Here is a 57,671-nt window from a genome sequence, read left to right as displayed (position 1 = left end):
TCGACGATGTCAGTCGGATACGATCATATCGATATAGCATCTGCAAAGGAAAAGAAGATCCTCGTTGCCAATACGCCGGGAGTCTTGACGGAGACGACAGCCGATCTGACATTTGCCTTACTGCTCGCCACTGCGAGAAGGGTGGTCGAATCTGCCCGCTTTCTGCAAGACGGCAAATGGGAAACGTGGTCGCCGCTGCAATTGACTGGAATGGACGTTTACGGCGCAACGATTGGAATTGTCGGACTCGGGAGGATTGGAGAAGCGGTCGCGAGGAGGGCGAAAGGGTTCGGGATGAAAGTGATATACAGCAGCAGAACCCGGAAAGAAGAACTGGAAAAAGAATTAGGCCTGGAATATCGTTCATTTGATACGCTTTTGCAGGAAGCCGACTTTGTCTCGCTGCTTCTCCCATACAGTCCTGACGTCCACCATCTTATTGGTGAGGAGGAGCTTGGGCGAATGAAGAAAACAGCCATTCTGATCAATACGGCGCGCGGCGGGCTTGTCGATGAAAATGCGCTCCATGATGCTCTGGACAAGGGGGAAATATGGGCAGCCGGAATGGATGTCTTCGAAAAGGAGCCGGTCGATTCCGATCATCCGCTCCTCACCTTGCCTAACTTCGTCGCTTTGCCGCATATTGGAAGTGCAAGTGTGACGACAAGGATAAAGATGGCGAAGATGGCCGCGGATAATCTGATTGCCGCGCTTACAGGGAGAGAGGTCGCAAACCTTGCGGAAAAGTGAAACAAATTTCCTGCTCAACCGTAATACGATAGAAGAGGGAGGAGAAGCTTATGATTGATCGGGAGGATTATGACCTACTGCTGAAAGAAATAAGGGAACTGAAAGAAAAAGTGGATAAAGTTGAGAAAGATCTGCATGATATTAAGTACTTCACGCCTGCTGCCCAGCCATCCCGGTTCAATAAGGAGATGGTGAGCACGATTGGTGGACTTGCATTGGGAGCGCTAGTCATCATCGGAATATTTTTTTAAAAGAGAGGCATGCCGACGGCAGCCTCTCCTTTTTTTGCAGTGGGCGACCTTTGCGTTTGATCAGTCGCTCTATCCGCACAGGTGCTCGCTCATTCCGGGCACCATCCGGATTAGGATTATCTTGCCGGATTTGTCGGGAAGATGCGCTCGACCATTGTGGTAAATTCATCCAGTAGTCCGCTTACCGGTCTGCCACTTTGCAAATCATTCCTGTACTGCCCCATTCTGTCAAAGAAATCAGGGTTCTCAGAAACATACACTTTGTCGATTCGATTGTCGGTTGCTTTCACCTTGTTCGATATTTGTTTTTTCACATCTTCAGACATTTTCTGTTTGGAATTATTATCTTGCTTCACGGCCACATAAGCGCTGCGGTTCATGACAATGACGTATGCACGGTCAATACCCTTGATTTTTGCGACTTGGGCTGCAGCTTTGTCACCGGCATCCATTTGATTTTGGTTTCTGCCTTGGGGGTCATTATTTCCGGCCGTGCCTCCCGAGTAATCACCGAGGATGCCATTTTGCCCACTTTGCTGTCCGGAGTTGCGGCCGCCTGTTCTGCCGTTGTCCGCCTGGTTGTTCTGGTGGTTGTCTGTGCTAAGCCTGTTTGGCTGCCCGTCGTTCAAATTGTCTTGCGGGTTGTATCGAACGCCAAGCGGCTCGTTATTGTCATTGCTTGTGAATTGATCGGCGTTGCGGTTGTCCGTTCCGCAGCCGAAAAGAGCAATAGATAAGATGCTGATCGTCGCTGCTGTTTTAAAATAGTTCATATTGCCCCTCCTTGATAGGTATTCCTTAATAATGTTCCAATGCGCTCCGTTTTTATCCCTTTTTTTTGTTATAATGAGTTGATGGAAACAACCGCTGCTGCTTCATGCGGCACATAGAAAAGAGTGATACAATGCAATGGTTTAAAAAAATATTTGGCAACAAGGAAAATGAAATAGAGGAAGACGTTTTTGTTGAAGAAGAGCAGCTGCAATCGGAACAGCGCGAGATGAAAACGAGGATGACATATGAATATCCAAAGGCGCCTTTCCGATTTCCACTCATTGAAGATCCTGTCCGCAAGCCGGCACGAAAGACGGCAACACCGGTTGAGAAGAAGGAGAAGGAGAAGGAGCAAGTTAAACCCCGCCAGCCTTTAATGAGGAAGCCTCCGGAACAGAAAACGATATCGAGGGAACCAAAACGGCCCGTCGTAAATAAAATCGAGCCGAGGAATAAACGGCCATTCCAGCCAACAGAAATTCCGTCACCGATCTTTGGCTTCCGCCGGCCGGTGCCAAAGGAAGAAACGACAGAATTTGAGTATGAATTGCAGGATTCATTTCTCGCAGAGTCTGCGTTTACAGAGAGCGAACCTAAGGTCATTCTGGAAGAGATGGCCCATTCGGTTGGAAATGATGGAGCTGAAGTACATAGAGATATGGCGGAAGAGAAGGAAATACAGCACTCTTTTGGTGAGGAAACTGGCCAGCTTCCTGATGAACGAAATGCTGAGGTGGAAGGCGTTCGGATAGAAAAGCAGGAAGAGGCAGCCGGAAATATGTCAGAAACCCCGGCGATCATTGCACAGCGATTCGAAAGGGTGCTTGAGGAGACTGAGTCCATTTATCCGGAGACAGACGAAAATCCAAACAAAGAACCTGCCCATCAGTTTCTGGAAAAGACTGACAAGGAAGATATGCCTGTAGGTGAAGCAGCTAAAGAACGCGATTTAGTCGAAGAAGAGCCTATCGTTGGATTGACGCTTGAGGCAGAAGGGATGCCGGTTGAAGACGAAAAGACTCGTGCCGAAGAACAATCTGCAGTTGAAAAGCTAAACCAGGAAGATTCACTTGTGAGTGAAGCAGTTGAAGATCAGCATTTCGCCAAGGACGAAAAACCTATCGATGGATTGGCGCTTGCAGCAGAAGGGATGCTGGTTGAAGACGAAATAACCAGTGAGGAAGAACAATCTGCAGCTGAAAAGCTTGTCCAGAAAGATTTACTTGAGAATGAAGCAGTTGAAGATCAGATTTTGCAAAAAAATCAAGAAGCTGCGGTTGAACCGATTCATGCAACTGACGAGGCTGCCTGTGAAGTTTCGCTTGAAAATAAAAAAACTGTTAAAGAAGAAGAATTCTTGGCAGAGGCTGAAGCCGTTCAAGAGGAAATGCTTGATTCGGTTGTTGAGCTCTCGGAAGTTCCATCCGCAGAGTCGGAGGACGAAGAACTCGAGCGGCCGCGCAGCAGGGGGCAGATGCCATTTAACGTGCTGATGCTGAAGGAAGACAGGAAAAGATGGGAATACCGGAAGCAGGCGCAGTTGCGCGAGCAGCAAAGGTCCCTGCATGTGATAGGCGAAGAGCAGGCGGCCTCAGTGGAGGAAGCAGAGCCGTCAGCTGAGCAGGCTTATCAGGCTGAAGCAGCAGTGCCGGCGGCAGAAAAGGCAGAAGCGCTGACTGCTGAAGAGGTAGAAATAGCGCCTGATGCAGCCGAAGTTAGCTATGAATATTATGAATCACCATCGACCGATCTTTTGAGCAGGCCTGTCGGTGCGTCTGAAGACACTGAGTGGCTTGAAGAGCAATCGTCATTGCTTGATGAGACGCTGATAAACTTCAATGTTCATGCCCGTGTAGTCCACGTCAGCCAGGGGCCGTCCGTGACGAGATTTGAAATCCAGCCAGATCCTGGCGTCAAAGTAAGCAAAATTACCAATTTGATTGATGATATCAAGCTTAGCATGGCCGCTAAGGATATCCGGATTGAAGCGCCAATCCCAGGCAAGCGGTCTGTAGGGATTGAGATACCAAATCAGTCGAGCCGGCCGGTCCAGCTGAGTGAGATCATTGAAAGCGAGTTGTTTGATGACTCCGAATCACCTCTTACAGCAGCCTTGGGCCTTGATATTTCCGGAACTCCTGTCGTCACAGATATTCGGAAAATGCCCCATGGCCTGATTGCAGGAGCGACAGGATCAGGGAAAAGTGTCTGCATCAATTCGATTTTGATCAGTCTGCTGTACAAGGCGTCCCCAGAGGACTTGAAGCTGATGCTGATCGACCCGAAGATGGTAGAACTTGCCCCTTACAATCATATACCGCACCTCGTCAGCCCGGTCATTACGGATGTAAAAGCGGCAACGGCTGCGCTAAAATGGGCGGTCGAGGAGATGGAGCGCCGTTATGAGCTGTTTGCCCATGCAAGTGTCAGGGACATCAGCCGTTTTAACCAATTGGCGGAAAATAGCGGACAACACAGTGACCGGCTGCCGTATCTCGTCATTGTGATTGATGAGTTAGCAGATCTGATGATGATGGCGCCGGCTGATGTGGAAGAATCCATATGCCGTATCGCGCAAAAAGCCCGTGCCTGTGGAATCCATCTTCTGATTGCGACTCAGCGCCCGTCTGTTGATGTTATTACTGGCCTGATTAAAGCGAATGTACCGACAAGGATCGCCTTTTCCGTATCCTCCCAGGTCGATTCTCGAACAATTATCGATATTAGCGGGGCAGAGCGTCTGCTTGGCAGAGGGGATATGTTGTTTTTGGACAGCGGCTCTTCAAAACCAGTCCGTCTTCAAGGAACGTTTGTATCGGACGAAGAGATTGACCGGGTGATCGAACATGTGCGCAGCCAGGGAGCTCCTGACTATTTGTTTGAGCAGGACGAATTATTGAAAAAGGCACAAATCCAGGAAGACGAAGACGAATTGTTTATGGAGGCATGCGAGTTTGTCATCGCTCAAGGATCCGCCTCCACTTCTTTGCTGCAGCGGCAGTACCGCATTGGCTATAACAGGGCGGCCAGACTAATGAGTATGATGGAAGAACGAGGAATCATCTCCGGCTCAAAAGGAAGCAAAGCCCGGGACGTCCTGGCGGGAGAAGCAGATCTTGAGCTGCTGAAAGAGACTCTGGCTAACTAAGCCGCTGCTTGACACATCTTAGACGGCTTCTTATAGTCATTCGACGCTGATAGTGATATAATGGTCAAATGCATCGACCATTTTCCACTACATACTAATGCAGCGGCCGTTTATACTATAGGAAAAACTACAAAAATGAATCGGTTTAGCAAATGTGCGCAGCAATACATATAATGCGTACAGATAGACGATTGTTGGAGGTTCAAATATGACTATATACCATTTCGTCGGTATTAAAGGCTCCGGGATGAGCGCACTTGCACAAATCCTTCACGATATGGGATATGAGGTGCAGGGATCTGATGTGGGAAAGTACTTTTTTACCCAGGCTGCCCTGGAAGACTCGAATATTAAAATTCTGCCTTTTCAGAGGGAGAACATTCATCAGGGCTTGACTGTGATTGCCGGCAATGCATTTCCGGACACGCATGAGGAGATCGAGGAAGCACATCGGCAAAATGTGCCGGTCATTCGCTACCATGCCTTTCTAGGCGACTTCCTGAAAAACTTTACGAGCATTGCCGTAACAGGTTCTCATGGGAAGACATCGACAACCGGCCTTTTATCCCACGTGATGAGGGGCGCCAAGCCAACATCTTTTCTGATCGGAGACGGAACAGGCAGCGGTATTAAGCAAGCGGAATGTTTTGTGTTCGAAGCTTGTGAATACCGCCGACACTTCCTGTCCTATTATCCGGATTATGCGATCATGACGAATATTGATTTTGACCATCCGGATTACTTTGCAAATATTGACGATGTGTTTTCTGCCTTTCAGGAAATGGCTAAGCATGTTGGAAAAGCGATTATCGCTTACGGAGATGATGAGCAGCTGCAAAAGATCCAGGCAGCGGTGCCCGTTATTTTCTATGGCTTTGGGCCGGGGAATGATTTTCAGGCGCGGAACATCGAGAAGTCGACCGAAGGAACGAAATTCGACGTCTATGTACGGAATGATTTCTATGCGTCTTTTGAAATCCCGACTTATGGAGATCACAATGTGCTGAATGCTCTTTCGGTCATTGCAATCTGTCATTATGAAGGGGTAAGCACGGATATCGTTCAAGCGCAAATCAAGACATTTGAAGGCGTCAAACGCCGGTTTACAGAAAAGAAGATGGGCAACCAGATTCTGATTGATGATTATGCCCATCATCCTGCAGAAGTGCGCGCGACAATCAGTGCGGCTAGACAGAAGTATCCCGACCGGAAAATTATCGCTGTTTTCCAGCCGCATACATTCACGCGTACTCAGACTTTCCTCGGTGAATTTGCGGATAGCCTGGGTGGAGCGGACAAAGTGTTTCTTTGCGAAATTTTCGGTTCTGCAAGAGAAAACCATGGTGCGCTCTCCATCCAGGACCTGAAAGAGAGAATTGACGGCTCCGAGATTCTTCAAGAGGATGACACAACTCCATTGCTTGCCTACCCGAATGCCGTGCTCATCTTTATGGGGGCCGGGGATATTCAGAAATTCCAAGCCGCATATGAAGGCCTGGTCCAGCAGCAATTCAGGAAAGCTTTATAATAGGTCTGCCTGCTTCTGACAGCATGCAGCATTCGACTGCCTTTTTAGAAGGCAGTTTTTTTTGTGATGCTGGAATAGAATTCAATTCCAAGTGCAGACTAATTGTCGAAATAGAGAAATATAACGCCGAAAAAAGGGAAAATTAGACGCAATAGAGAAGTAGTAGGGAAGCCGTGTTTATGGCGGAAAAAACAAGGGTAAAGGCAATTGTACATACGGGAGGTGCACGGACAGATGAAAATTATACTTTATTTAAGTGTTGCAGTTATTGCGATCGCATTCTTAATTCTTGTCATCAGCTTGACGAAGACACTTAAAGCGATGAAGGACACTTTGGAAAGCGTGTCAAAAACTTTGGACGGGCTTGAGACCCAATTGAAGGGCGTGACAGGAGAGACGACGATGCTTCTCCATAAGACGAACGCACTTGCAGAGGATATCCAAGGGAAAGTTGAGAAGCTGGACACTGTGGTTGTTGCAGTGAAGGAAGTCGGAGGAACGGTTCAGACCTTGAATCATTCCCTGCAGAATGTAGCCAGCTCTGTATCGGCTACAATCAACCAAAACCATGACAAAATTGCGCAGGTTGCCCAGTGGAGCATGGTTGCAAAGGAAATTAAAGAAAAGTGGTTTGGCGGGAAAAAGGAAAAGGAAAAGAAACATATACCAGAAAAAGAAGTTATGATCCATACCCAGCAATTGTCGGGCGGGCGCTGAATCGAAACAGCCCTTGCGGACAGGCTACTTTGACTTTGAAGGAGGATGGTAAAGATGAGCAACCAAAACAATAACAACAATTCAGGAAACTTTATGACAGGTGTTGTACTTGGAAGTCTTGTAGGAGCCGTGACAGCGCTGCTAATGGCACCGAAGTCAGGCAAAGAGCTGCGCAGCGATCTCAATGAGCAGATGGAAGCACTCCGCGACAAGAGCGACGGCTGGAAAGAGACCGTGATGGAAAAAGGCTCCGATCTGATGGAAAAAGGTTCTGACCTTACATCCGCAGCAATGGAAAAAACAAGCCAGCTAAAAGATGCAGCCATGCAAAAAGGCAGCGATCTTGCTGGAACTGTGAAAGATAAAGCGGAACAGCTGCGCAACACGGCACAGACGACGACAGACCAGCTGGCTGATATGACGAAGGAAGCAGCAGACGGTGCAGCACAAATGGCCAAAGACCATGCAGACGATGCAGCGGAAATGGCGAAGGATACGGCGGATGGCATGAAAGCAGCTGCTCACCAGTCGACTGATGTGGTAGCTGAGAAGACACAGCAGCTCGCAGACCAAATGAATAATCGAATGAATGATTGATGCTTGCGCTCAGAGACTGCGGTCTCTGAGCGTTTTGTGTAGAGGAGCCGGTTCTTCACAAGAGAACCGGCCTTATCTTTCCCAAGTCTGGCCCGCTTTTGGCATATTCGGTGACGGAGTGTCCGGCCAAATAATTTCAAGGCGGTCTCCATGGCCGATTGGAGAGTGGAAGGCTGCTTCGCTTCCGTTATTCAGGAGGACAAAATGGCTTGCCGATGGAGAAGGCCGATCAATTTCAACGTATTTGAACACGTCCTGGAAAATGAAGGGACTGACTGCTCCCTGGTCAAGCTGAAGCTCATCTCCGTTGCGGACTAAGTCATCAGGTTTCAGTTCCCGTCCGTTCCGGTAAAGCGAAGAGCCGGTTTTTTCAATCGTAACCGCTTCACCATTGAAGGTGACTGTGATGGATCTTCTTATTTCATACTGGAGGACCTGAGCCAATTTCTCTGCTGTCGGAGTAGCTTTCTTTCGGATCACAATGTCACTGCCATCCGGTATTTTTGCTTCGGGTTTTGTTTCTTGGCCGTTAAGCAGCAGGACAGAGGAGAAAGCCGGGATGAAAAGCTCACGGCGGTCAAGAGTGATTCGGAATGGCCGTATTTCTTCAAGCAGGCCGGCAAATCCCAGAATTCGGAAGGCAGACTCGATCGTATCCGGTGTTTCGAGCTGGATGATGTCTTTATCTTTAATTACCTCATCAAGGGAAACTTTTTTTCCGTTCCGAATGACCTGTGATTGAATGGTGTGGGCAACACCGTTGACACTGACCTCCTTCTTTGGAAGCTGGTCAAAGAAATCACGGATTTTGACGAGGGAGGCTTCTCCATCCTCGCCTTTTTCTGCAAGGATTTCATCCCCGTCAGAGACGAAATCCTCCAATGCAGCCGGTTCTCCATTTCTTAGGATAATGGGCGGCATTCCGTAAGTGCCGGGAATGGTGACAGGCTGGCCATTAACTGTGACAAAAGAGGCTAATCCCGGTCTTCCATAAAGCTTACCGACTTGGATGCCAGATGCAACAAGGCAGTCGCCGACAGTCAATCGCTTGATTTCGAACATGCGGACTGTCCGGTTGTTCACTGTTGCTGTTACATAATGGATAGGGGACCGGCGGGCGGAAATAGCAATTCCGATCGGTGTGATATTTTCTGGGCCGCCGGGAATCTTTTCATCAAAACTGAGCCCTTGAATTGCATCGGCGCCGCGGATCGCGACCCGGTTTTCCGGCAGACCAAGACTGTGTGCCAGTCTTGCCGGCAATTCAGGCGTCTTGCTGCCTCCTCCAACAAGCATGACCGCTTTTGGCGGCTTGCCGTTGTTCAGCTGTTTGATTTCTCCGCTGATTGAGGAGGCGAGTTTATCGATGGCAGGCGATATCTGTTCAACGGCCTCCGATTTGGAAATCGTCGTTTCAAATCCGAGGATGTCTTTCACAAGGATCGACTCGTTCTGCCATAAGTTTTTTTTGGCTTGTTCAGCCTCCGGGAAATCCAGCAGAAGGGCATCGCTGATTGCTTCTGTCACTTCATCACCGGCAACAGGAACCATTCCATAGGCGATAACAGTCCCTTCATCAGTCAGTGCGATATCCGACGTCCCGGCTCCGACATCAACGAGGGCAACATTCAATCTTCTCATTGTCGGGGGAACGAGAACATTGATTGCAGCTATCGGCTCCAGTGTTAGCGCATCAAGCTCCAATCCTGCTCGTTTGAGAGCTTTTATCAAAGAATCGACAACAACTCTCGGAAGGAAAGTCGCGATGATTTCTACTGAAGCATCATCGCCCTGCTGATCAATCAAATTGCCGATCGGCTCGCCATCAAGGGAGTAATGAAGGACAGAATAGCCGACACAATAATAGGCATTAAACGCATCGGCTGTCTGCTTTTCAGCCACAGCCGCCTGAGCCTGCTGGACAGCTGTCAGCTCTAGATAAAGGATATCCTCCCTTTCCAGCATCGGCTTGCCGGATATGCCAGTAGAAGCGGAGGCGCGTTCGGTTTTCAGTGCTCTGCCGGCAGCTGCTACGCACACTTTTCGAAGGGGACCATGCTGTTCTTCCAGCACGGCCTTTACTTCCTTTATCACTTCGGCAACAGCAGTGATGTCATGGATCTGCCCATCCAGCATCGCTCTTTCCCGGTGCTCTCTTACTACAATGTCTTTTACATGATAGGAGTTTCCGTTTTCAGTCAGTATGATGCCGACAACTGTCCGTGTGCCGATATCAAGGGCAAATATTTGTTTTTCGCTCATCCGAACCACCTGCTTGTTAGAATCAATGCTTTCCGGCCCGTATCAACGGGTTAAAAAGGAGTAGTATAAAAAATGTACCATAAACCCCAGTTAAATAGAAGATAGGGGGAGGGATACCATCGTTTTGGCGTTCAATTTCTCATTTTCGCCTAAAAGTATGAAAAGTTTTTCACAATTGATGGGAATCGTTTGCGCCTCATGCGTTTCGTGTCGTATGATTATGAGAAGACATGCAGAGAATATAAAGAATAGAATTCCGTCTAAAACCGAGAAGCTCACTTTATGTATTTCTCTTCAGATGAAATGGTTCTATAAGGAGAGTGATTAGATTGAACGTAACAATATATGATGTAGCCCGCGAGGCGAATGTTTCAATGGCAACTGTTTCCCGGGTGGTGAACGGGAATCCGAATGTAAAACCGGCAACAAGAAAGAAAGTCATGGAAGTGATCGACAGGCTTGAGTACCGTCCAAATGCTGTAGCGAGAGGATTGGCGAGCAAGAAGACGACAACTGTCGGTGTGATCATCCCTGACATTTCCAGCACGTTTTACGCAGAGCTGGCCAGAGGGATTGAAGATATTGCAACGATGTATAAATACAACATCATCTTGAGCAACTCCGACCAGAATGAGGACAAGGAGCTTCGGCTGCTTAATACGATGCTCGGTAAACAGGTGGATGGAATTGTATTTATGAGCGGCCATGTAACAGAGGCCCATGTGGCGGAGTTTAAGCGTTCGCCGGTACCGATTGTACTTGCCGGTTCCATCGAACCGACAAACGTTATCCCATCCGTAAACATTGACTACCGCCAGGCAACTGCAGATGCGGTTCAGGCGTTGATCGATGAAGGTCACCGGGATATCGCCTTTGTTTCAGGACCGGTTGATGACGAAATCAATTCTATTGCAAAAGTTCCGGGCTTCAAAGAAGCTCTGGAGAAGGCAGGGATTTCCTTCCGTGAGGAGCTCGTCGTTGCAGGCGATGACACATATGAATCAGGTTTGGAGGCATGGGAGCAATTAAGTGCTCTTGAAAAGAGACCGACTGCTGTCCTAGCAGGAAATGATGAAATGGCGATCGGTGTGCTTCACAGCGCCCAGGATGCAGGATTATCGATTCCAGAGGACTTGGAAGTGATCACTTCTGATAACACAAAATTGTCCTTGATGGTTCGGCCGCGTCTTTCTGCGATCGTCCACCCGCTCTATGACATCGGCGCCGTTGCCATGAGGCTTCTGACAAAGCTGATGAACAAAGAGGAAATCGCAAACAAAAATGTAATTCTGCCGCATCGTCTCGAGATGCGCGATTCTACAAAAAGGAAAACGGACTCTTAAACGAGTCCGTTTTTTTCATTGACCTGTTCCAGCTGCTGTCTGACGAGGAACAGGGCACGCTCCAATGTCTGGCGATTTTTCTCCTCGATTTCTTCTTTTCGGGGAATCGGCTTGTACATATCCGCGGGGTCGTCCCAGTTATCCGGAAGCAGAACCGGAGATTTTTTTTGCCAGTGCTTGAGCCACGCCTCTGGCAGCCGACCGCTGGCTTTGTCCGCTTGACCGGTCATTTCGAGCCAGATCAGTGCCCAAGCCCTCGGAACGACACGCCATATGTCGTATCCGCCGCCTCCGACTGCGATCCACTTCCCATCACAGTATTCATGTGCAATCTGATGGGCAAGCTTTGGAATCTCCCGGTAGGTGTTCATCGTCACAGACAGATGAGTGAGCGGGTCAAAATAATGGGCATCGGCGCCGTTTTGGGTGAGAATCACATCCGGTCGGAAATACTCTGTCACTTCACGAAGGGAGCTTGTATACGCTTCCAGAAAGGATTCATCCTCCGTAAACGCATCGAGTGGAATATTGAAGGAATACCCGTATCCTTTTCCCTGTCCCCATTCATTTACATTGCCTGTGCCGGGAAATAAATATCGGCCGGTCTCATGCAGGGAGAGGGTGCAAACATCCGGGTCATCGTAAAAGGACCATTGAACCCCGTCTCCATGATGGGCGTCAGTATCCACATACAATACCCGGGCACCATATTTTTTCTGTAAATAATGAATCGCAACGGCACTGTCATTGTACACGCAAAAACCTGATGCTCTCCCGCGGAAGCCATGATGAAGCCCGCCGCCAAGATGAACGGCGTGATTGGCCTTCCCTTGCATAACCCAGTCAACTGCCGTTAAGGTTCCTCCAACGAGCTGTGCGCTCGCTTCATGCATTCCAGGAAAAATGGGTGTATCCTCCGTGCCAATACCAAAGCTTTCAGCCTTTGAAGAAGATAGCCCGCCGCTTCCCGCTTGGATGACGGCTTCGATGAATGCCTGCTCATGATTGAGCCTCAGGTCTTCGATTTCAGCCATCCGTGGTGCAACAATATCATCAGCGGAAATGGCACCCATTTCCTCAAGCAGTTCGAGGGTGAGCTTCAGTCTCATCTGATTGAAAGGATGGTCATCGGAAAAACGGTATGTCAGTAAATCATCTGCGTAAATGAAAACCGAGTCTTTTTTCATCCCGGCATCCCTGGCATGTTCGGCCACAAAACATGAAGTCCTTCGTTTTTCAGCTTTTCGATCATGAGCAGCGGATTCATTGTGGAAACCCGGAATACAAGCACCTTATGCCCTTCTTCCTCGGAATCCGGGTACACGAGCACGCTTTGTACATTCACTTTCAACTCTTTGAAAATACCGGCTACTTCGTATAGGACGCCAGGCTTATCCTCAACCCTGATTTCAATCTGGGAGCCGGGCTTATGGGCACCGGTCAGCTCAACCATTGTGTGAAGCAGGTCTGTGGATGTGACAATCCCCTCAATCCTTTTTCCCCGGACGATCGGCATGCACCCAATCTTATGGTTGTAAAACAGTACCGCGATTTCCTCTACAAAATCAAGCGGATGTCCGGTAATAATATTTTTGGTCATGATGGAGGAGAGGGGATTCTCCAGCGTCTCTGCCAGCTGAAAGCTGTTGAGGACAGAAGGCGTGACATATTTGATATCCCTTTCGGTCACGAGTCCCACAAGCTGGCGGTCACCTGTCGCAATCGGCAAATGTCGGATCTTCCTGTCGCGCATCAGCTGTACGGCCGACCTGATGGAGTCTTCCGGCGCCAGCACCGCTACCTCTTTTGTCATGATTTGTTCGACAATCATTCAGCTCAACTCCTCTTTGGCCTCAGTCTTTAATACATGAATCGGTGGACAAAGCGAATCTGGTCAAACTTTTCGACCGATTCTTGGTCGACTCTTTTCCCGACCCGCACCATCAGGCAGTTTGCCGGGTGGGAAGTGATTTCCGGGTCATCTGTCGCATACCAGATGAGTCCGCCGGAATTCATCATCTTTTCCATCACTTTTCTGTATGCCCAGATGTCCAGGCCCGTTCCTTTCATATCCCAGTGCCAGTAATATTCTGTTGTGATGATGATATAGTCTTCCATTGCATCGTCCATCATCGAGACTTTCAACAACCCCTTGCCAACGCCAGAGCTGCGGAATTCGGGGATAACTTCAATCGCCCCGAGCTCAATCAGGTTCTCCATATTTCCCTGGGACCATCGTTCAAGAGGGTCAGGGTACAGATAGGTTACATAACCAACGACGAGATTTCCCTTTCTCGCCACGATGATTCTGCCCTCAGGAAGCTCCGCTATCCCGATCAGCGCCTTATGCTGCTTCGGTGCAGGGCGGAAAGCAACGAGATCTTCATGAAAATCAAGCCCGGCCAATACTTCTGCAGCAATCGGACCTTCAATCGTCAACTCCCCACGCGCTGTTGGCAAATCCATGCGATGGAACGTCTTTTTATGTTCCACTCAGCCGCCTCCTTCAAAGTTTGCTACTGATCTCATTATACAAGGATTGATGCGGGCAAGAAACTCAAAACACGAATTTGTCAAATGAATGTGAAAAAATTGAGAATAGTGCTGGGAAAGATTATAATAGAGGAATCATATAATGATATAACTGTTAAGGGAGTTGGAAAAATGGAATTGAAAACGTTGCCAATCATTGAGGGACAGTACAATCTGGAAAATTATGATGAAACATATGCAAATTTCGACTGGTCCGAGACGGAAAAAAGGTTCTCCTGGCATGAGACAGGCCGGGTCAATATGGCGTACGAAGCAATTGACCGCCATGCCGAAACCTTCCGAAAAAACAAAGTAGCACTCTATTACCGGGACGATCAACGAAACGAAAAATATACTTTCAAAGAAATGAAGGATATGACAAATAAAGCGGGCAACGTGCTGAAGGAGCATGGAGGAATCGTTAAGGGAGACAGAGTATTTGTATTCATGCCGCGTTCCCCAGAGCTTTATTTTGCCATCCTCGGCGCGATCAAGCTCGGAGCGATTGTCGGTCCGCTATTTGAAGCTTTCATGGAAGGTGCTGTGAAAGACCGCCTGGAGGACAGTGAGGCAAAAGCGCTAATTACGACTCCTGAGCTGCTGCCGCGCGTACCGGTCGAAGAACTTCCGAAGCTGGAGAAAATTTTCTTGGTGGGAGAAGCGGTTGAAGAGACCGACAGATTTGTAGACTTCCAGAAACGGATGGGAGAAGCGAGCAAAGATCTCGAAATCGAATGGGTAGACCGCAGGGACGGTATGATCCTTCACTATACTTCCGGCTCAACTGGCAGGCCAAAAGGGGTCCTTCATGTACATAATGCGATGATCCAGCATGAGCAGACAGCAAGATGGATTCTTGACCTGCAAGAGGAGGACGTTTACTGGTGCACGGCAGATCCAGGCTGGGTTACAGGCACTTCGTACGGAATTTTTGGCCCGTGGTTGACAGGTGCATCCAATGTGATTGTCGGCGGCCGTTTCAAGCCGGAAGGATGGTACCAGACGATTGAGGACTATGGAGTGACTGTATGGTATAGTGCACCGACGGCTTTCCGGATGCTTATGAGCGCCGGTGATGAACTGGTCAAAAAGTTCGACCTTTCAAGCCTCAGGCATGTCCTCAGTGTCGGTGAACCGCTCAATCCAGAAGTCATCCGCTGGGGGATGAAAGTATTCAATAAGCGGATCCATGATACGTGGTGGATGACAGAAACCGGTGCGCTTCTGATCGCCAACTATCCATGTATTGAGATCAAGCCGGGTTCAATGGGTAAGCCGATTCCTGGGGTAGAGGCTGCCATCGTGGACGACAGCGGCAATGTGCTTCCTCCGAACCGGATGGGCAATCTTGCGATCAAGAAGGGCTGGCCGGCGATGATGCATGAAATCTGGAACAACCCTGAAAAGTATCAATCTTATTTCCTCCCTGGTGACTGGTATGTCTCGGGTGACTCCGCTTATATGGACGAGGAAGGCTATTTCTGGTTCCAAGGCCGGGTAGATGACGTGATCATGACGTCTGGAGAGCGTGTCGGACCGTTCGAGGTAGAGAGCAAAATCCTTGAGCATCCGGCTGTAGCGGAAGCAGGTGTCATCGGCAAGCCTGATCCTGTCCGCGGCGAAATCATTAAAGCTTTCGTTGCCCTCGTTGACGGCAATGAGCCTACAGATGAACTGAAGGAAGATATCCGCAATTTCGTGAAAAAAGGGCTCGCTGCCCATGCGGCTCCTCGGGAAATTGAGTTTAAGGATAAACTGCCGAAAACAAGAAGCGGAAAAATCATGCGCCGCGTGCTGAAAGCATGGGAGCTGAACTTACCGACAGGCGACCTGTCGACAATGGAAGACTGATAGAAAGGAAGCTGCGGCTTTGCAGCACTTCGGAAAAGCGGGATTGATTGAAGGTCCCGCTTTTCTATTGTTTAGGCGCCTAAACAAAAAGCAGGAGAAGAAAAAGGTACACTTTTCTTCTCCTGCTTTTTGTTTTGTCTGCCTGTCTTGCGGCGGAATCCGTGACAGGCGGGATAGATACCGGAAGAAACGGATTTTCGCGAACTACCGGTGTCAAAGAGGCGGATAGATACCGGAAGAAATGGATTTTTGTAAATTACCGGTGTCAAAGAGGCAGATAGACACCGGAGGAAATAGATTTTCGCGAACTACCGGTGTCAAAGAGGTAGATAGACACCGGAGGAAATGGATTTTCGCAAACTACCGGTGCCAAAGAGCTTGTCTGAATTGGCATTACATAAAAAGAGAGGACTACATAGTTTTCTGACTTTCGGAACAGCCTTTTACCAACGGATAGGCAGCAAAAAAGCGGAGTGCCCGATGTTTCGGATACTCCGCTTTCGATTTGCTTTACTCATTATTATCCGGGTCGGCAGGTGGCGGAGGAGTCTCGCCGTTTCCGCCTGTCTCTTCGCTTTCACTTTCCGGTGTTTCTCCGCTGTTGTCAGGTGAGCCGGATTCCGGAGGCTTTACTTCTGTGTCTCTGGGGTCTGAAGGCGGTGTAGGGGAAGTACCGCCGCCACCGCCTCCGACAATATTTGAAGGAGCAGATTCATGCCCGGCAATATCCACGGCTACTACATAATAGGACCCGCCGCCTCCTGAAAAGGCTAACGAGCTGCCGGCGCCGATTGAGGCGACTCTTCCACCGGAACTGGAGTAGACTCTGTACCCGATCACATCTCTGCTGCCGGAAGCAGTCCAGGTAATGACTCCATTTGTTCCTCGGGAGGCGCTCACCGCACTTGGCGCCACGCCGTCATCCGTAATTTTCGCATCTGCTACCAATATGTTGGCCCAGCGCGGATTGTCCGGAATCAATGCGGAAGGATCACTTGTTTTGCCAAGCGTCATTCTCTTGACAAAGTCAGGATCGAGCAATTGTCCGGAGAAGGAAAACTCAGCCGGCGTGTTCGGCAGGGCAAGGTATTTTTTGCCGCCGGAGATGACGTACCTTCCATTGATCAGATTATTATCTGCCTTTGTTGGCACGAATTTCGCATTGAAAATATCGGTCTGGATTAAACCGGCATTTGAGCAAGCGTCAGACGGCAGCAGACCGGAAACCGCACAATAGGAGCGATTCACTATTCCGCCCGGCATCTGGAAGCGGGTGCCTGGATTGATGACGTCAGGTGCCACAGCGTGTGCCGCATTCATCAAGTTTGCCCAGATCCTGTAATTTCTTAGGCTTTCGCTGTTATTCCTCATGTAGAGTGAGGACGGCTTGTCATAACCGAGCCAAGTCCCGAATGTTACGTTCGGATTGGAGGCAATCAGCCAGGAGTCGTGCGAATCATTCGTCGTCCCGGTTTTACCTGCCCAATCGGCTGAAAAGTTAAGCATGCCCGGCAAAGCTCTTGCCGTTCCGTATTTAATGACATCCCGCATCATGTCGATCGTCATATAAGCAGTTTGCGGGCTGAATACGTCGACAGGTTCGACCTTGTGCTCATAAATCGTATTGCCAGCGTGGTCGGTAATTTTATCAATCATATAGGCATCGGTGAACTTGCCTTCATTGGCAAAAGTCGCAAATGCGTTTGTGTTTTCCTCAACGGTTACTCCATTCGTCAGGCCGCCGATCGCAGTGGCCGGATAAATGGTTTCATCTTTCGTGCTGATTCCCATTTTATCGAGGAATTGCTCAGGTTGTTGATCAGCCATCCGCAAGTATGTGCTGACGGCTGCGACATTATAAGAATGGGCGAGCGCATAGCGGGCCGAAACGAGACCATAGTACCGCTTGGCGGCATTTTTGAACGTATGCGTTTTTCCGCTGCCGTTATCGACCTCCAATGGGAAATCCGCGACCGGGACGCCTGGCCCTCCGAGAAGACCGAGCTCCATGGCAGGAGCATAGACAAGAAGTGGCTTCATTGTTGATCCGTTTGAACGTCTCGTCTTTGTGGCATGGTTCACGTTCGTCAGTTCGAAATCACGGCCGCCGACGAAGCTTAAGATCTTGCCCGAACTGTTTTCGATTAGGATAGCGCCGATTTGGACTGGGGCATCAACCAAAATCGTTTCCCCGGTGTCAGGATCGGTCATTTCTACCTTCTTTGTGATGCCGTAATTTTGATAGGCATCCTTGGCTTCCTGCATGGCATCATAAATCTCTTTATTGATGGTCGTATAAATATGGTAACCGTTCTGGCGGACATCCCGGTCGGCAAGCGTCCGGTATTTGCCAGCAAGCTGATCATCATTGTTGAGATCCTCTTTTGAATACCCATCCTTCTCTGCCAGCAGCTCCGTCAGGATTTGTATCGCCCGGTCTTCCACTTCATACGTCAAATACGGATATTTGTCATAAGCAGGTGCAAGGGGAGGGATAAAATCGGCAGTGATGTCATACGCAAGCGCGTCATTATACTCTTTGTCGCTAATATAGCCTTCTCTGTGCATTCTGAACAAAACGGTCTTCATCCGGTTTAGACCCGGCTGAAGCAATTCAGCATCTTTCAGTTCCCCTCTGTTCGTAAAAGGGGTATACCGGGAAGGACTTTGTGGAAGCCCGGCAATAAATGCAGATTGAGGCAGGTTCAGGTCCTTGGCGTCTACACCGAAAATGCCCTGTGCGGCCGCTTGTACACCGCCGATGTTTCTTCCGGATGAATTGCGCCCGAATGTGGAAACGTTTAAATACGCCTCCAGTATTTCATCCTTTTTCAAAATCTTTTCGAGTCTGAGCGCAAGCAGCACTTCTTTCGCTTTCCGGTCAAAAGAAACTTCATTTGTTAAAATCTGATTTTTGATCAGCTGCTGGGTGAGTGTACTGCCCCCAGATTGGACGGCCGAATTGGTAAACTCCTGATAGACGGCCCGGAACAGAGCTTTCGGAACGACGCCTTCATGCTCGTAAAAGTACTCATCTTCGGTTGCAACAATCGCCTTTTTCAAATGGTCGGAAATTTGGTCAATCTTTACTTCCTCCCGTTCCAGGTCGGTTCGGAGCTTACCGAGATATACGTCACCCGCGAAATAAAGCTTGGATGTTTCTTCATATTGGTATATATCTTTTCTCATGCTGTCTGCAGACCGCACCTTTTCATCTTTTACCAGCGAGGCAAAATAGCCGGCACCCACTCCGCCGGCAAATACACCGCCGACCAGCAAGACCAGAATAAAAAGAAGTAGCAGATTCCAGACAACCCCATAGGTGATCCGGGCGCCTTTGGCCGCCCCGCCGAAACGTTCATTGGAAAAGAATGACTGCAGTCGTTCGAGAATATTTTTCATCAGATAAAATCCCTCCAAAATCAACACCATTATAGCATAAGAAAGCATATGAAAATTTATTTTTTTGCATTTTTCACGCCGCCTGATTGACAGAAAGGGAAACGGTTGTGTAGAATAATTCGTAATTCAAGCTGATTTTTTTACAAATGGATAATTTGCGTTGATAGGAACTAGTAGTCAACTGTCACTGTAGTGAAGAGAGCCGCTGGCTGGTGGAAAGCGGCACAAACAGCATGATGAATTACCTCCTTGAGCATTTGCCGTGAACATTCAGTAGCGGCAAACGGTGTGCTGCGCCGTTATGGAATCATGAGCGGGGAAACTATTTTCCCAAGTTGGGTGGTAACACGGTGAACAATCGTCCCTTCGCATATAGCGGAGGGGCGTTTTTATTTTGGATGAAAGAAGGGGTACTATGTCGAATTTACTAGAGGATTTAAGATGGCGCGGAATCATTTACCAGGAAACAGATGCAGAAGGTATGGAGGAGCTGCTTGAGAAAGAAAAAATTTCACTATATTGTGGTGTGGATCCGACAGCAGACAGCATGCATATCGGGCATTTGCTTCCATTTTTGACATTGCGGCGCTTTCAAAATGCCGGGCATCGTCCGATTGTGCTTGTTGGCGGTGCGACAGGCATGATTGGTGACCCTAGCGGCAAGAAGGAAGAACGGAAGCTGCAAACAGTGGAACAAATCGAGCTGAATGTACAGGGCATCAAAAAGCAGCTTGAACGCATTTTTGATTTTTCCGGCGAAAACGGTGCAGTAATGACAAACAACTATGATTGGGCCGGCTCTATGTCGCTCATCTCGTTCCTGCGGGATTTCGGCAAGAACGTCGGCGTCAACTACATGCTTGCCAAGGATACAATCGCTTCACGACTCGATACAGGCATTTCCTTCACGGAATTCACGTACACAATCCTGCAGGCGATCGATTTCCATCACTTGTACGAAAACTTCAACTGCAAAATGCAGATTGGTGGAAGTGACCAATGGGGCAATATTACAACAGGCCTTGAAATGATCCGGAAAATGTCAGGAGAAGGGGCGAAAGCCTACGGAATGACGATTCCACTTGTAACAAAAGCGGACGGCACCAAATTTGGAAAAACCGAAGGAGGCGCAATCTGGCTTGATCCTGAAAAGACAACACCTTACGAGTTCTACCAATTCTGGATCAACACGGCCGATGCCGATGTGATCAAGTACTTGAAATTCTTCACCTTCCTCGGACGTGACAAGATTGAAGAGCTAGAACAGTCGGTGAAGGAAGAAGCACATCTGCGGAAAGCGCAGAGGGCACTCGCTGAGGAAATGACAAAAATGATCCACGGCCAGGACGCTCTTGATCAGGCGATCCGTATTACGGAAGCATTGTTCAGCGGAGATCTTAAAAACCTATCTGTCGAAGAAATCCGCCAAGGATTTAAAGACGTGCCATCCTATAAGCATGAAGCGGAGATTGGCTTGGGTCTTGTAGACGTCATTGTTGCAGCAAAAATTTCCCCGTCAAAACGCCAGGCCCGGGAAGATATTCAAAACGGCGCCATTTCGGTCAACGGTGAGCGGGTAACAGATCCGTCTTATCAATTGGCGGAAGGGGATCAGCTTGGCGGGGAGTTCACGATCATCCGCCGCGGCAAGAAGAAATACTTCATGATTCAATACTAATGTTCTTGCGGGAAAGCCAAATGGAGATGTCCGGCTTTTCATTCAAAACGAAAAAACGGCCCGGGATAAAATCCCGGGCTGTTTGTTGTATTAAATGGAAGCTTCATAAATCGATTTGACCGCTTTTTCAAGCGTTGTGTTGAATTCCTCGTCTGATTGATTCACGTTCAGGTCTGAGCTGAGTGCTCTGGAGAAGCTGGCGATAAGGCCATTATTCTCTTTAAGCTTTGCATTTGCCTCGTCACGCGAATATCCGCCGGAAAGGGCGACGACACGCACGACCCGAGGATGGTCAATCAGCTCTTTATAGGCATTCGCCTTTGTCGGAATGGTGACCTTCAGCATGACATTCTGGTCTTCATTTAAATTGTCGAGCTGACGGAGAATTTCCTGTTTCAAAAGTTCTTCGCATTTTTCTTTTTCCGGACTGTTGATGTCCACTTCCGGCTCAATGATCGGCACAAGGCCTGCAGCGATGATCTGCTTGCCGACTTCGAACTGCTGGTCGACAACAGCCTTGATCCCTTCTTCATTTGCTTCTTTAATGACAGAGCGCATTTTTGTGCCAAAAATGTGTCGCTCATTTGCCCGTTTCAACAACTCATCAAGACCGGTGATAGGCTTCATTAGCTGTACACCGTTCTCTTCTTCGGCAAGTCCTTTGTCCACCTTCAGGAAAGGGGCGATCCCTTTCTTTTCAGCAAGATAGTCAGCGGTGTACATGCCTTCAATTTTACTGTCCATTGTTTGTTCAAATAAAATGGCACCCAGAATATATTCGGAGTCAAATGCCGGAGAAGTGATGATCCTCGTACGCATTTCATGCACAAGCGCGAACATTTCGTCCGTGTTTGAATAGGCATCTTCCATTACACCGTAGCCTGCCAGCGCCTTCGGGGTGCTTCCACCGCTCTGATCCAACGCTGCAATGAAACCTTTTCCGTTTTTCACTCGATTGAACTGTTCTTGATTCATCTTGTCCACTCCTTTTCCGTAAAAAATGTCAGCAAGCGTCAACAAGGACGCTGCCGGAATCTTCATTTTTAAGTGTATCACTATTAGAAGTTATACACACCGAATCCGTTTTGTAAACATAAGAAGGCGAAGGCCACTTGCGATTACTTTCCTGTCTTTGATCATTTCAACATGGCGTTCATCTAATTTTTCTTGCTCATTTTAACGATTTAATTTCCTGTATCCTGCTGCTTTGGCGAGTTCTTCGCAAAACATCTCTTCCGCTACGGTCACATTATAAAACTGCCCGCTGTAGTAAATCATCTCGCTTTTTGAGTTGATAACCCCTTTGATGTTTGGAATTGCGCAATCCTGCGATGGTTCGCATCTACTTAATGCTCTTCTTCTCCGTAATTTTCAATGCTCCAGATGCCGAGACCGTCTACCTGTGCATTTTCCTGCAAGGCGCCGAATTCATCGACATACTTTGTGTTTGGTGAATACACGACAAAGCGGGCGAAGCCCTCTTTAAGCAACATTTCATTCAGCATTTCCCCGTCCACATACACATAGGCGAGAAGAAGACCATCCTGATCCCGCTCTGCAACATCAAATTCAAGCTCGACTGGTTTTCCAGCAGGCAGGATGGACTTTGTAAAATCACTTGCCTCTTTTCCGAACGGCTGAACCGTTTCGGGGGTGTCCACAAGAAGAAGGCGAACTTTCTCCTCTTTCCCGTCCAGGTTCACAACGAAGGTGTTCCCGTCCACGACGCGAATGACCTCTCCTGTAAGCCTATCTGCGTTTTCCTCTTTTTCTTCCCCCTCACCGCCCTTTGAAGGAGAATTGACAGGTTTGTCGACTACATCCGTGCTGCCTTTGTTCGGCCGTTCAACCACCTTCGCATCTTTCGTACAGCCTGCGAGCAAAAAAGAGACGCCAATAAGAACAAGTAACCATTTCTTCATTCTCCAACCTCCTTGTCTGCGATGAACTGATTATACACCAGGCGCCGAAGAAAAAAGCTTGGGTATCAACCCAAGCTGTGATCGTAGACGCTGGAAAAACATAATAGGCATCCTGGTCGTCGATTGCGAAGAGACAATAGGTGAGGTGTGAAAGATGGGGGCGAACAAAAGAAAGGAGGGGGCCAAGCCCTCGCCGCTATCGTCCCATTGGATACTGTTAGGATCTAAAACTGCATGGCTGTCAGTTGACATGTGACATTGTGTCACTTATGATTGGAAACATGTGACAGGATGTCATTTCAATTGCCAGGAGGAGGAGCATGCCAAAGCAAACATTTTTCAATCTGCCTGAGGAGAAAAAGAGATGGATCATCCAGGCTGCTTTAAAGGAGTTTTCGCGAGTACCGATGTTTGAGGCGTCCATTGCGAATATTGTCAAGGAGGCGGACATCCCTCGCGGAAGTTTTTATCAATACTTCGAAGATAAGGAAGACCTCTACTTTTTCTTGCTCAGAAGTCATTCGGAAACGCAAAGAGCCGATTTCATCGCCTGTTTGAAAAGGAATAATGGGAATATCTTCGATGCGATCACGGAAACATTCGGCGTGATGCTGGAGGAGCTAAAAAATGAGGAACGGCTGAAATATTACCGGAATGTCTTTCTCAACATGAATTATGAAACGGAAAAGACGGTTACTTCTGCCATCTCAAACTGTGAGCAAGAAAAGCAGATAAATGAAATCACCCAATCGCTGGATAAGACTGGCTTGAATGTCAAAAACGATGAAGAACTGAACTACCTGCTGGAAATCGTAGTCAATATTATGCTGCAGAACCTTATCCAAAAGTTCGCAAAAGAGATGTCGGATGAAGAGGCGATGCGGAGCCTGACCATCCAGTTGGACCTCGTCAAGCGGGGCTTGGTTAGGGAATAGAATAGACATTGGGATAGAGGGAGAGTTGATTTTGAAAAGAATTATAGACTTTGCATTGAATAATAAGTTGGCAATCTGGATTTTGACGATCATCGTTGTGTTCATGGGAATCTATTCGGGACTGAATATGAAGCAGGAGACAATGCCAAACATCACCTTGCCGAATATTTCCGTCATCACTACATACCCTGGAGCTGCACCTGATGTTGTGGAGAAAGATGTCACTGTTCCGATCGAACAGAAGGTACAGAACATAAGCGGTGTTGAAATGGTCAGTTCGTCCTCGATGGCGAACGCATCCTCTGTCCAAATCCAGTTCGGTTTTAAAACGGATATGGATAAGGCAAGGGAAGAAGTGCAAGAGGCATTGTCAGCACTGAAACTGCCGGACACAGCAAGTGATCCGCAAGTAACAAGGCTCAGCTTTGATGCGATGCCTGTCATGGCGCTGAGCGTAAGCCAGCCAGGCGAGTCGCTTGAAAATTTGACGGAAACAGTCGAATCAAATGTCCTGCCGGCTTTGGAAGCGATTGATGGCGTTTCAGATGTTTCCATCAGCGGCCAGCAGATCAGGGAAGCGACGATTTCCTTCAAAGAAGAGGAAATGAAGAAATACGGCCTGACAGAGGAAACAGTCCGTCAAATCATTCAAGGCTCCGATCTTGTCTTCCCGCTTGGATTGACCAATTTTGGCGGTGAAGTGAAGAATGTTGTCATTGACGGAAACATTGCATCAATTGACGATCTGAAAAAACTGAAGATACCGGCCATCCCGTCTGCGCCAGCCGATGCTGGCGGCCAAGCGGCAAATCCTGAGCAAGGAGCACCAGGAGCAGGGCAGCAAGCAGGAGCCGGTCAACCAGCAACCCCTGGGCAAGCTGCAGGGAACGATGCCATGACCACACAGCAGAACCCTGAAGCCGGCAGCCAAGTTCCTTCCGGACAGGCGGCAATGGGCCTGCCGACTGTTGAGCTTGCCGACATTGCTGACATCAAAGTTGCCAGCAGAACAGAATCGATTTCAAAAACGAATGGCCAGGAATCGATTGGAATTCAAATTACAAAAGCGCCTGATGCGAACACAGTCGATGTCGTAAACAGCGCAAAAGAAAAAATGGAAAAACTGGAGAAAGAATACGGCTTTACAGCAACGACAACAATGGACCAAGGAGAACCGATCGAGGAATCGGTCAACGTCATGGTGGAAAAAGCGCTCTTCGGTATATTGTTCGCAGTCATCGTCATCATGCTGTTCTTGCGGAATATCCGGACGACGCTCATTTCGATCATCTCGATTCCGCTGTCATTATTGATGGCTCTGTTCTTCCTTCGGGAAATGGATATAACGCTGAACATCCTAACGCTCGGTGCACTGACCGTTGCAATTGGCCGGGTAATTGATGACTCGATTGTCGTGGTGGAGAATATTTACCGGAGAATGTCCCTGCCTGACGAAAGGCTTCATGGCAAAGAGCTGATCCGCGAAGCGACGAAGCAGATGTTCATCCCAATTTTCTCATCGACAATCGTTACAGTCATTGTGTTCCTGCCGCTTGGACTTGTCGGCGGCATAGTCGGCGAAATGTTTCTGCCGTTTGCCTTGGCGATTGCCTTTGCACTCGGCGCATCTCTGCTTGTGGCAGTTACGCTCGTACCGATGCTCGCCCATTCGCTTTTCAAAAAGCGCCTCGCTGCAGGTGTTGTTGCAGAAAGGGAGAAGCATCATCGCCCAAGCAAGCTTTCCGCTTTCTATAAACGAATTTTAGACTGGACGCTGAATCATAAGATTGTCACATTCGGCGGCGCTTGCGTTGTCCTCATAGCAAGTTTGTTCCTAATACCGGTGATCGGTGTCAGCTTCCTGCCGGATGAGGAACAGAAGATGATGATTGTCACGTATAGCCCGGAACCTGGACAGACGCTCGAGTCTGCAGAGAAAGTCGTCTACAATGCCGAAAAGCTGATCGGTGACCGGAAGGGTGTGGAAACCTATCAGTTCTCCCTTGGCGGCGGCAGTCCGATGGGGTCGATGATGGGAATGGCAGGTGACAATTCAGCTCTTTTCTTCATTGAGTATGATAAGGACTTCCAGCAGTTTTCTAAGGAAAGTACAAAGCTCGTCGATAAGCTGAATGATGAAACTGAATCTGGCGAGTGGGGGAGCTTAGACTTCTCCGGCATGTCCAGCGGTCTCGAATTGGTCGTTTACGGTGATAAGACCGAGGACATCCAAAAGGCGATTGACGAGATGATGCCGATTCTGGAAAAGCATAAAGATCTGGCAAAAGTTGAATCCAGCTTGACGGAAGCTTATGATCAGTACACGCTTGTCGCAAACCAGGAGAAACTGAGCCAGGCCGGATTGTCGGCTGCGCAGCTGGGGATGACTCTCCGGCAGGCAGGTGAACCTGAAGTACTGACAAAGGTGGATAACGATGGAGAAGAGCTGAACGTTTATATTGAAGTGGAGAAAACATCGTACAACAGTCTTGACGATTTGCTCGAAGCCAGCATGATGTCCCCGCTCGGCGCTCCGGTGAAAGTTCGCGATGTTGTTGAGGTGAAAGAAGGAAAAGCTCCCGAGACAATTGCGCGGAGAGATGGAAAAATGTATGCTTCACTGACAGCTGATATCTTGTCAAAAGATGCAGCCGGAGTGTCTGCATCGGTAGAAAAAGATATTGACAAAATCGACCTTCCGAAAGGGGTCAGCACAAAGTTCGGCGGAACAACTGAACAAATTAACGAATCGTTCACTCAGCTTGGCCTTGCCATGCTGGCCGCAATTGCGATCGTATACTTTGTGCTTGTTGTGACATTCGGCGGAGGACTGGCGCCGCTTGCCATTCTGTTCTCTCTGCCATTCACCGTCATCGGCAGCCTTGTCGCACTTTGGATCGCAAGAGAGCCGCTCAGCGTCTCTGCAATGATCGGAGCGCTGATGCTGATCGGGATCGTCGTGACAAATGCGATCGTCCTGATCGACCGGGTAATCCGAAACGAGAAGAAGGGTCTGACAACAAGGGAAGCCTTGCTGGAAGCGGGATCGACTCGTTTAAGGCCGATCATCATGACCGCATTGGCGACAATTGGAGCCCTCATTCCATTGTTGTTCGGCATGGAAGGCGGAGGACTCATCTCCAAAGGCCTTGGTGTCACGGTCATCGGCGGCCTCACAAGCTCGACGCTGCTGACGCTCGTTGTCGTACCGATTGTCTATGAAGTTTTTGCGAAACTGAAAAGAAAAGTCCGTTCTTAATGAACGGCCGAGGAGGCGCGGGAATCCCGCGCCTCCTTTTTTATGGTTGGTCATTCGGTAAATTTTTATTGATTTACGATAAATATATTGGTAAAATCAATAAAAACAAGTGACAAGGAGCCATATGATGAATACAATCGCCCAAAAAAATGTTCAGCAGCTTCCGCTGAAGACGAAAATGGGGAGAGCGGCTATCCAGCTTTGGCGGTTCGGCTGGGAACAGGCGCTATCCTGCCTATTTCCGCTCGTTGTTTTTCTTTCTCTCGCTTTGACGCTAGTATTGCCGCTGCCTTTTCTGCCGCGCTATGACTGGCTGCTCATCATCTTCATCGCCATGCAGTGGTGGATGGTGAAGTCGGGCCATGAAACGAAGGATGAATTGAAAGTGATCACCTTGTTCCACCTGATCGGTCTCATGTTGGAGATTTTCAAGGTGCATATGGGTTCCTGGTCTTATCCGGAGGCAGGGTATATCAAGATTTTAGATGTTCCCCTGTATAGCGGATTTATGTATGCAAGCGTAGCGAGCTATCTTTGCCAGGCGTGGAGGAGACTTGGGGTCAATCTTATCAATTGGCCGCCGCTCATGATTGTTGTCCCGCTCGCCGCGGCGATTTATTTGAACTTCTTCACCCATCATTACTGGGTGGATGTGCGCTGGTGGCTGTTCGGGCTTGTACTCATTGTCTTTTGGCGTTCCTCGGTATCTTACGAGGTCGGAGGCAGCCTCTACCGCATGCCGCTCGCCCTCTCGTTTATCCTGATTGGCTTCTTCATCTGGATCGCCGAAAACATCGCAACATTTTTCGGGGCATGGAAATACCCAAACCAGGAGGATGGATGGAGCCTTGTTTCATTGGGCAAGGTCAGCTCTTGGGTATTGCTGGTGATTGTCAGCTTCCTGATTGTCGCAGTGCTGAAGACGGTGAAGGGAAAAAGGGCGGTATAATAGAACGGAGGAGGCAGTCCGGTCCCCCCAAGAGAGGGGGAACCGGGCTTTTTTTTCATCTGTAATTAGTAGTGCTACTTTGGTATGATGGATGTAAATACAGTAAAATGTTGGGAATTGTTGAAGGGAGACTTAGGAAGAATGAAATGTTTTATCAAGTTAAAGGCTATACTCTCTGTTGCAGTGGTGGTTTCCATTATAGGCTTGCACGAACCTATTTTTACGGCTGCAGCGGAACAAGATTATCTTATCTCTCCATCAAAAGTGTTTGTTGATGGCAAAAAGGTCGATTATCCAGTCGACCTTATTGTGAAGAATGGCACTACGCTTGTCCCACTAAGAGAAACATTTGAGGTGATGGGGGCAAACGTACTGTGGAGTGAAGCCGAAAAATCAGTCCAAGCAGCGAAAGGAAATAGAGAAATAACATTGAAGATTGGTTCCAATCAAGCTTTTATCGATAAAAGCCGGGTTGATTTAATCGAGCCGGCAACGATTTACAAAGGAAAAACAATGGTTCCATTGCGGTTTGTTGGGGAAGCGTTCAATGGAGTAGTGGATTTCAATACGGGAACCAAAGTAATCAATATTACAATGCCAAAATTTACGGTTCCTTTTCTAACCAAGGAACAAGGTAATCTATCAAACATTAAAAATGTAGAAAAGGTAACGTTGTCCAATAATAGAAGACTGATGGTGAGTGACAATCCAGAAACATTAGACGCAACTACGGTTAAAGAAAACAATGCTACTTTATGGAACGACGTAGTCAAAGAGAGCCGTGTCTCTGTGGATCACCGTGTGGTTGGCTGGCATATGAATGAATTCAACCAAGAGGTAACTGTCGGAATCACAATTGAAAACTTGTCCGGGACCAATACGATAGAGGTGCGAAACGCAAAGGGGATCCATAAAATCAGCGCTGGCACTTCTGAATACAACATTGGGCTTCCAATCACAGAAGCCGTTCTAAATGAACAGTTGGGCAGCGTAAAAGTAGAAAAAAGGGGAGACAGCTTTCTGTTAGGGACTTTTACGTTAAAACCTGGCCAGATGGTAGGTTTTTTGAATGATTTCACTATCGTAAAAACGTTGGGAACCGGAGAATTGAATTACGTTATCAGAACAGTAGTGAGCAAGGATAAAAGCAGCTTAACCGGAATCAAATCGCTTCCTGTTCCGATTGATCAGATAAGACCACATGCTAGAGGAGTTTGGGAGAGCACCGGACTTGTTGCTGCTCTGCCAGCATATAACGCAGGTCAGGGTGCTGAGCAATCTTACAATCTATCGAATGGTGTAACAGATAACATATTCCATAAGGACAACAGCCTTGTCACAAACGCCGCTTCGTTATCGAATATCGGGCATTACGGCGCCGTTTACAAAGTGAGGCTTCCGTATGTAAATCCATCCAGAGAAGAAAAGACAATCCGAGTGAGGGTGGGCAGCAGAGGAGGCACATACAGCGGCACAGTCAAAACAGAAAAGGGTGTCTTTAACATCCCGACCTTGCAGCCTATGAAAGATGTGGTAACGGTCATCGAGCGGAAAGTTACCGATGAGGAAGGATTAATAGAATTCGAGTTCATGCATGCTGGCGGGGCGTACTTGCCTATTTCTGTTAATGTTACTACAGTAAAATAGTGTGTTTCTCTTTCTGTCCACCTTGGCTAAGACCAAATGACCATAAATGGAGTACATAGCTGTTCAGTTGGCTGCTTTTTGGCTTCCTGAATACAAATAGATTTATCATTCCCCGGCAGAAAACTCCCTCTTCAATCGTGTGAAGGGCGCAGCCCAGTGATAAGGGGGAGAGAAATGCCGGTATTCCAGTGATTCGTTCATTTTTCATTTATTCTATTGTTCGGAGTGGGATAATCGTTGCCAGGATAAAACTATTCCTATATAGTTATTTTTGTGAAAAAATCCATGCTGTTCAGACGGAGGAAAGCTTATGAAAAAGAGAGCATTGCTTTTACCTATGTTACTGGTCGGATTAACCCTGCCGACAATGGCTTCTGCAGATAATGAAATAATGGTCATTAATGATGGGAAGGAAATAAACGGCAGGACACTCGTTCCAGTTCGTGCAGTATCCGAAGCATTCGGATCAAAGGTAGACTGGGATGAAAAAACTCAGACAGTAACGATCAATAACGGTAAAACCAAGCTTGTCTTAACTGTGGATTCCAAAAAGATAACTGTAGATGGCAAGACACAAACAATCGATGTTCCAGTAAAGATGATAAAAGACAGAACTTATGTCCCTGTGAGAGTAGTTAGTCCGGCTGGTTCAGAAATCTCATGGGAACAAAGGCAAGAGCAAGCCAGAATTGACTACAACGGCAAGACTGTACTTATCAATACAAACGAAAGAGTAGTAACGCTAATCACCAAATTAAATCAAACAGAGAACGTATCAGTATTTAAAAAGCAAGTGGTTCATATAAGCCTATTTCACAGATAAGTTTATTAATAAAGTTATTCAGCAAAATGGAATTACCGATACAAATCAATTCGAAGGTATGACTACCGCAGATATCTACTACATCAACAATAACAAAGTACGAGTTACCCAAATCACAACAGATGGGGTGTACTGGTACTATAGTAGAACCATGATTCTTGTTAAGGTAAATGGCGTATGGAAAGTTGATGACATTGAGACTACGAAATACCAAGATCCACAAATGAATGGTTAATAGATTGGATAGAGAGCTGTTATTGTTCTCTATCTTTTTCTATTTCATTCGTTTACTTGGACTTCTGCTGAATAGCCGGTAAATTTTTACGACAAGTAAGCTTAACCGGCTTTGTTTTTTTGAACTGAAGTGCAAGAATAAAAACAGCTTTATCTCTACAGCAATCGTTGCAAGTCTCCATATACATCCTCGATAGTTTCTTATTAATAACAGACATTTCTGTTGACTTTTTCACTTCTTTGGCTATATTTTGGTCCGTGCCGATACTATTTGTTAAGATAGAATAAACTTTAAAGAGATAAATTAGTAAAACATTGATAAGGCAGTCTTTTTGAAACTATTTTTTGAGATTGAAATTTAATCAAGTTTGGAATGGAATATAAATCAGTGATAATAGGAGCGGTTACAATGAATATTTTTGATGCATTAAATATTTTTTACAGGGAAGATACAATATCCGATTTTCTAGTTAATTGTTTTCGTGATTCCGATGTGTTTTTAACCCGATTTTTAAAAAAGGCAGGAATTCAAGTCGTTGAAGATACTGTTTTCTATACCGATACTCGCGTTGGGCTGGGGAAGGGGATTGGAACACCTGATATTATCATTCGCGGAATTAACAAACACAAAATGAAGTTGATTATTATTGAAAATAAGATGGGGGCTGCAGAAGGAAATGAACAGACCAATCGTTATGAATCGAAAAAGGCCAGAGAACTGATTGCCAAAAAGTACGAGGTTCCATTAGAAGAACTCGATTTTCATTTTATTTTTTTAGCGTTGGACACGACAGTTAAACCTAAAAATTCAAACTTTACATTCCTGAATTATCAAATTTTTTTACAAGATGAATGGCCATTAAAACAGGAAACATTACAATTCCTATTTAAAGATTTTGAACAAAAACTGCGTAATTTTTATAAGCCTCTATCTGCCCCATATGAAGCCTTGGAACTACATGCTAAGATGGAGAGACTTCAACAGAAAATTTGCTGGCAAACTATTTTATATGAAGCTTTTTCCCAAAATAAGAAGTTGATATTAAATTGGGATGAAGCAAATGGAGCTGGCCGTAGTAACTTCATTTTTTTGATTTCAAAGGGTAATTGGACAAGTTTTGAGCCTCATCACACGGAGGGGCTAGGCCAAACTTTTAACGTTCATTTTGATACCTATATTAATATGTTGAATAACGGGCGTGATAGTGTAAAAGAGATAGGTATTCGTTTTGAATCTTTCCCATACGAACCGCATAATAAAATTAATCAATTGCCAGAATATCAAAAGTTCATGGAAAATAAACGTATCTTTGGAGAAAGATTGTTCCAGTTAGCAAAAAAGAAAGGCATTATTACGAAAAGAAAAAACACTAAATTACTTACTGTTACTATTGATATACAAGCCAAAACAATTCGTGAAACAGTTCGGAATATCGAAAGGCAATTTACCGCGATTGAAGGCTGTATTGATGAAGTGATTAGTGAAATGAAGCATGAACAGTTAATAAAATGACCTCAGTAAAAGCATAAGATAGCAATAAAAGAATCCAAAAATAGATCACTGCTCCTTTGTTTACCGAAACAAGGCGTTTTTTACTTTAAAAAAGAGATAGAACGGAATACCTTCCGTTAAAAAGCTGTTTTTGATTCAAAAAAGGTAGACGTCAATATAGCAAGAACACATTATTCAGTAGTGGGTTTTGTTCATATGGTAACCATTATTAATTGTAGTTTCAATACTTAATAGATTTGGGGAGAATTACATAAGTACCAACCGTAAAGCCCACTATATACCATTATCTATTTAATTGAATTGAATTGAATTGTACAGCTAAATTTAGGAGGTCCTTAATTTGGGGAAGTATAAGAAAGCAGGTATGATAATTGGAGCTTTTTCACCGCTAACCTTTATACTTAGTTTATTAGTTTATTTGATGACAGAGCGCCCAAATCCTGATCTTAATCATTTTGTTAATACTTTATATACTTTCAGCTCTTGGTATTTTATTTGCCTTGCTCTCTTGGTTGTTATCTAAGCGTCTAGCACTTCCCATCATTGGGATTCTTGGGAAATGGAATTGTACTAATTTATACCTTCTTGTTAATATTTGCAATGGGGATGGGAGAACCTTAATTTCCATTATCCCTAAAATTTTTCTCTATCCTTTTTTTGGGCAGCAGATCACCATCTGCATACTTCTTGGCCGTTCTCCAATTAATTCCTAACGTTTTTGATATCTGATTTACTTAATAGATCATTTTATAATCGGTATAGGCTTTTCCACCATGCGTTGCTGCCATTTGTTCTGCACGTTCTGCCACAATGTCACATACCGTTGCAATCTCTACGTGATTCGCTCCGTACTCAGGAAGGTGACGATATTTTGCCATACTCCCACATCCAATAACCGCTACTCTCAATTTACTCATTTTCTTTTTCTCCCCTATCTTATAATGCTGCATTTGTTTGTTTTAGTAACGGCGGACACTCGCAGCTGCTCTTCATTATGTAATGCCGACATATCAATGTCCGATGAAGCGATCATTTCTTCTGCGCTGTATACAGATTCAATCCCATATTTGCGAGCTGCTTCTTCCGCTTTTTCCTTGTCTAAATCCGCACAAGCAATAATATTAAACTGTGGAAAATGGCGGCTGTCTTCTGAATAAATGCCACTAATATTTCCACAGCCGATGACGCCAACATTTAATGCCATGTTCAAGCCCGCAATTTAGTTACTTGTAAGGTGCGACAGTTTCTTTTTTAAATAATTGATGCTGATTCCAATGCTTTCAAACGGGGACTTACGAGTTATATCTTGTTCAACTATCCACCACTCCACATTTGTTTCTTCCCCTGCTGCAAGGACCACATCAAGATCCACACCGCCTGTGCCCAGCTCTGCAAAAAACTGCTCTTCATCCGTGGTCATATCTTTTAAATGCACGAGAGGCGTTCTTCCGTTATAACGGCGAAGCCAGTCAAGCGGCTGTTCTCCAGCTTTAGTCAGCCAATACACATCGAATTCTGCTTTTACATTTTTTGAGTTCGTATCATCAAAAATGGCTTCGAGTGCCATCCGGCCATCAGACAAGCGGTCCAGTTCAAAGTCATGATTATGGTAACAAAGCGTGATGCCTTCCTGGCGGCATATTTCCCCAGCTTCATTCAGCAAGGCAATAAGCTCTCGATAATCTTCCTCACTTCGCTGCTCTGGGGGTAAATATGGGCAAACCACAAATTTACTGCCCAGTGTTTTTTGATCTTCAATAACCTGTACCAAATTTGTTTTCAATTCGTCCAGAGGCACATGGCTTGACGCGGCTTTCAGGCCCAGCTCATCCAGCAATGAACGGACTTCAGCAACGGACAGCCCTCCATATCCTGCAAATTCAACACCATCAAAGCCAAGTTCTGCTACCTTTTTCAATGTACCGGCAAAATCCTTCCCGCCTTCATCACGCAAAGTAAACATTTGAACTGCTACCGGAATCGCTTTCATTTCATTTCTCCCTTTCTTTTTAGATGATTGATTTGATTACATCGTATAATAGACAGTTAAATCTGTACATAAATGATATGATTGAAACATGTACAATTTTGCTATTATGTAAAAGGTGAGTGAAGAACATGGATATATATGTATGCGGTTACTCCTATCATTCACAAGGTTTTTATTCCCAGCACAAACCTGGATCTACTGGCTATTTGTTGTCTGCAAACGGAAGGATCCTGTGAAGCCAAAATCAATGGGGAGAAACACTCTATTAAAAAGGGTGATCTTTTAATGGTTCATCCAGAGGATCACTATGAACTTTTCATTAAAGAAAAGGTTGAGAGCGGTGATTATTACCTCATTTGTAATGGCGCCTGGCTCGATGAATGGTGGTCCCGCTCATCTAAGCGAACAATTTCACACATTGGACTTGATGAAGGCCTGATTTCTTCGTGGCAGAATATCATGATCGAAGAACGCAGGCCTCAATCTAGTAACAACAAAGCGATTTCCAGCTATTTGTTGCAAGCACTTTGTCTATCCCTTGAGCGGACCTCTGATGAAACGAGTCCTAATTTTTCCCGTCCCCATTCCGTGACACGTATGATGCGGTATATTGAGGAATATGCGCTAGCGACGTTCAAAGTAGAAGATGTAGCGAAGCATACAGGACTCAGCGTATCACAATCCGTCCATCTCTTTAAAAGCTGTGTTGGAAAAACGATGGTTGAATATGCCCAAGAGATCCGTTTGTCCTCCGCTATTGACCGGATGATATACACAAATATGACACTTGAACATATTGCGATCGAATGCGGCTTTGGTTCCTATTCCTACTCTTGTAAAATATTCAAAAAAAAGTATATGACATCACCCGGGGCATATAGAAGGTTAAGGTCACATACGATCATCAACAAAAATTAAACAGAATATGCCTAAAAAGAACAAATGTGAGAAGTAACTTTGCACTCAATACCGAGCCAGTAAAGTGCTATAATTTCCTTCCATCCCTTCACCCATGCCATTATTTTTTTGGCCCCAATTGGCCCCAAATCAGGGCATTATTTTGCATTATATTGCAAAGTAAATAATAAAATAAAAACCCCTGAAACGTCGATTTAACAACATTTCAGGGGTTTTGTTTGCGTTAAAATGCATAAAGCTAAAATTAACGGCTGTAGAACTCAACGATGAACGATTCATTGATTTCTGAAGGAAGTTCAGAACGCTCTGGAAGGCGTGTGAATTGGCCTTCAAGCTTGTCAGCATCGAAAGATACGTATTCAGGAACAAAGTTTGTCGCTTCAACAGATTCTTTGATGATGTCAAGGTTGCGGGATTTTTCACGAACGCTGATCGTTTGTCCTGGAACTACTTTGTAGGACGGGATGTCAACGCGGCGGCCGTCAACGATGATATGACCATGGTTGACAAGCTGACGTGCTTGGCGGCGAGTACGAGCCAATCCAAGACGGTATACAAGGTTGTCAAGGCGTTGTTCAAGAAGGGTCATGAAGTTTTCGCCGTGTTTACCTTGCATTTTTCCAGCTTTAACGAAAGTGTTATGGAACTGGCGCTCATTCACTCCGTACATATGACGAAGTTTTTGCTTTTCTTGAAGCTGAAGTCCGTATTCGGAAAGTTTCTTCCGTTGGTTTGGACCATGTTGACCAGGTGCATAAGGGCGTTTTTCTAATTCTTTTCCAGTACCGCTCAAAGAAATTCCGAGACGGCGGGATAGTTTCCAGCTTGGGCCGGTGTAACGAGACATAGAAGTCTCCTCCTTAGGTTTTATTTTGTTGTAAAATAAACCAATATGAGACAGCGTGCATGGGTATTTTATTTTCATGCATCCTCGCCCTAGCAGCAGCGGGTTACACGATGCACCTCAAAAGAGGAATAAAATACGGCCATTCAAGTGTTCACTGAGGCTGCATATTTTACACAACGACCATTATATGACGGGCAAGGCGGATTGTCAAGCAGCCATCTTTTTTCATGAAAATTCTGGAGGAAATAACTAGGAAAAAGGACATAGCAGTGATATAGTATACATAATAATTATTCTCCTCAGACACGGCAGCTTAAAGATAGGTTCCTTCCTTTGGGGAGTGCGGAAGGCAAGGGAGAAGAGAGCGGATCTGACAAATATGCACAGCGTTGATTGCGAAATTCTGCCCGGTATTGGCATTTTTTTTTAAAATCGGTTTATCCGTTCGGGTCCTGGGTATAAAGACTCAGTGTACGAGAATTCAAGGCGATAGGTGGATCTATATGAAAATCAACCGGACCAACCCCATCCTGCAATACATACGAGAAGAAGAGAAGAAGTACAAAGAACTGTTCAGGGTGACGGAAAAGTTTCATTCCACAATGGATATAAACGGTGTGCTCTCTGAAATTATTCACACTCTCAGAGAGATGTTCCCGCAATATGATTATGTTCTCCTGCTTTCGCATGATCACGAGGCGGATGCGGATCTTCCGATCAAGGAACTGGAATACAGAAATGAAAATGCCGCTGCTATATCCTCATATGTAAACGCAACCGTAGAAATGGAATCGGACTGCGGACATCCTGTTATGTATGCGCCGCTAAAAGGACGACAGGGCGTATATGGCGTACTTCAGGTCCGCTCCTACGGCAGCTCGCAGATCAACCGGAGCAGGCTGGAGTTCATCCGGCTGCTGGCGTATACGGCGGGCAGTGCGCTTGAAAACGCGAAACTCTACCAGCAGGCGAGAAAGATGAATGAGGATCTTCGTCTGATCAATGAGACATCCCATCACTTGAACCTGTCGGCCAGCTTGGATGAGACCGTCGATTATTTACAGGAGCTGATCAGCAAATCCTTCCAATCTTCATCGATCGGCTTCGTTTTAATTGAAGGCGCACAAGTTAAGGTGCTGAAAGGAAGCTGCAACTTTTTTCAAAAAGAAGAAGGTGCAGAGCTTATCGCTGCCCTGCTTCCCAAGCTGAGAAGGGAAAGGGAAGCGCTGTTCGTCGGAGATACGGCGAATCGTGAAGAGCTTCATCTAACCTCCTTCGGTACGCTGATGGCGGTGCCGATGGTCGCGGAGGACGAGCTGAAGGGCATGGTCATCGCACTGGGTGTGGATTCTTACAGCTTTACATTTGAGATGTTCAAGCTGTTTCAGTCTCTCATTAATCGCTCGACGCTCGCCATTACAAATCTGCTCCTTAGAGAAAAGCTGGAGAAGATGGTCATTACAGACCATTTGACAAAACTGTACGCGAGAAGTTATCTGAACAGCGTGATTGAAACATCCATGAGGAAAGACAGAGAAGGCAGTCTCATCATGATCGATCTGGATGATTTTAAGAGGGTGAACGATACATACGGCCATCAGACAGGCGATGATGTGTTGATCCAGGTAGCAAAGATAATCAAAAGCAATTTGCGTTCGACAGATGTCGGGGCGAGATGGGGAGGGGAGGAACTGGCCGTTTACTTGCCGGGAGTGCCGATCGAATATGCGGTGCAGGTGGCAAAGCGGCTTCGTGAAAATGTGGCGGAGAATACAGAGCCGGCTGTAACCGTCTCCTGCGGTATTTCCAATTGGTTCTGCGGGCAGGAGGATGAGTTGAAGTTTCTTGTCCACCGTGCAGACGCCGCCTTGTATGAAGCGAAAAACTCGGGGAAAAACCAGATTATCGTTAATGCCTGTGAAGTAACCATATAAGATAACAAAAGCGGAGTGCGCCGTTCGTACTCCGCTTCTTCTATGAAAACAGCCGCGTGTTTACACGCGGCTGTTTTCATGGATCTATAGATGGCTCACCAATGTGTCTGCGAATTTTTCCAGATAGGCCCGGTCGGTATCGTCGAATCTGGCCTTTTCCGGGCTGTCGATGTCGAGAACTCCATAAAGCTGTCCATCCACAACTAACGGGATAACGATTTCCGATTGAGAAGCGGCATCACAGGCGATATGGCCAGGAAACGCCATTACGTCCTCCACTACAATCGTTCCGCGATTTTTAGCAGCGGTTCCGCAAACCCCCTTGCCAAACGGAATGCGGACACATGCCGGGAGCCCCTGGAACGGCCCGAGCACGAGTTCGTCTTCCTTGGCCAAATAAAAGCCTACCCAATTGATTCGGTCAAGAAATTGATTGAGCAAAGCAGAAGCATTGCTCAAGTTGGCAATCTGGTCACTTTCTCCTTCGAGGAGCGCGTCCAATTGCTTAATGACCATCTCATAGTTTTTTTCACGGCTTTCACCGTATGTTTTCGCTGTAAACATAGCTCCCACCCTTTCTTTTTGCAAAAAGTGATAAATATCTTGGATTTCCGCATGCTTCTCGGAATAAGTGTCGATTTGTTTATGCAGGGAAATTGCCAGCGTTGCAGAAAGTCTCCTTATAAAGAGTATCGTTTTTGAAACTATCTTATTATTAGCATAATTCATAAGGCGCTTAAAGTCATTTTACAGCAAAAGGAGGAATCTTCATATGAAACAGCTTAGCACGCGAGAAAAGATCATGGAAGCAGCAATCGGATTGTTCACAGCGAAAGGGTACGACGGCACGACCATCCGTGATATCGCGACAGCCGCAAATATAAATTCAGCGAATATATCCTATTACTTTGATGGAAAAAAAGGCCTGCTTGAGGCATGCCTAGTCTCATTTTTTGAGCCTTATTTGCGGCTGCTGGAGGAGGAGCTGGATCAGCTTGACGCCGATGGGCCGGAAGTCTGCCTTGAGCGTGCATTGCGCGGGATTCTGCACTATCAGAGCAGCCGGCATCTGCTGACGCGTTTTGTGTGGCGGGAAGTGACCATTGACAGCCAGACGACGCGGGAGATCACCTCTTCCTATCTGATGAAAGAGCGGTACTTTTTCAAAAAGCTGCTCGGCATGCTCGTAAAAGATCAGCGGACTGCACTTCACCTCGGCATCCTCATTATCCAGTTGAAAGGGATGTTGGTCATGCCCTATTTAAACAGCCAATATGCAGGGAAGGTTTGGGGGATTTTGCCGCAGGACAGCTACTTTGCCGAGCGGTATTTCCAGACAATCCATGAATGGCTCGGAACAATCATGTCCAAAGGGTTCAGAGAGGAACTCCGCGTGCCAACTGCGTAATCCGGAAATCGTATCCCAAACGAGCAAAATCGATAGGTTTTCACACGTCTCGGACATGAATCAACCGTCCGGGACGTTTTTTATGAAAAAAATGCTTTTACTAGTCAAAAATTGTCGGTCTCATGGTATCATAGAAGAATATAACTGTAAAAATATCACTTTTACATAGAAAAGGGATCCAAAAAGTTTGGAGGAGACGATTTGACGGGTGTTTTCCGGTTTTGTGTGCTCCGGCCTTTTTGGCTTCCTTTGAAGCAGAGCTGAATGATGTGATGGAACAGGGGGCTTACAATGAAATACGGTGTTGAGATTGTCATTGCCGCAATTGTGTTGCTGCTGGTTGCGTTTGCGGCAGGCTACATAACCCGAAAAAAGTATTATAAAGAGATCGACCGGCTTGAGTCCCGGAAGCTGGATTTGATGCATCGGCCCGTCGCGGAAGAGCTGGGCAAGATGAAAAAGCTGAACATGACCGGGCAAACAGAGGAGATGTTTGAGCGTTGGCGCCAAACTTGGGATGATATTATCACAACGGATCTTCCTAATATCGATGAACGGCTTTTTGACGGCGAGGAATATACTGATAAATACCGGTTCAAAAAAGCAAAAGAGACTTTTTATAAGATTGAAGCCTCCCTTGAACATATCGAAGGGCAAATCACAAAAATTCTGGGTGAGCTGTCTGAGCTGATTGGCAGCGAAGAGCAGAACCGGAGTGATATGGAAACGCTGGCTGAGAAATATAAGCAAGCGAGGAAGAACCTGTTGGCCCACAGGCATTCGTACGGGGTTGCGGCGGACACGCTGGAATCGCTCCTGAATGCTGCAGGCGAAAAGATGGCCGAGTATGATGCGATGACCACAGAAGGCAATTATCTGGAGGCGCGCCAGGTCGTCCTTGAACTGAAGGCTGAGGTTGAAGGACTGGAGTCTAAAATGGCGGCTGTCCCTGATTTGCTTGTTGAATGCCACTCCGGCATCCCATCCCAAAAAAGCGAGCTTCAGGAAGGGTACGCAGAAATGCTTGAAGAGGGTTATGTTCTCAGCCATCTCCAAGTTGAGAAACAGTTGGAGGACTTGGATGAAGGGCTTGCGATTTGCATTCAATTCATCGAACATGCCGAAGTTGAATCGGCCTCGGCTGCTATCGAAGAAATGAAGGAAAAAATTGATTCGCTTTATGAACTGCTGGAGAAAGAAGTGTATGCCAAACATTATTTGCTTCAGGAGAATGAGAAGACTGGATTTATCCTGAGCAAGCTGAGAGGGATAAGCGATGAAATCTTGCAGGAGACGGAAATGATCCGGCATACATATGAGCTGCCTCCGGAAGAAATTGAACAACCGAAGGCGATTGAAAAAAGTCTGTCTCAGCTGCTGAAGCGGCATGAACTGCTTACGATGAAAATTGGTGAGGAACAATCCGCATTTTCCATGCTGAGCGAAGAACTGCAATATATTGAGACCCAGTTGAAAGAGCTGCAGGAAAAGCAAAGTGAGTATTCGGAGAGGCTGCAAAATCTGCGCAAAGACGAGCTTGAGGCGCGCGATCAAGTGGCAGGACTCCAACGTACAATCAAGGCGGTGATCCGGGAAGTGAAGCAGAGCCGTATGCCTGGTATGCCAAGCGGATTCGAGTCGCTGTTTGAAAAGGCGGAGGAACAGATTGAACAAGTGAACGGCAGCTTGCAAGCCAAGCCGCTGAACATGAGTACAGTCAAAAGCCGTCTGCATGACGCCCAAGATTCAGTCGAGCACCTTTATGAAAAAACCGTGGAGCATATTGAAGACGCCCGCTTTGCGGAAATGGTCATTCAGTATGGCAACCGATATCGCGGAAAAGATCCGGAGCTGCGGGCAAGCCTCGAAAGGGCTGAGCAGTCCTTCCGGAATTGTGAATACAAGCTCGCATTGGAACAGGCCGGCACTGCTGTTGAACAGGCAGAGCCAGGTGCAATCAAGCGGATTGAAGAATGGATGAAAGAAGAAGTTCATATATAGGAAAACGGGCAGCCTCTTCCAAACTGGAAGGGCTGCCCGTTTTTTAGTCTTTCTTATCGCCTGCCACGAAAAATGAGCATCCAGAGAAAGCCGATTAGGCCGCCGGCAACTGCAGGTAAAATCCAACCTACGCCTTCTGCCAATAGTGGAAGAAAAGACAGCTTATCAAATAGCCAGCCTCCCCACGAAAGTTCGGTTTTGTTCAGGCCATCGGCAATACTGACAATGGCTGACCCGACCAATGCCCCGGTCAAAATAGCCCGCGAGCGGATAAAAGGGTAGAATAGCGACAGAATAATAAGCACGATTCCCGGCGGATACAAGACAACCAGTACAGGCATCGATATTTTGATCAGGCTCGTCAGTCCGTTCACTGCAATAGCGCCGCTGAATACAGCGAGTACTATGACGAATGCCTTGTATGAGATCCGCGGAACAAGCTTGTTCAAAAATTGGGCGGTCGCAGAGAGCAAGCCGATCGAAGTTGTGAGACAGGCAAAGGTGATCGCTAATGCCAGGATCACCGCTCCGCCTGCACCGTAAAGCACCCGAGCAGCGTCTGCAAGCACGGCCCCGCCATTTTCCTGAATACCTATAGATTCGGTGCTTGTTGCCCCTACCCACGCAAGGGAGAAGTAAACAAGCGCCAATCCCGCAGCTGCAATCAGGCCAGCCTTAAAGGTGAGAACAGTCAGCGACCTCCCTTCAGCAAGTCCCATATCCTTGATGGACGACGCGACAATCATGCCAAAGACTAGGGCACCAATCGTATCCATCGTCAAATAGCCTTCAACAAAACCGGCAAAGAAAGGCGCGGCATAGGACGCATGCGGCGACTGAAGGCTTCCGAGCGGTGTGATAAAACTCTTTGCAACGAGAATGCCAATGATGATCAATAGTGCAGGTGTCAAGATTTTGCCGATTCGATCGACAAGCTTTGACGGGTTCAAAGAAAGCCAAGCTGAAAGTGCAAAATACAGCACCGAGTAGATTCCGAGCGGGAGCGAACTTTTCGCCCATTCACCCGGAAGGAAGGGCAGTGCCCCGACTTCAAAGGCAACGGTCCCGGTCCGGGGGATGCCAAAAAACGGGCCGATCGTCAAATAGAGAGCGAGTGTAAAAATGACTCCGAATAAAGGGTTTACCCGGCTTGAAAGTGTCTGAAGATCACCATCTGCACGGGAAACAGCTAAAATCCCGAGGAGAGGCAGGCCGACGCCTGTGATCAAAAATCCGGTTATGGCCGGCCAAAAATTCGTTCCGGCCTGCTGTCCCAAAAAAGGCGGGAAGATTAGATTGCCTGCACCGAAGAAGAGGGCAAACAACATTAGCCCGATAAAAAGCAGGCTGTTTTTTTCACTTGTCTGATTTTTCATGAGGTACCTCCATCAACTTCTTACATAAGTCCGAAATTATCTTAACATATTAAACGGGATCTATGATATGATTTACAATTGGCAAGAGATTCAAAATAGAAGGTGTGTAAATTGATCTATTTCGACAATAGTGCAACAACCAGGCCGTACAAAGAGGTGCTGGATGCTTTTATAAAAGTAAATACAGACTACTATGCCAATCCTTCCTCGCTCCATAACTTCGGAGGAGAAGCTGAGCATTTAATCACCCGGGCACGGGAGCAGATCGCCGGCATTATCGGCTGTGAGCCGGGTGAGATCATTTTCACCTCAGGCGGTACGGAAGGAAACAACATGGCGATCAAAGGCAGCGCGCTGCTGCGAAAGGATCGCGGCCTGCATATCATCACGACCGCAGTCGAGCATCCGGCTGTCAGAGAGACATGCGGACAGCTTGAAGCGCTTGGTTTTGAAATCAGCTACATTCCGGTTGATGAGCAAGGGCTTGTCTCTTTGGCGGCAATTGAAGCTGCTATTCGGAAAGACACAGTCCTTGTCTCGGTTATCCATGTGAATAACGAGGTGGGGAGTGTACAGCCTATCGAAGAGATCGGAAGGATGCTCAAGGCGCATCCAAATGTCCTTTTCCATGTGGATCATGTTCAGGGGGCAGGGAAACTTCCGCTCGATCTGAAAAAGGCGGGAATTGATTTTTGCACGTTTTCCGGCCACAAGATCCATGGACTGAAAGGAACGGGCTTTTTGTATATGCGGAACGGAATCCGCATTATGCCGCTTATGGCAGGCGGAGGCCAGGAAAGCGGGAAGAGAAGCGGCACAGAGAATACCGGGGGGATTGTTGCCTTGGCGAAAGCGGTCAGGTTGGAAGAACAGAACCGGAGGACGCAACTGACCGGAATGAAGGCGATCAAGGATTATCTTGTCCGTGAGCTGAAGGAGATCGACGGTGTTACAATTCACACGCCAGCTGCAAACTCAGCCCCTCACATCGTCTGTTTTTCAGTAGCGGGGCAGAAAGGCGAAGTGTTGGTCCATGCGCTGGAGGAAGAGGGAGTAATCGTATCGACGACAAGTGCGTGTTCTTCGAAACAGAATGCACCAGCATCAACCTTGCAGGCGATGGGCGTACAGGAGCAGGAAGCACGAGGCGCGATCCGTATTTCGCTCGGCTATGGGAACACGATGGAAGAGGCCGAGAAGATGATGGAGGCGCTCAGGGGAATTTTACAAAGACTAAAAAGGGTAACGAGGCGAAGAGGATGAATTATGATAGAATTTTGATCCGCTACGGCGAAATGTCGCTAAAAGGAAAAAACCGCAAGCATTTTGTTACGAAGCTGAAAAAGAATATAAAGTTCATATTGCGTGATTTTGAAGGTGTGAAGGTTGAATCGCAGTGGGACAGGATGTATGTTGTCCTGAATGGAGAGCCAGCGGATGAGGTGATTTCCGCGATGAAAAACGTGTTCGGCATCCAATCGTTCAGCCCGGCAATCAAAACGAAAAAGGACATCGAGGAAATCAGGAAAGCGGCACTGCACATCATTTCTCAGGCACATAAAAAGGGCGGCACATTCAAGGTCTCTGCAAGACGGGCGGATAAGACATTTGAATACGATACAAACGGCCTGAATCATGCGGTCGGCGCCCATATCCTGCTCAATACAGAGGACATCAAGGTCGATGTGAGAAATCCGGACATCAACCTGATCGTGGAGGTCCGCCACGAGGCTGCATATGTTTCAGGAGAGGTTATCCAGGGGGCAGGAGGGTTCCCGGCAGGTTCATCGGGAAAAGCGATGCTGATGCTTTCGGGCGGAATCGACAGCCCGGTTGCCGGTTATCTGATGATGAAGCGCGGGGTTGGCCTCGAAGCTGTCCATTTCCACAGCCCTCCTTTTACAAGTGAAAGGGCAAAGCAAAAGGCGCTCGACTTGGCGATGAAGCTTGCTCAATATAGCGGCAGCATCAAAGTCCACCTCGTTCCTTTTACAGCGATCCAGGAAAAGATTCATGAAGTGATTCCTGAAGGGTATTCCATGACAGCAACAAGAAGAATGATGCTGAAAATAACGGATGCCATCCGTGAAAAACGCGAGGGATTGGCCATCGTAACGGGCGAAAGTCTTGGCCAGGTGGCGAGCCAGACGATGGACAGTATGTTTGCAATCAATGATGTTACGTCTACGCCGATGCTGCGTCCGCTCATCGCAATGGACAAACTTGAAATCATTAAAATCGCCGAAGAAATCGACACAATGGAAATTTCCAATCGTCCGTATGAGGACTGCTGCACCATCTTTACACCGCCGGCTCCTAAAACGAAGCCGAAGAAGGACAAAATGATTGCGATGGAAAGCAAATTTGATTGGACAGAGCTGTTAAAAGAAGCTCTGGAAGGCGTTGAAACGATTCAAATCAGCGCAAGAAGGCGTGAACAGGAAGAACTGAGCGACCTGTTCTGACGGCATGGCAAAATTGCCTTGTCCGTGGAACAATTACCAGCACGGATAGTGAATGAACGCATGTGGTTCCGCACACTCTATTGTTACAAGGAGGTGGAAATCACATGGCAAGCAACAACAGTAATCAACTACTAGTTCCTGGCGCAGAGCGGGCTCTTGAGCAAATGAAAGTTGAGATTGCTTCAGAATTCGGTGTTAATCTTGGCGCAGAAACTACTTCCCGTGCTAATGGTTCAGTCGGCGGAGAAATCACAAAGCGCCTAGTATCTATGGCCCAGCAACAAATCGGCGGCCGTCAATAACTTTAAATGAATAAAATGGCTAGAGGAAGCGGTAGTTGCCGCTTCCTCTTTACTTTCGCACCAAAAAGTTTTTCAATATTTATATCATTTTGTATAATGGGAGAAACGAGCTGAAGGAGGAGACGACATGAAACGTGAAGATTTGCTTGCCCCTGAACAGTACAACATCGTGAACGAAATGGAAAAACATGCGAAAGACCAAGAGAAACTCGCGATCATCTGGGAAGATGAGCAGGGAGAGAAAAAGCAATGTACATACGAGCAGCTGTTGCGCAGCGCCTGCAAGATCGGCAATGTTTTTAAAGAGGAGGGGCTTGATAAGGGGGATACCGTTCTTGTCATGCTGCCGCGTCTGATTGAAGCATATGAGGTATATACGGCTGCCTTGAAGCTCGGTTTGGTCGTCATTCCAAGTTCTGAAATGCTTAAGCCGCACGACTTGCAATACAGAATCAGCCATGGCGATGTCAAAGGGGTCATTTGCCATGCACCGTGTCTTGATCAATTTGACGGTGTTGAAAACATGGAAGGCGTTCGCAAGTTTGTCATCGGCGGGGAAAGAGACGGCTGGCTTCCGCTGAATGCCCTGATGGAAACGGCATCGGCTGATTTGGAGACAGCACAAACACTTCAGTCAGACACCGCTTTTTTATCCTATACGTCCGGGACGACTGGCAATCCAAAAGGGGTTGTCCATACCCATGGCTGGGGGTATGCCCATCTGCGAACAGCCGCGGCGAACTGGCTTTGCATCCGGGAAAGCGATATTGTTTGGGCGACTGCAGCTCCAGGCTGGCAAAAATGGATTTGGAGCCCTTTCCTATCTGTGCTCGGGACGGGGGCAACCGGTTTTGTTTACAATGGGAAATTCAATGCACAGAAATATTTGGAGTTATTGGAGCGTTATCAGGTAAACGTTCTATGCTGCACGCCGACAGAGTACCGGCTGATGGCGAAGGAGGAACGTCTTGGTGATTATGATCTATCGGGATTGCACAGTGCGGTGTCTGCGGGTGAGCCGCTGAACCGGGAAGTGATCGATACCTTTAAAAAGTTGTTTGACCTTAGTGTCAGAGATGGATATGGCCAGACAGAAAATACGCTTCTTGTCGGGATTACAAAGGAGATGGAGCTGAAGCCCGGGTCGATGGGCAAGCCAACGCCCGGCAACCGTGTCGAAATCATTGATGAACAAGGAAATCCCTGTGCTGCAGGAGAGGTCGGTGACATTGCCGTCCATAAGGACACACCGGCCCTTTTCAAACAGTATTACAAGGATCCGGAGCGGACAGCGATCCAGTTTCGCGGAGAGTATTATGTGACGGGGGACAGGGCGAGGAAGGATGAGGATGGTTATTTCTGGTTTGAAGGGCGGAGCGATGATATTATCATCAGCTCGGGATATACTATCGGCCCGTTCGAGGTTGAGGATGCTCTCGTCAAGCATCCGGCTGTCCAGGAATGTGCCGTTGTGGCAAGCCCCGATCCAGAGAGGGGCAGTGTCGTCAAGGCTTTCGTAGTTTTACGCCCTGAAGCATTCGAAGATCGGGAAGGGCTTGTCAAAAAGCTGCAGGATCACGTGAAGGAAATGACCGCCCCCTATAAATATCCGCGGAAAATCGAATTCGTCGATGAACTGCCGAAAACCATTTCAGGCAAGATCAGGCGGGTGGAGCTGCGCAAAATGGAGACGGGCCAAACTCAGCTGTAAAGAGGGGTGCAGATGAAAACAATCATTTCAAACGGGACCATTTATACGATGGAAAATGCAGGGGTGCGCGTAGAGGCAGTTGTCACAGAAGACGATCAAATTATTGCCTGCGGGTCTGCATCCGAAATGGAAAAACAGTTTGCAGGAGAAATTGAGGAAAGGATCGATTTGCAGGGGAGGACGATGTTTCCGGGATTTGTGGACAGTCACATGCATCTTGTCGGACACGGTGAATCCTTGCTGACTTTGTCACTCTCTAAAATGAAATCAAAAGACGAGCTTCTTGAAGCTGTAAGGAAGCAGGCGGAGATTATACCAGCCGGCGAATGGATCATCGGAGAAGGCTGGAATGAGAACGCATGGCCGGATTCATCTCCGCCGTCTGCCGTGGAACTGGACAAGGCAGCTCCTGCTCACCCTGTTATGCTAAAGCGCGTCTGCCGGCATGCGATCACGGTCAACACAAGAGCGCTCACTCTTGCAGGTATTACAGAAAGTACACAAAGCCCTCACGGTGGTGTAATCAGTCGTGATGCAAAAGGAAAGCTGGACGGCATTCTGAAGGATGAGGCCCAAAATCTGATTTATGAGCGGATGCCGCCAAAAGACGATACATATGTGGCAAGAGCCCTTGAAACGGCAATCCGAAGCTGTTGGAGCCTCGGGCTGACAGGCGGCCATACGGAAGACCTCAGCTATTATGGGAGCTGCCGGCAAGTGATCGATGCCTTTTCCCATGTAGTGGAGGAGAAGGGGCTCCCATTCCGGGCTCATCTGCTTATCCATCATAAAGTCCTTGATGACTGGGAGAAAGAAAGTCCGGAACACCGCCGCGGCACGAGCATGCTTGAATTCGGCGCTGTGAAAGTGTTCGTTGATGGTTCCCTTGGCAGCAGAACAGCGCTTCTAAGCAGGCCGTATGCCGATGACCCGTCTACATCGGGGCTAGCTGTTCATTCACAGGTAGAACTGAAGGCGATTGTTGTAAAAGCGAGGAGCAAGGGGATGGCGGTTGCCGCCCATTTAATAGGCGATCTCGCATTTGAGCGCTTCCTTGATGTGATTGAAGAACATCCGCCTCCAGCAGGGGAGCGGGACCGGCTGATCCATGGACAGATCCTCCGGCCTGAGCTGATTGAAAGGGCTGAAAGGCTGCCGGTTGTCGTCGATATCCAGCCTGCCTTCGTCCTATCCGACTTTCCTTGGGTAATCGACCGGATCGGCAAGGAAAAAATGACAGATAACTATGCTTGGAAAACGATGCTTGGAGCGGGACTGCACTGTGCAGGAGGATCGGATGCCCCGATTGAATCGGCAGATCCGCTTCTCGGCATCTATGCGGCTGTCACAAGAAAGAGGCAGGAAGATGGCGCCGTTTATATGCCGGAACAACGTCTTTCCATGTTCGAAGCCATCTCGCTTTATACGACAGGAAGCGCCTATGCGTCCGGCCACGAGCACGACAGGGGCATGATCAAGCCGGGCTTCACGGCTGATTTTACTGTTCTCAGTCATGATCCTTTTCAAATTAGGGAAGATGAGATCCTTCATGCATATCCCGTAATGGTCATCGTTGGCAGCAAAGTCGTCTACCAACATGACAGGATAACAACATAAAATAACTGTCAAATAAAAACCTGGCCCTGTCCCTTTAGCGGAAGAAAAGTGATTGAATGTTTCTTCCGCTTTCCTTTATAATGGACTAATATTTCGAGAATCTAAATAATAGGGGTAGTGCCATCATGGATACAAATGAAAAAGAAGGATTGTTTTTTGCTTTTTCGGCTTATTTGCTTTGGGGGATATTGCCGATCTATTGGAAGCTGCTCGGACATGTGCCGTCAGGAGAAGTACTGATGAACCGGATTTTTTGGTCATTCTTTTTCATGCTGCTGCTGCTCGCCGTGACCCGGAAGTTCCATCAATTCACGGGGAGCCTGAGACGGTTAAAAGAGCAGCCGAAGCAAGGTGCAGCCTTATTGCTTGCGTCGGTCCTGATCAGCCTGAATTGGTTTTTATTTATCTGGGCTGTCAACATGGAGAAGATGGTCGAGACGAGTCTCGGGTATTATATGAACCCGCTTGTCAGCGTCGTACTTGGCGTGGTCGTACTCAAAGAAAAGTTGGCCGCCGCCCAAATCTGGTCATTTTTGCTGGCCCTTGTCGGAGTTGGGATCATGACAGCGTCCTACGGTCAGTTTCCGTGGATTGCCTTCGGTCTTGCTTTTTCATTCGGGCTTTACGGCCTTGTGAAAAAAATGGTTCAAGTAGACTCTTCGGTAGGTCTCGCGCTTGAAACGATGGCGATCATGCCGGTTGCCCTTTTGTATATGGCAGTCCTCTTTTTCAAGAATGACAGTTCATTATTTTCCGGCTCGGCTGCTACGGATCTGGGGCTTATGGCATCCGGTGTTGTCACAGCTATCCCGCTGCTGTTTTTTGCAAAGGGAGTGCGCCATCTGCCTCTGAATGTGATGGGTTTCATGCAATATATTGCGCCTACCCTTATGCTCATTCTTGGTGTCTTTTTCTACCATGAGCCATTCAGCGGTGAGCAGCTCCTCGCTTTTGCTTTCATTTGGACTGCGCTGGCCATTTATACTTTTACCGCTTTTCGAAACAAACGGAAGCGGCTTTCGCAAGATAAAGTGAAGCTTAAGACGAAGGAATTGCACTAAGAACTCCTTATGTCGTGAAACGTACCCGGTGTTTGATCGTTGACAATTGTCCGGGCATTTTGCCATAATGAACGTACAATCGAATCAGGAATCCTTCGGGGCCGGGTGAAATTCCCGACCGGCGGTGATGAACTTTGTTCTAAGTCCGTGACCCGTATGCCTTATGGTTTGCGGTGGATCTGGTGAGAATCCGGAGCCGACAGTTAAAGTCTGGATGGGAGAAGGAGAATTGCGTTTTAAAGACGAACTTTTAAACGTTTATTTCGTGATGAGAATAATGATTTTATGCGGAAGCTTTGGTTACATCTGAGGCTTTCAGCTTGGCCGTGCCGGAAATGATTTGGCATCGGTGCAGTCATTTATCTTTCCAGCCCCGTACTTAATTGTGCGGGGCTTTGTTTGTTACTTAGGGAATAAATGAACGGGGAGGCATGCTTATTGCTTGCGGAAGATTATATGAAGATGGCCCTTCAGCTTGCTGAGGGTGTGGAGGGACAAACATCTCCAAACCCGCCCGTAGGCGCTGTCGTTGTCAAGAACGGCCGGATTCTCGGCTTTGGTGCTCACCTGGAAGCGGGAACGGCCCACGCGGAAGTCACTGCAATCAAGATGGCCGGGAAGGAAGCGGAAGGTGCAGACTTGTATGTTACGCTGGAACCATGCTCCCATACCGGAAAAACGCCGCCTTGCGCCGAACTGGTCATTGCATCTCGGCTGAAAAACGTGTGGGTGGCATGCCAAGATCCGAATCCGCTCGTCGCAGGCCGCGGAATCCAAGCGATCCGCCGGGCGGGCATCCATGTGGAGACAGGTATGTGTGAACAGGAAGCCCATAAATTGTATGAACCTTTTTTCCATTATATTCAATCAAAAACCCCCTATGTAACGATCAAATCTGCCGTGACGGCAGACGGAAAGACTGCGGCCTTTACCGGCTCAAGCAAATGGATTACGAGCAGCGAGGCTCTCTTTGATGTCCATAAAATGCGGCATCGGCATGACGCTATACTCGTCGGAATCCATACGATACTCCAAGATAACTCCCTTCTAACCACCAGATTGCCCCTAGGTGGAAAAAATCCCATTCGAATTGTGCTGGATACGCATTTGCGTATTCCGGAAAATGCAAATGTGCTGACCGATTCATCGGCCAGGACAATGATCGTCTGTGGGAAAAACGCATCCACAGAAAAGGAAAAAAGACTAAGGCAAAATAAGATCGAAATCCTCCGCCAGAAGACCGAGAGAATTGAACTGCGCCCGCTGCTTGAGGAGCTTGGTTCGCTTGGCATTATGACTCTGTTTGTTGAAGGGGGAGCCGAAGTGAACGCTTCTTTTTTGAAGGAGCATGCTTTCAATCGCCTCGTTTTGTACATTGCGCCAAAGATTATCGGAGGAAGGACCGCTCCTGGTCCTGTCGGCGGCGAAGGAATCGAAGAGATGGCCGATGCGTTTTTGCTCGATTTCATTGATGTTGAAAAAATCGGCCCGGATCTGAAGGTAACAGCGAAGCCTAAAAAGGAGCGTGAAGTTTGATTGTTTACTGGAATCATAGAGGAAATCGGCACGGTCGAAAAAATCGTGAAAGGCGCACAATCGCTGACGCTTACCATTGTGGCAGAACAAATCCTTGAAGACATGCGGACAGGAGACAGTATTGCGGTGAACGGTGTCTGCTTGACAGTGACCGGATTCACTGCCGGCCGTTTCAGCGCCGACGTGATGCCGGAAACCTTTCGTGGGACCTCGCTTGCTGGCCTAAAGTACGGATCTAGGGTGAACCTGGAGCGCGCAATGGCTGCTGGCGGCCGTTTCGGAGGCCATTTTGTGACGGGCCATGTTGATGGGACAGGAACAATCATAAAAAAGCATCAGCAGGATAATGCCCTATATATGACGATTTCCATCCCGGGGGAATTTTCACCGTATTTGACTGGAAAGGGCTCTGTTGCCGTCGATGGAACTTCGCTCACTGTTTTCGGAACAGACGACGATTGCTTTACGGTCGCACTCATCCCCCATACGCAAAAAGGGACGGTTTTAGCAGAAAAGAATATCGGAGACAGTGTGAACGTTGAATGCGACATGATCGCAAAAACAATTTGGCGAATGGCTGAAAAAGAAGAGTCAAAGGGCGGTGGCATAACAGAAGCATTGCTGCGCAGCAGCGGATTTCTTGATTGATAAAGAAATGGAGGGAAGACGATGTTTGATTCGATTGAAGAAGCACTTGAGGATCTGGCGGAAGGAAAAGTTGTTATCGTTGTCGACGATGAGAATCGCGAGAACGAAGGGGACTTTATCGGTCTTGCCGATAAAGTGACCCCGGAGATGGTCAATTTTATGGCGAAAGAGGGCCGTGGATTAATCTGTGTGCCGATCATAGGCGAGAGAGCGGCACAATTTGGGCTTAAAATGATGGCGGAAAGGAACAGCGATCCTCACCAAACCGCCTTTACGGTCTCTGTCGACCACTCAACAACCTCGACAGGCATCAGCGCTTTTGAGCGGGCCAGAACGATTGAAGAACTCATGAATGATGAAGCGAAAAGCGAAGATTTCAAGCAGCCGGGACATGTATTCCCACTCATTGCTAAAGAGGGCGGGGTTCTGGAAAGGGCCGGCCATACGGAAGCGGCAGTTGATCTAGCCAAAATGGCAGGTGCGAAGCCTGCAGGTGTCATCTGCGAAATTTTGAACGAGGATGGAACGATGGCTAGAGTTCCGCAGCTTCGGAAGATTGCCGACCGCTTTCGTTTGAAGATGATTACGATTGAGGCGCTCATAGACTATCGAAAGAAATCGGAAACGACGGTAAGCCGGGAAGCGGAGATTGAATTGCCTACAGCATACGGGCATTTCCGTGCGATCGGCTATACCGACAATCTAACAAGAAAAGAGCACATTGCCATTATTAAAGGAGATTTGTCTACATCTGAGCCAGTATTGCTGCGCGTCCATTCAGAATGCCTGACTGGAGACGCATTCGGCTCTTTCCGCTGTGACTGCGGTCCGCAGCTGGAGGCTGCCCTCAGGCAGATCGAAGAGCATGGAAGGGGCGTCCTTCTCTACATGAGACAAGAAGGCCGCGGCATCGGACTGATCAATAAATTGAAGGCTTATAAGCTGCAGGAGGAAGGGTTCGACACCGTCGAGGCGAATCAACGGCTCGGTTTTCCGGCGGATCTGCGGGACTATCATGCCAGCGCAGCAATCATCAAGGATCTCGGCATCACTTCCGTCAAGCTGATGACGAATAATCCGCGGAAAATCGCAGGCTTAGAGGGCCATGATGTGAATGTGGCAGAAAGGGTGCCCATCCAAATGCCTTCTAAGGACGAAAATAAAGCATATTTAAAAACAAAAGCCGAGAAGCTCGGCCATCTTATTAGAATCTAGGAGGAGAATGATGAAAACTATCTATGAAGGTAACTTGGTTGGATCAGGACTGAAGATTGGAATTGTTGTTGCGAGATTCAATGAATTCATTACGGGAAAACTGTTGAGTGGAGCGGAGGATGCTCTAAGAAGGCACGGCGTTGAGGAGGACTTTATCGAGGTAGCATGGGTGCCCGGTGCATTTGAAATACCTCTCGTCGCGGAAAGAATGGCAGCCTCGAAGAAATACGATGCCGTCATCACCCTCGGCACAGTCATCCGCGGCTCGACTCCCCATTTTGAATACGTGAGCAGCGAGACGGCGAAAGGAGTGGCCCAGGCAGGAATGAAATCGGGTGTTCCGGTTATATTCGGGGTCCTTACGACAGAATCAATAGAACAAGCAATTGAACGTGCAGGAACGAAAGCCGGGAACAAAGGATGGGATGCGGCTGTTTCCGCCATCGAAATGGCGAATCTGATGCGTACGTTCGGGTAAACGATTCAGCATCGAGAGGCGTGCTTATATGGAAAAAAAGAAAGCCCCGGGACCCGTCATGAAGACGGAGCCCGAGGCTTTTTCTTGTTTTACAAGAACGAACGTTTTACTTTTTCCCAGAAGGAGTTGTCTTTCAGCTTGACGGTTTTGATCCGTTTTTCGCTTAATTCGACTTTGATTTCATCAACCTGCTGAATGCTGAGCGCTTCGTTGTCCATCCCCATGATAGGGAAGTCGTTGCCGTCTGGAGCCACTTTCAGCTCCAGAGTACGGTCTCCGCTCAGGATGAAGGAAGAACCAAGCGTACGATAGCGGTTGTTGTTCATCGAAGCAAGCTCGCTTACCTGCATACAAGGCAGCAGTGGATCGACAACTGCGCCGAGGGTTGATTTATTATAGCCGGTGCTTCCTGTCGGGGTGGAAATGACAAGCCCGTCACCGCGAACCGTTTCAAAATGAAGGCCATCGATGAACAAGTCCATTACAAGTGTCCGGATAATTCCTGAACGAATCGTGAACTCATTCAGGCAATAGAAGGAACCTTCCTGGTCAACATCGACTTTTATGACAGGATATCTTCTTACTTCAATCTGATCCTGAGTCATCGCATCGATCATGTCATGAAGATTTTCCAAGTGGAAGTCGCAGTACATGCCTAGTACTGTATCGGAAGAAATGCCGGCATACAGGCAATCTTCACGGAAGCCGGTTTTTCTTACTGCTTGGAGAAATGTGCCGTCTCCACCGATGCTGACAATGATATTCGCATCTTTATGGTCGTCAACAATGCTGAAATCATACCGCTCTGCAGATTCATATAAATTGGCGATCTGTTTTTCTGATACCGGATCTTCCTTATGAAAAAAGTAAATATTATTTCTTTTATCCATGTTTATCATCCTTCCTTATAGGCTGCTTTTATCTTTATTCCCCGCTTTAGGGGACGTTATGTATTCGAACGAAATCGGATTCCTCTTCTTTTCGCTCAGCACCCTTCCACAGTGTATCATGTTTTTGAAACTTATTTCCAGACTGATGCGTATAGACAAGTGGAAGAGAAGGAGGAGGTATGGAAATGAATGCGAAACGATGGGGAGCTTTGGGTGTCGCAGCGATAGTTGTCTTTGCTTCGTTGATGATCAACATGGCTAGCTCCCTTATTTCCGGTGAAATGAAGAAGACAATCGGCATGACTGGCCCTTTTGCAGAAGAAGTGGTCGAGGCCGGCAATCCTGCCAGGAAAATCGTAGTGCTGGAAGTGAATGGGGTCATCCAGGAGATGGAGCCATCCCTATTTTCATCAGAAAGCTATGTACATAAGGATTTTATGAAAAAATTGAATATGGCAAAGGATGATAAAACGGTTGCGGGTATCGTACTCCGAGTGAATTCCCCGGGCGGCGGGACAAACGAGTCTGCTGAAATTCATCAAAAACTTGTGCAGATCAGGGAAGAAACGAAGAAGCCCGTATACATCTCAATGGGAGCGATGGCAGCTTCCGGCGGTTACTATATTTCCGCACCTGCCGAAAAAATTTACGCCAGTCCAGAAACATTGACAGGGTCGCTCGGCGTTATCATGCAAAGCGTCAATGTGAGTGGGTTAGCCGAGAAATACGGTGTTGATTTCATGACGATCAAGAGCGGCCCATACAAGGATATCATGAGTCCGTATCGGGAGATGACCGATAGTGAAAAGGAAATTCTCCAGTCGATGCTGAAAAACTCCTATGACGAATTCGTGAGAGTTATATCTGAAGGAAGAAATATGCCGGAAAGCAAGGTCCGTGAACTGGCGGACGGCAGAATTTATGATGGCCGGCAGGCGAAGGACAATGGACTGATCGACGGGTTCGGTTACCAGGAAGATGTGATCGACGCATTAAAAAAGGATCATAAGCTAGAAGGAGCGCAAGTGGTCAAGTATTCATCGGCCAGCTTCGGTTTCGGGTCACTATTCGGCGCTGCAGCCCAGAAACTAAGCGGAAAGCAGGCTGAAATGTCCGGAGTGCTTGAAATGCTGACAAACGCAAATTCGCCTAGACTTATGTATTTATACACCGAATAGGAGGGAAAGGGATGAATATGGAAATAGAACAGCCCTCTTTCCGCTATGCCGGCTTTTGGATGAGGTTCTGGGCGTATTTGCTCGACCTGATTATAGTCATGAGCTTAAACGCAATGATTGTGAAGCCGATTTTTCGCGCCTCGGGACTGTCGTTGAACCAGTCAGGTTTTATTACCCCGTACGGTCTGGCTGCAGGTCTTGTTTTTTACCTGTATTTCATCTTGATGACGAAATACTTTGGCCAGACGCTCGGAAAGATGGTTTTCGGCCTAAGGGTCGCACCGCTTAAGGAGGAAAAGCTTTCCTGGGCGACAGTCATCTTTCGGGAGGGGATCGGCAGATATATAAGTGCCACAATCTCTCTCTTGTATATTGTCGTTGCATTCACGCCAAAAAAACAGGGCGTCCACGACCTGTTTGCTGATACGACAGTCGTTCACGACAATGGGAAAAGATTGAGAGCTGCCCATATGTAACAAGGACCCGTTTCTATGGGAACCAGGGTTAGACTGTAGACAAAAGGGTTGGAAATCGATGATTTCCAACCCTTTTCTTATTGCTGGCGTTTTCTATGTTAAAGATACACTTCCGAAATTTCACATTGCTTGACTATAGTCATGTGAGGTAATCATCAAAGGAAGAGAACTCCTTATTGAACAAAAACCTTAGCGTTACGAAATCAAAATAGGAAAAAATATAAATTTGCTTTTTTATAAATTTCGTAATCGTGATAAACTGATACGAGCGTAAACTTAATCAAACAGAGGTGTGAAATGGCTTTTATCGGAATTGTTACTCTTATCTTATTCATTCTTTTCTTGGCTTGTTATTTAAAGGATCCTAGAAAAATTATTAATGGATTTCTGTTTAACCTGTTTGTTTGTTCATTACTAGTCTTTTGTGGCTATGTAGGATTCAGCTCAAATATTATGTTTCTCAAGATAATCGCTCTAATTCCGACTCTTTTATTTCTGCTTTTTATCTCAGCGTTTGGACTAGTGGCTCTAGCTATAGGATTTTTTTTAAATGGCCGAGTCCTGATGAAAAAAGAAAGCCGGCGTCTGGCCAACAGTTTAACATTTATTATGGGTATATTTCTTCTGTTATTAGTACTCTTCCGCATTGTGAACATCAGACAATTTCTACCTGATTTTACTGAACCTTTATATGTCAGCGCTGACTTATTAATCGTATATTTCTTCTTGCACTTAACCAATTTTTTAACTGCCTATTTCTTATATCAATTTAATAAGCCGAAATTTAACCAAGACTTTATCATCGTGCTCGGCAGTGGGTTAATTAACGATAAAGTCCCGCCGCTTTTGGCCAGTCGAATTAATAAGGCGATTGATTTTTATCGGAAGCAAGCAGCTGCCGCTTTTCCGCCTAAAATAATTTTCTCAGGCGGGCAAGGGCCCGATGAAAACGTCCCAGAAGCGGAAGCCATGCGGAAGTATGCTGTAGAGAAAGGAATTCCTTTGGAGCACACATTAACAGAAACTCGTTCAGTTAATACCTTCCAGAATATGCTTTATTCAAAGCAACTCATGGATTCAGTGAGATGGTAAATATAACAGCATATTTACGACAAACAATTTCCATCTATTCAGAGCCAGCTTATATGCAAAAAAGGCAGGCTTAAAAAGCCAAGGCATTGGCTCGAAAACTGTCTTCTATTATTGGCTGAATGCTATGATACGCGAATATATCGCCATCATTGTGATGCAGCGGAAACGCCATACCATTGTCGTTGGGGGCGTTTTAGGATTAAGCATCCTTCTATACCTTGTTTCACTTATATCTACTTAACCAAGAGGACACGAGGCTATTGATTTAATTGATTAACCTCCTTTTTACCCCGGCATTAAAGCGTGCATCTTATTTAATAGAGTTGGCTATATTCTTTGGTCCCCATACCCATAAATTTGCTCTAAACCCGCTTCGTAAAGAAGCGGGTTTATTTTAATTGATGATGGAAAAG

At 47.1% G+C, this 57,671-nt stretch carries 49 protein-coding genes, 1 pseudogene, 1 riboswitch and 1 other annotated feature (2 of these 52 only partly in view); of the genes and pseudogenes, 34 read left to right on the top strand and 16 right to left on the bottom strand.

The features are described 5' to 3' along the window. Together AC0TWI_RS21555 and AC0TWI_RS21550 are read left to right on the top strand one after the other, a co-directional pair. A protein-coding gene (locus AC0TWI_RS21555; RefSeq protein WP_488128395.1) for a 2-hydroxyacid dehydrogenase crosses the window boundary here: on the top strand, positions 1-750 show its 3' portion. The gene continues 264 nt to the left of window position 1, outside the view; the window shows 750 of its 1,014 coding nt (coding positions 265-1,014); its start codon lies off the left edge, out of view; it ends in the stop codon at positions 748-750. A gap of 50 nt (positions 751-800) precedes the next feature. Further along, positions 801-1,001, top strand: a complete 201-nt coding sequence (locus AC0TWI_RS21550) for a hypothetical protein (protein ID WP_488128394.1) — start codon at positions 801-803, stop codon at positions 999-1,001. A gap of 116 nt (positions 1,002-1,117) precedes the next feature. Here the strand turns inward: AC0TWI_RS21550 and AC0TWI_RS21545 are convergent, their stop codons facing one another. After that, positions 1,118-1,774, bottom strand: coding sequence for a YhcN/YlaJ family sporulation lipoprotein (locus AC0TWI_RS21545; protein WP_488128393.1), 657 nt, complete (start codon positions 1,772-1,774; stop codon positions 1,118-1,120). A gap of 131 nt (positions 1,775-1,905) precedes the next feature. Between AC0TWI_RS21545 and AC0TWI_RS21540 the strand changes: the two genes are divergently transcribed. The 4 genes from AC0TWI_RS21540 to AC0TWI_RS21525 all read left to right on the top strand — a co-directional run bounded on the left by AC0TWI_RS21540 (position 1,906) and on the right by AC0TWI_RS21525 (position 7,765). After that, complete coding sequence (locus tag AC0TWI_RS21540; protein WP_488128392.1) at positions 1,906-4,923, top strand: DNA translocase FtsK; 3,018 nt, start codon at positions 1,906-1,908, stop codon at positions 4,921-4,923. 208 nt (positions 4,924-5,131) lie between these two features. Next, positions 5,132-6,451 carry a UDP-N-acetylmuramate--L-alanine ligase gene (gene murC / locus AC0TWI_RS21535; protein ID WP_488128391.1) on the top strand — a complete coding sequence of 440 codons (1,320 nt, stop codon included), beginning with the start codon at positions 5,132-5,134 and terminating at the stop codon, positions 6,449-6,451. 234 nt (positions 6,452-6,685) lie between these two features. Next, positions 6,686-7,168 (top strand): DUF948 domain-containing protein, encoded by a 483-nt coding sequence (locus AC0TWI_RS21530; RefSeq protein WP_488128390.1) that lies wholly within the window; start codon positions 6,686-6,688, stop codon positions 7,166-7,168. Between the two features lie 54 nt (positions 7,169-7,222). Further along, complete coding sequence (locus AC0TWI_RS21525) at positions 7,223-7,765, top strand: YtxH domain-containing protein (RefSeq protein WP_488128389.1); 543 nt, start codon at positions 7,223-7,225, stop codon at positions 7,763-7,765. Between the two features lie 72 nt (positions 7,766-7,837). Here AC0TWI_RS21525 and AC0TWI_RS21520 read toward each other — a convergent pair whose 3' ends face one another. Further along, positions 7,838-10,027 (bottom strand): cell division FtsA domain-containing protein, encoded by a 2,190-nt coding sequence (locus AC0TWI_RS21520; protein ID WP_488128388.1) that lies wholly within the window; start codon positions 10,025-10,027, stop codon positions 7,838-7,840. 329 nt (positions 10,028-10,356) lie between these two features. Between AC0TWI_RS21520 and ccpA the strand changes: the two genes are divergently transcribed. Further along, the gene (gene ccpA / locus AC0TWI_RS21515) at positions 10,357-11,370 is read left to right on the top strand and encodes a catabolite control protein A (protein ID WP_488128387.1); all 1,014 of its coding nucleotides are present in this window, start codon (positions 10,357-10,359) and stop codon (positions 11,368-11,370) included. Here ccpA and AC0TWI_RS21510 read toward each other — a convergent pair. From AC0TWI_RS21510 to AC0TWI_RS21500, 3 genes are read right to left on the bottom strand one after another with little or no spacing between them, the layout of a single operon-like run. After that, the gene (locus AC0TWI_RS21510) at positions 11,367-12,557 is read right to left on the bottom strand and encodes an acetoin utilization protein AcuC (protein WP_488128386.1); all 1,191 of its coding nucleotides are present in this window, start codon (positions 12,555-12,557) and stop codon (positions 11,367-11,369) included. The two genes, ccpA and AC0TWI_RS21510, sit on opposite strands and share 4 nt — an antisense overlap. Then, on the bottom strand, positions 12,554-13,201 hold the full coding sequence (locus tag AC0TWI_RS21505) for an acetoin utilization AcuB family protein (RefSeq protein ID WP_488128385.1): 648 nt from the start codon (positions 13,199-13,201) through the stop codon (positions 12,554-12,556). Before AC0TWI_RS21505 ends, AC0TWI_RS21510 begins: the two co-directional genes overlap by 4 nt. Before the next feature lie 29 nt (positions 13,202-13,230). Then, positions 13,231-13,863: a GNAT family N-acetyltransferase gene (locus tag AC0TWI_RS21500; RefSeq protein WP_488128384.1), complete on the bottom strand. Its 633-nt coding sequence runs from the start codon at positions 13,861-13,863 to the stop codon at positions 13,231-13,233. Between the two features lie 171 nt (positions 13,864-14,034). On the opposite strand from AC0TWI_RS21500, the gene acsA reads away from it, so the two are divergent. After that, entirely contained in the window at positions 14,035-15,753 is a 1,719-nt protein-coding gene (acsA, locus tag AC0TWI_RS21495; RefSeq protein WP_488128383.1) for an acetate--CoA ligase, read from the top strand. Positions 15,754-16,263: 510 nt separating this feature from the next. On the opposite strand, the gene AC0TWI_RS21490 is transcribed toward acsA, so the two are convergent. Continuing rightward, positions 16,264-19,155 carry a transglycosylase domain-containing protein gene (locus AC0TWI_RS21490; protein ID WP_488128382.1) on the bottom strand — a complete coding sequence of 964 codons (2,892 nt, stop codon included), beginning with the start codon at positions 19,153-19,155 and terminating at the stop codon, positions 16,264-16,266. A 151-nt stretch (positions 19,156-19,306) separates the two neighbouring features. Then, positions 19,307-19,524: a binding site (T-box leader), on the top strand. A 46-nt stretch (positions 19,525-19,570) separates the two neighbouring features. Here AC0TWI_RS21490 and tyrS point away from each other — a divergent pair. Further along, positions 19,571-20,833, top strand: coding sequence for a tyrosine--tRNA ligase (gene tyrS, locus AC0TWI_RS21485; RefSeq protein WP_488128381.1), 1,263 nt, complete (start codon positions 19,571-19,573; stop codon positions 20,831-20,833). Between the two features lie 90 nt (positions 20,834-20,923). Here the strand turns inward: tyrS and AC0TWI_RS21480 are convergent, their stop codons facing one another. The 3 genes from AC0TWI_RS21480 to AC0TWI_RS21470 form a co-directional block, all read right to left on the bottom strand. After that, positions 20,924-21,808 (bottom strand): fructose bisphosphate aldolase, encoded by an 885-nt coding sequence (locus tag AC0TWI_RS21480; protein WP_488128380.1) that lies wholly within the window; start codon positions 21,806-21,808, stop codon positions 20,924-20,926. Positions 21,809-22,009: 201 nt separating this feature from the next. Next, entirely contained in the window at positions 22,010-22,111 is a 102-nt protein-coding gene (locus AC0TWI_RS21475; RefSeq protein WP_488128379.1) for a hypothetical protein, read from the bottom strand. A 68-nt stretch (positions 22,112-22,179) separates the two neighbouring features. Continuing rightward, complete coding sequence (locus AC0TWI_RS21470) at positions 22,180-22,755, bottom strand: thermonuclease family protein (RefSeq protein ID WP_488128378.1); 576 nt, start codon at positions 22,753-22,755, stop codon at positions 22,180-22,182. A 320-nt stretch (positions 22,756-23,075) separates the two neighbouring features. On the opposite strand from AC0TWI_RS21470, the gene AC0TWI_RS21465 reads away from it, so the two are divergent. The 7 genes from AC0TWI_RS21465 (at position 23,076) to AC0TWI_RS21435 (ending at position 32,638) form a co-directional block, all read left to right on the top strand. Further along, complete coding sequence (locus tag AC0TWI_RS21465; RefSeq protein WP_488128377.1) at positions 23,076-23,690, top strand: TetR/AcrR family transcriptional regulator; 615 nt, start codon at positions 23,076-23,078, stop codon at positions 23,688-23,690. Between the two features lie 31 nt (positions 23,691-23,721). Continuing rightward, positions 23,722-26,949 carry an efflux RND transporter permease subunit gene (locus AC0TWI_RS21460; protein ID WP_488128376.1) on the top strand — a complete coding sequence of 1,076 codons (3,228 nt, stop codon included), beginning with the start codon at positions 23,722-23,724 and terminating at the stop codon, positions 26,947-26,949. Positions 26,950-27,127: 178 nt separating this feature from the next. Then, positions 27,128-27,898, top strand: a complete 771-nt coding sequence (locus tag AC0TWI_RS21455) for a DUF817 domain-containing protein (protein WP_488128436.1) — start codon at positions 27,128-27,130, stop codon at positions 27,896-27,898. Positions 27,899-28,039: 141 nt separating this feature from the next. Next, the gene (locus AC0TWI_RS21450; RefSeq protein ID WP_488128375.1) at positions 28,040-29,545 is read left to right on the top strand and encodes a copper amine oxidase N-terminal domain-containing protein; all 1,506 of its coding nucleotides are present in this window, start codon (positions 28,040-28,042) and stop codon (positions 29,543-29,545) included. 310 nt (positions 29,546-29,855) lie between these two features. Next, a complete protein-coding gene (locus tag AC0TWI_RS21445) occupies positions 29,856-30,368 on the top strand; it encodes a copper amine oxidase N-terminal domain-containing protein (protein ID WP_488128374.1) in 513 nt (170 codons plus the stop codon). Between the two features lie 643 nt (positions 30,369-31,011). Beyond that, entirely contained in the window at positions 31,012-32,115 is a 1,104-nt protein-coding gene (locus AC0TWI_RS21440) for a PD-(D/E)XK nuclease family protein (RefSeq protein ID WP_488128373.1), read from the top strand. 340 nt (positions 32,116-32,455) lie between these two features. After that, positions 32,456-32,638, top strand: coding sequence for a hypothetical protein (locus AC0TWI_RS21435; protein ID WP_488128372.1), 183 nt, complete (start codon positions 32,456-32,458; stop codon positions 32,636-32,638). A gap of 211 nt (positions 32,639-32,849) precedes the next feature. Here the strand turns inward: AC0TWI_RS21435 and AC0TWI_RS21430 are convergent, their stop codons facing one another. The 3 genes from AC0TWI_RS21430 to AC0TWI_RS21420 are packed head-to-tail and all read right to left on the bottom strand — an operon-like array spanning position 32,850 to position 34,105. Continuing rightward, positions 32,850-33,032, bottom strand: a complete 183-nt coding sequence (locus AC0TWI_RS21430; RefSeq protein ID WP_488128371.1) for a Gfo/Idh/MocA family oxidoreductase — start codon at positions 33,030-33,032, stop codon at positions 32,850-32,852. Between the two features lie 14 nt (positions 33,033-33,046). Next, a complete protein-coding gene (locus AC0TWI_RS21425) occupies positions 33,047-33,319 on the bottom strand; it encodes a Gfo/Idh/MocA family oxidoreductase (protein ID WP_488128370.1) in 273 nt (90 codons plus the stop codon). Between the two features lie 15 nt (positions 33,320-33,334). After that, positions 33,335-34,105, bottom strand: coding sequence for a sugar phosphate isomerase/epimerase family protein (locus AC0TWI_RS21420; RefSeq protein WP_488128369.1), 771 nt, complete (start codon positions 34,103-34,105; stop codon positions 33,335-33,337). A gap of 138 nt (positions 34,106-34,243) precedes the next feature. Between AC0TWI_RS21420 and AC0TWI_RS21415 the strand changes: the two genes are divergently transcribed. Beyond that, the gene (locus AC0TWI_RS21415; RefSeq protein ID WP_488128368.1) at positions 34,244-35,023 is read left to right on the top strand and encodes an AraC family transcriptional regulator; all 780 of its coding nucleotides are present in this window, start codon (positions 34,244-34,246) and stop codon (positions 35,021-35,023) included. A gap of 244 nt (positions 35,024-35,267) precedes the next feature. Here the strand turns inward: AC0TWI_RS21415 and rpsD are convergent, their stop codons facing one another. Next, positions 35,268-35,870, bottom strand: coding sequence for a 30S ribosomal protein S4 (gene rpsD, locus AC0TWI_RS21410; RefSeq protein ID WP_488128367.1), 603 nt, complete (start codon positions 35,868-35,870; stop codon positions 35,268-35,270). Positions 35,871-36,373: 503 nt separating this feature from the next. On the opposite strand from rpsD, the gene AC0TWI_RS21405 reads away from it, so the two are divergent. Further along, positions 36,374-37,804, top strand: a complete 1,431-nt coding sequence (locus tag AC0TWI_RS21405; protein WP_488128366.1) for a sensor domain-containing diguanylate cyclase — start codon at positions 36,374-36,376, stop codon at positions 37,802-37,804. Between the two features lie 84 nt (positions 37,805-37,888). On the opposite strand, the gene AC0TWI_RS21400 is transcribed toward AC0TWI_RS21405, so the two are convergent. Then, on the bottom strand, positions 37,889-38,368 hold the full coding sequence (locus AC0TWI_RS21400) for a GAF domain-containing protein (RefSeq protein ID WP_488128365.1): 480 nt from the start codon (positions 38,366-38,368) through the stop codon (positions 37,889-37,891). A gap of 208 nt (positions 38,369-38,576) precedes the next feature. Between AC0TWI_RS21400 and refZ the strand changes: the two genes are divergently transcribed. Further along, complete coding sequence (refZ, locus tag AC0TWI_RS21395) at positions 38,577-39,212, top strand: forespore capture DNA-binding protein RefZ (RefSeq protein WP_488128364.1); 636 nt, start codon at positions 38,577-38,579, stop codon at positions 39,210-39,212. Positions 39,213-39,503: 291 nt separating this feature from the next. Beyond that, entirely contained in the window at positions 39,504-41,213 is a 1,710-nt protein-coding gene (ezrA, locus tag AC0TWI_RS21390) for a septation ring formation regulator EzrA (RefSeq protein WP_488128363.1), read from the top strand. Positions 41,214-41,266: 53 nt separating this feature from the next. On the opposite strand, the gene brnQ is transcribed toward ezrA, so the two are convergent. Next, on the bottom strand, positions 41,267-42,589 hold the full coding sequence (gene brnQ / locus AC0TWI_RS21385) for a branched-chain amino acid transport system II carrier protein (protein ID WP_488128362.1): 1,323 nt from the start codon (positions 42,587-42,589) through the stop codon (positions 41,267-41,269). A 111-nt stretch (positions 42,590-42,700) separates the two neighbouring features. Between brnQ and AC0TWI_RS21380 the strand changes: the two genes are divergently transcribed. The 10 genes from AC0TWI_RS21380 to ribH all read left to right on the top strand — a co-directional run bounded on the left by AC0TWI_RS21380 (position 42,701) and on the right by ribH (position 53,622). Continuing rightward, positions 42,701-43,852: a cysteine desulfurase family protein gene (locus AC0TWI_RS21380; RefSeq protein ID WP_488128361.1), complete on the top strand. Its 1,152-nt coding sequence runs from the start codon at positions 42,701-42,703 to the stop codon at positions 43,850-43,852. Continuing rightward, positions 43,849-45,054, top strand: a complete 1,206-nt coding sequence (thiI, locus tag AC0TWI_RS21375) for a tRNA uracil 4-sulfurtransferase ThiI (protein WP_488128360.1) — start codon at positions 43,849-43,851, stop codon at positions 45,052-45,054. Before AC0TWI_RS21380 ends, thiI begins: the two co-directional genes overlap by 4 nt. A 104-nt stretch (positions 45,055-45,158) precedes the next feature. Continuing rightward, the gene (locus AC0TWI_RS21370) at positions 45,159-45,356 is read left to right on the top strand and encodes an alpha/beta-type small acid-soluble spore protein (RefSeq protein ID WP_488128359.1); all 198 of its coding nucleotides are present in this window, start codon (positions 45,159-45,161) and stop codon (positions 45,354-45,356) included. A gap of 127 nt (positions 45,357-45,483) precedes the next feature. Beyond that, positions 45,484-47,067 carry an acyl-CoA synthetase MbcS gene (gene mbcS, locus AC0TWI_RS21365; RefSeq protein ID WP_488128358.1) on the top strand — a complete coding sequence of 528 codons (1,584 nt, stop codon included), beginning with the start codon at positions 45,484-45,486 and terminating at the stop codon, positions 47,065-47,067. 12 nt (positions 47,068-47,079) lie between these two features. Then, positions 47,080-48,684 carry an amidohydrolase gene (locus tag AC0TWI_RS21360; RefSeq protein WP_488128357.1) on the top strand — a complete coding sequence of 535 codons (1,605 nt, stop codon included), beginning with the start codon at positions 47,080-47,082 and terminating at the stop codon, positions 48,682-48,684. A 125-nt stretch (positions 48,685-48,809) separates the two neighbouring features. Continuing rightward, positions 48,810-49,745: an EamA family transporter RarD gene (gene rarD / locus AC0TWI_RS21355; RefSeq protein WP_488128356.1), complete on the top strand. Its 936-nt coding sequence runs from the start codon at positions 48,810-48,812 to the stop codon at positions 49,743-49,745. A gap of 87 nt (positions 49,746-49,832) precedes the next feature. Further along, a riboswitch (FMN riboswitch) is annotated at positions 49,833-49,975 on the top strand. A 208-nt stretch (positions 49,976-50,183) separates the two neighbouring features. After that, positions 50,184-51,281 (top strand): bifunctional diaminohydroxyphosphoribosylaminopyrimidine deaminase/5-amino-6-(5-phosphoribosylamino)uracil reductase RibD, encoded by a 1,098-nt coding sequence (gene ribD, locus AC0TWI_RS21350; protein WP_488128355.1) that lies wholly within the window; start codon positions 50,184-50,186, stop codon positions 51,279-51,281. Then, positions 51,282-51,929, top strand: coding sequence for a riboflavin synthase (ribE, locus tag AC0TWI_RS21345; protein WP_488128354.1), 648 nt, complete (start codon positions 51,282-51,284; stop codon positions 51,927-51,929). It abuts the gene before it with no gap. A 21-nt stretch (positions 51,930-51,950) separates the two neighbouring features. After that, positions 51,951-53,144, top strand: coding sequence for a bifunctional 3,4-dihydroxy-2-butanone-4-phosphate synthase/GTP cyclohydrolase II (locus AC0TWI_RS21340; RefSeq protein ID WP_488128353.1), 1,194 nt, complete (start codon positions 51,951-51,953; stop codon positions 53,142-53,144). A 10-nt stretch (positions 53,145-53,154) separates the two neighbouring features. Continuing rightward, a complete protein-coding gene (gene ribH, locus AC0TWI_RS21335) occupies positions 53,155-53,622 on the top strand; it encodes a 6,7-dimethyl-8-ribityllumazine synthase (RefSeq protein WP_488128352.1) in 468 nt (155 codons plus the stop codon). 89 nt (positions 53,623-53,711) lie between these two features. On the opposite strand, the gene AC0TWI_RS21330 is transcribed toward ribH, so the two are convergent. Beyond that, positions 53,712-54,512: an NAD kinase gene (locus tag AC0TWI_RS21330; RefSeq protein ID WP_488128351.1), complete on the bottom strand. Its 801-nt coding sequence runs from the start codon at positions 54,510-54,512 to the stop codon at positions 53,712-53,714. Positions 54,513-54,697: 185 nt separating this feature from the next. On the opposite strand from AC0TWI_RS21330, the gene sppA reads away from it, so the two are divergent. The 4 genes and pseudogenes from sppA to AC0TWI_RS21310 form a co-directional block, all read left to right on the top strand. Further along, positions 54,698-55,690 (top strand): signal peptide peptidase SppA, encoded by a 993-nt coding sequence (gene sppA, locus AC0TWI_RS21325; protein ID WP_488128350.1) that lies wholly within the window; start codon positions 54,698-54,700, stop codon positions 55,688-55,690. Positions 55,691-55,701: 11 nt separating this feature from the next. Next, a complete protein-coding gene (locus AC0TWI_RS21320) occupies positions 55,702-56,166 on the top strand; it encodes an RDD family protein (protein ID WP_488128349.1) in 465 nt (154 codons plus the stop codon). A gap of 297 nt (positions 56,167-56,463) precedes the next feature. Further along, positions 56,464-57,499, top strand: a pseudogene (locus AC0TWI_RS21315) (YdcF family protein). A 160-nt stretch (positions 57,500-57,659) separates the two neighbouring features. Continuing rightward, positions 57,660-57,671 carry the 5' portion of a DUF2953 domain-containing protein gene (locus AC0TWI_RS21310; protein WP_488128435.1) on the top strand. The gene runs 627 nt beyond the window's last position, so only the first 12 of its 639 coding nucleotides appear in the window; the start codon lies at positions 57,660-57,662; the stop codon falls past the right edge of the window.

The organism is Lederbergia sp. B243.17 (assembly GCF_057657925.1).
This window is presented reverse-complemented; position numbering and strand designations above follow the sequence as displayed.

What these genes read in the sequence shown, in the direction of transcription:
- AC0TWI_RS21505 (WP_488128385.1), bottom strand. Translation starts at nt 13,201, where the DNA reads ATGATTGTCGAACAAATCATGACAAAAGAGGTAGCGGTGCTGGCGCCG.
- AC0TWI_RS21545 (WP_488128393.1), bottom strand. Translation starts at nt 1,774, where the DNA reads ATGAACTATTTTAAAACAGCAGCGACGATCAGCATCTTATCTATTGCT.
- acsA (WP_488128383.1), top strand. Translation starts at nt 14,035, where the DNA reads ATGGAATTGAAAACGTTGCCAATCATTGAGGGACAGTACAATCTGGAA.
- AC0TWI_RS21320 (WP_488128349.1), top strand. Translation starts at nt 55,702, where the DNA reads ATGAATATGGAAATAGAACAGCCCTCTTTCCGCTATGCCGGCTTTTGG.
- ezrA (WP_488128363.1), top strand. Translation starts at nt 39,504, where the DNA reads ATGAAATACGGTGTTGAGATTGTCATTGCCGCAATTGTGTTGCTGCTG.
- AC0TWI_RS21400 (WP_488128365.1), bottom strand. Translation starts at nt 38,368, where the DNA reads ATGTTTACAGCGAAAACATACGGTGAAAGCCGTGAAAAAAACTATGAG.
- AC0TWI_RS21470 (WP_488128378.1), bottom strand. Translation starts at nt 22,755, where the DNA reads ATGAAGAAATGGTTACTTGTTCTTATTGGCGTCTCTTTTTTGCTCGCA.
- AC0TWI_RS21415 (WP_488128368.1), top strand. Translation starts at nt 34,244, where the DNA reads ATGTATGCGGTTACTCCTATCATTCACAAGGTTTTTATTCCCAGCACA.
- tyrS (WP_488128381.1), top strand. Translation starts at nt 19,571, where the DNA reads ATGTCGAATTTACTAGAGGATTTAAGATGGCGCGGAATCATTTACCAG.
- AC0TWI_RS21360 (WP_488128357.1), top strand. Translation starts at nt 47,080, where the DNA reads ATGAAAACAATCATTTCAAACGGGACCATTTATACGATGGAAAATGCA.
- AC0TWI_RS21405 (WP_488128366.1), top strand. Translation starts at nt 36,374, where the DNA reads ATGAAAATCAACCGGACCAACCCCATCCTGCAATACATACGAGAAGAA.
- ribH (WP_488128352.1), top strand. Translation starts at nt 53,155, where the DNA reads ATGAAAACTATCTATGAAGGTAACTTGGTTGGATCAGGACTGAAGATT.
- sppA (WP_488128350.1), top strand. Translation starts at nt 54,698, where the DNA reads ATGAATGCGAAACGATGGGGAGCTTTGGGTGTCGCAGCGATAGTTGTC.
- AC0TWI_RS21430 (WP_488128371.1), bottom strand. Translation starts at nt 33,032, where the DNA reads ATGAGTAAATTGAGAGTAGCGGTTATTGGATGTGGGAGTATGGCAAAA.
- AC0TWI_RS21550 (WP_488128394.1), top strand. Translation starts at nt 801, where the DNA reads ATGATTGATCGGGAGGATTATGACCTACTGCTGAAAGAAATAAGGGAA.
- AC0TWI_RS21465 (WP_488128377.1), top strand. Translation starts at nt 23,076, where the DNA reads ATGCCAAAGCAAACATTTTTCAATCTGCCTGAGGAGAAAAAGAGATGG.
- AC0TWI_RS21490 (WP_488128382.1), bottom strand. Translation starts at nt 19,155, where the DNA reads ATGAAAAATATTCTCGAACGACTGCAGTCATTCTTTTCCAATGAACGT.
- murC (WP_488128391.1), top strand. Translation starts at nt 5,132, where the DNA reads ATGACTATATACCATTTCGTCGGTATTAAAGGCTCCGGGATGAGCGCA.
- rpsD (WP_488128367.1), bottom strand. Translation starts at nt 35,870, where the DNA reads ATGTCTCGTTACACCGGCCCAAGCTGGAAACTATCCCGCCGTCTCGGA.
- brnQ (WP_488128362.1), bottom strand. Translation starts at nt 42,589, where the DNA reads ATGAAAAATCAGACAAGTGAAAAAAACAGCCTGCTTTTTATCGGGCTA.
- AC0TWI_RS21445 (WP_488128374.1), top strand. Translation starts at nt 29,856, where the DNA reads ATGAAAAAGAGAGCATTGCTTTTACCTATGTTACTGGTCGGATTAACC.
- AC0TWI_RS21520 (WP_488128388.1), bottom strand. Translation starts at nt 10,027, where the DNA reads ATGAGCGAAAAACAAATATTTGCCCTTGATATCGGCACACGGACAGTT.
- AC0TWI_RS21530 (WP_488128390.1), top strand. Translation starts at nt 6,686, where the DNA reads ATGAAAATTATACTTTATTTAAGTGTTGCAGTTATTGCGATCGCATTC.
- AC0TWI_RS21475 (WP_488128379.1), bottom strand. Translation starts at nt 22,111, where the DNA reads ATGATTTACTACAGCGGGCAGTTTTATAATGTGACCGTAGCGGAAGAG.
- mbcS (WP_488128358.1), top strand. Translation starts at nt 45,484, where the DNA reads ATGAAACGTGAAGATTTGCTTGCCCCTGAACAGTACAACATCGTGAAC.
- AC0TWI_RS21450 (WP_488128375.1), top strand. Translation starts at nt 28,040, where the DNA reads ATGAAATGTTTTATCAAGTTAAAGGCTATACTCTCTGTTGCAGTGGTG.
- AC0TWI_RS21480 (WP_488128380.1), bottom strand. Translation starts at nt 21,808, where the DNA reads ATGAATCAAGAACAGTTCAATCGAGTGAAAAACGGAAAAGGTTTCATT.
- AC0TWI_RS21370 (WP_488128359.1), top strand. Translation starts at nt 45,159, where the DNA reads ATGGCAAGCAACAACAGTAATCAACTACTAGTTCCTGGCGCAGAGCGG.
- rarD (WP_488128356.1), top strand. Translation starts at nt 48,810, where the DNA reads ATGGATACAAATGAAAAAGAAGGATTGTTTTTTGCTTTTTCGGCTTAT.
- thiI (WP_488128360.1), top strand. Translation starts at nt 43,849, where the DNA reads ATGAATTATGATAGAATTTTGATCCGCTACGGCGAAATGTCGCTAAAA.
- AC0TWI_RS21330 (WP_488128351.1), bottom strand. Translation starts at nt 54,512, where the DNA reads ATGGATAAAAGAAATAATATTTACTTTTTTCATAAGGAAGATCCGGTA.
- AC0TWI_RS21455 (WP_488128436.1), top strand. Translation starts at nt 27,128, where the DNA reads ATGGGGAGAGCGGCTATCCAGCTTTGGCGGTTCGGCTGGGAACAGGCG.
- AC0TWI_RS21420 (WP_488128369.1), bottom strand. Translation starts at nt 34,105, where the DNA reads ATGAAAGCGATTCCGGTAGCAGTTCAAATGTTTACTTTGCGTGATGAA.
- refZ (WP_488128364.1), top strand. Translation starts at nt 38,577, where the DNA reads ATGAAACAGCTTAGCACGCGAGAAAAGATCATGGAAGCAGCAATCGGA.
- AC0TWI_RS21425 (WP_488128370.1), bottom strand. Translation starts at nt 33,319, where the DNA reads ATGGCATTAAATGTTGGCGTCATCGGCTGTGGAAATATTAGTGGCATT.
- AC0TWI_RS21525 (WP_488128389.1), top strand. Translation starts at nt 7,223, where the DNA reads ATGAGCAACCAAAACAATAACAACAATTCAGGAAACTTTATGACAGGT.
- AC0TWI_RS21440 (WP_488128373.1), top strand. Translation starts at nt 31,012, where the DNA reads ATGAATATTTTTGATGCATTAAATATTTTTTACAGGGAAGATACAATA.
- AC0TWI_RS21340 (WP_488128353.1), top strand. Translation starts at nt 51,951, where the DNA reads ATGTTTGATTCGATTGAAGAAGCACTTGAGGATCTGGCGGAAGGAAAA.
- AC0TWI_RS21540 (WP_488128392.1), top strand. Translation starts at nt 1,906, where the DNA reads ATGCAATGGTTTAAAAAAATATTTGGCAACAAGGAAAATGAAATAGAG.
- AC0TWI_RS21510 (WP_488128386.1), bottom strand. Translation starts at nt 12,557, where the DNA reads ATGAAAAAAGACTCGGTTTTCATTTACGCAGATGATTTACTGACATAC.